The organism is Corynebacterium sp. KPL4072 (assembly GCF_037908395.1).
Lineage (GTDB): Bacteria > Actinomycetota > Actinomycetes > Mycobacteriales > Mycobacteriaceae > Corynebacterium > Corynebacterium kefirresidentii.
The window spans coordinates 339,488-385,994 of sequence record NZ_JBBMGE010000002.1 but is presented as its reverse complement, the minus strand read 5'-3'; the positions used below and the strand labels follow the sequence as shown (position 1 = coordinate 385,994).

Genomic DNA, 46,507 nt, shown 5'->3' with positions numbered 1-46,507 from the left:
CCCCCCGCCCCCCCCCCCCCGCCCGCCCCCCGCGCGGGGCGGCGGGGGTCAACCCCGCCGTGCGGGGCGGGCGGCGGGGGGGCCCCCTGTTGAGTCCCTTTCAGGTGTCCTCAACCCCCGAAAGAGGTTAACTGCAGGTTAACTCCATGGCGGTGAGCTGGTGAAACGGTAGATATACGCTCCTTATTATGCAAACGATTGACCGGCGCTTTGCCGTGCTCCTAGGCTAAATCCAACGAAAGTTATAGCCAGAAAGGTCTTTGTTATGACCAGTGGAGGAGCGGCTGGCTCTGACGCTGAATACCCCAGCGTCGCCATTTCTCATGGCGATTACGCGGCCGAGATTGCCCTTTTCGGCGGTGCAGTAAAGGCGCTGACCTATCGCGGCGCACCCTTGGTAGAAAGCTATGAGGGCAAGCCACCACTGATGGCCGGTGTGGTGCTGGCGCCGTGGCCCAATCGCACCGAAGATGGCTGGTTTGAATGGCAGGGGACTGTCCACCAGCTAGAAATTACGGAGCCGGAGCGCAATAACGCCATCCACGGCTTCGCGGTGGACTGGTGGCGGGTAAAAGAACGCACAGAAAGCCGAGTGATCCTCGCTTTTGACATTGAGCCGCGGCACGGTTGGCCATGGGCCATTCAGCTGGAGGCTACCTATGCTCTCGATGAGCAAGGATTGCACCACCGGCTGACCGCCCGCACCGCGGACCCCGGCGAGGTTCCCTTTGCCTATGGCCTCCACCTCTACCTTTCCCCACAGGGAGCTGGGGCGGAGGAAGCGGTGCTGAGTGTGGACGTCGGCAAGCGCCACGTGCTAGACGCGCGCAACCTGCCTACGGGCAAGACGGAGCAGGTGCGCATTGTCCACCAACCCATCGCCGAGGTGGATTGGGACGATTGCTTCCACGGTGAAGGGCCGCTGACGGCCAGATATACAGCCGGTGGAAAAGGTGTGCGGCTGGAGATGGGCGAGGGCCTGAACTGGGTGCAGATGTTTACCCCAGCCAACTTCCCGCGGGAACAAGGCCCAGGCAAGGCGCTTGCGGTAGAGCCCATGAGCGCGCCGCCGAATGCGCTGCGTAGCAGGGAAGACCTCGCGCGCTTGAGTGCTCAAAATCCACAGACTTATACGCTGCTGCTGGCAGCAGAAAATAATAACTAGAAAGGTCAGCCATGGAGACTGCTGAATCCGTATTGAGGCTCGATGCCTCTTGGGCGGATTACTTATTGGTAGCCATCTACTTCCTCTTCGTTCTAGGCATTGGCTGGGCCGCCAAGGCCAGGGTGTCTAGCTCCATCGACTTCTTCCTCTCCGGTCGAGGCTTGCCCGCCTGGGTGACCGGACTGGCCTTCGTCTCGGCCAACCTAGGCGCGGTAGAAATCATCGGTATGTCCGCCAATGGTGTGGAGTATGGCTTCCAAACCATGCACTACTTCTGGATCGGTGCCATCCCCGCCATGGTCTTTTTGGGCATTGTGATGATGCCGTTCTACTACGGCTCCAAGGTCCGCTCGGTGCCGGAATTTATGCGCAAACGTTTTGGCAATGCCGCGCACTTGGTCAACGCGATTTCCTTTGCCGTAGCCCAGCTGCTCATTGCAGGTGTGAACCTGTACCTGCTGGCCACCATCGTAGAGGCCCTATTGGGCTGGCAGATGTGGGTATCGCTCTTGGTCGCCGGGTTTATTGTGCTGTCCTATATCACCTTGGGGGGCCTTTCGGCCGCCATCTATAACGAGGTGCTGCAGTTCTTCGTTATCATCGCCGCGCTTGCCCCACTAACCATTATTGGGTTGAACCGCGTGGGCGGCTGGAGCGGGTTAAAAGACGCCGTGGCCAATGACTCTCACTTCCACACCTGGCCGGGCACGGACATCTCCGGCTTCGAAAACCCGGTGTGGTCTGTCATCGGCATCGTCCTAGGCCTAGGCTTCGTGCTCTCCTTCGGCTACTGGACCACCAACTTCGTAGAAGTCCAGCGCGCCATGGCCTCGGATTCTATTTCCGCGGCCCGCAAGACCCCAATCATCGGTGCTTTCCCCAAGATGTTCGTGCCTTTCCTGGTGGTTATTCCGGGCATGGTTGCTTCCGTGTCCGTGGCTGACTTGATGGAGGAGCGCGCCGAGCCGAACGACGCCATCCTGCTGCTCATGCGCGACCTGCTACCCAATGGCTTATTGGGCGTGGCAATTGCTGGCTTGCTCGCTTCCTTCATGGCCGGCATGGCGGCAAATATCTCGGCTTTTAATACCGTCATTTCCTATGACATCTGGCAGACCTACGTGGTCAAGGACCGCGAGGATGACTACTACTTGAAGTTCGGCCGCATCGCTACGGTTATCGCCACCGCTATTGCCATCTTCACCGCGCTTTTGGCACAGAACTTTGGCAATATCATGGACTACCTGCAGACCCTGTTTGGCTTCTTTAATGCGCCGCTATTTGCCACCTTCATCTTGGGTATGTTCTGGAAGCGCATGACCCCGCACGCTGGTTGGTCCGGACTGGTGGCCGGTACTGGTTCCGCCATCGTTTTCTGGTACGTCGCTTCTTTCACGGACATGATTAACCTTCCAGGCCAGGGCACCGCCTTCGTCGCGGCCGGCGTGGCCTTCGCCGTGGATATCGTGGTCTCCATCGTGGTTACCTTGTTTACCCAGCCCAAGCCGGATGCCGAGCTGGTCGGCTTCGTTTCCTCCGTAACCCCCAAGGACCACTTTGAGGACTACACCGAAAAGTCCTTGCCGTGGTACCAACAGACCGTCCCGCTGGGCATTATCTGCCTAGTTATGGCCGTAGCACTCAACGTCATCTTTGCCTAAGGAGCCCAACATGTCTGAGAAAAAGCGCGCGGGCGCATTCGACCTGCGCAACGTCATCGCCGCACTCCTCGGCCTCTACGGCCTCATCTTGCTCGGCTGCTATTTCTTCCTTGACCCAGGCATTAACCCAGATACCGGGCAGGCCAAAAACGTCAGCGATAACCTATGGGCAAGCCTTGCTTTGCTGGCCGTGGCCGCCGCCTTTGTGCTGTGGGCGCGCCTGAAGCCCATCACCATCCCAGGAGAAGACTAATGGTTGAGATTACCTCCGCCACGCTTGCCGACGGCCGCGAAATCCTCTACTTCGACGACCAGCCCCACCCTGACCGCGTGCTCGTTGATTCCCGCGATATCCCTACCGTAGCCCCTGCTTCCGAGATGCGCCGGGATCCCCTGACAGGAGACTGGGTGGCCTTTGCCGCCCACCGAATGAACCGAACCTTCCTGCCACCTGCCAATGAGAACCCGCTAGCGCCCACGCGCGAAGGCCAGCTGCCCACGGAGATCCCCAGCCGTAGCTATGACGTGGTGGTCTTTGAAAACCGCTTCCCGTCTTTTGCTACCGCGGCCGACATCGAGCACCCCGAGGAGGATAACCTGTTTGGCATGGTGCCGCGCCTTCCTGCGCGCGCCCGCTGTGAGGTGGTCTGTTTTACCGAGGATCCCGCCCTTTCTTTCAAGGATTTGCCCGAATCCCGCATTCGCACCGTTATTGAGGCGTGGGCTCATCGCACCGCCGCGTTGTCCCAGATTGACGGTGTGCAGCAGGTTTTCCCCTTCGAAAACCGTGGTGAAGAAATCGGCGTGACCCTCCAGCACCCGCACGGCCAGATTTATTCCTATCCATTCCTCTCGCCGCGCCTGCGCTCCATCGTGGATTCCGCCCGGGCCTACGACGGCGACCTCTTTCAGGATCTCCTCGATCGTGAGCGCGCCGCCGGCACCCGCATCATTGCTGAGACCGAGCACTTCACCGTCTTCGTCCCCGCCGCCGCCAAATGGCCGTTGGAAGCTATGGTCTTGCCCAATGAACACATCCCTGACTTCGCCGCGCTTAGCGACGCCCAACGTGCCGACCTCGCACCCTTGCTTAAGAAGCTGTACTCCGCGGTGGACCGCTTCTTTGATGGCGTGGACAAGACCCCCTATATCGCCGGCTGGACCCAGGCACCGGTGGACAAGGCACTGCGCCCAGGCATCCGCATGCACCTGCAGCTCTTTTCGCTTATGCGATCGCCCGGCCGCATGAAGTACCTCGCCGGCTCCGAGTCTTCGCAGGCGGTGTGGATTAATGACACCACCCCGGAGCGCATTGCCGCCCGGTTCAAGGAGATCTGGGATGCTTAACTGGATTGAGACCCGTACCGATGAGGAGCTCGCTGCCGCTGCGCGCGCCCTCTTCGCCTCTGCCTTCCCGGATTCGCCCGAGCCCGCCGGCGTGTGGGCCGCTCCCGGCCGCGTGAACCTCATCGGCGAGCATATCGATTACGCTGGCGGCGCCTCCATTCCCTTTGCGCTGGAGCAAAATACCGCCGTTGCTGTCGCGCCTCGCAGCGATGGGCTTATCCGCATAGCTTCCGAGTTCGACGGCTCCATCGCCCATGCAGAGCTTCCGCTTGCCGATGTTCGTCCGGGCCACCCCGCCGATTGGTCCGGCTACGCTGCTGGCACCGTGTGGGCCGCTACCGCGGCGGGCACGCTGTCATGCACGGGCCTTGATATCACTATTGTCTCCGACGTCCCCGTCGGCTCTGGCCTGTCTAGCTCTGCCGCCCTCGAGTGCTCCACGGCCGTGGCCGCGTATGAGCTCGCGCACGGGCATTCTCCCGATGACGCTGCCCGCAGCCAGCTGGCGCAAGCCTGCATTCGCGCCGAAAACGAGGTGGTCGGCGCCTCTACCGGTGGATTGGACCAAAACGCCAGTCTCTTTGGCCAGCGCGGCAAGGCCCTCTTTTTGGACTTTTCCACTGGCGCCGTCGAGCGCGTGCCTTTCAATATCGAGGCCCAAGACATGGTGCTGCTCATCGCGGACACCAATGCCCCGCACACGCTTTCCGACGGCCAATACGCCTCCCGCCGCGGCATCATCGACGCCGTCCAATCTGCCGCCGGTCACTCCATCCGCGAGATACCGAATGCCGTGGACTTTGCTGCCACCGTCAATCCCGCCGAGGAGGAACTCTATCGCCGCCGCGTGCACCACGTGGTGGAAGAAACCAACCGGACCCTAGATGCCGCTACCGCGCTGGCATCTTCCGATCTAGATACATTCCGGCGTCTTATGCGCGAGAGCCACATCTCTCTGCGCGACCTTTATGAGGTCACCACTCCGGAGCTCGACTCCGCTTTTACCGCGGCCGGCGAGCTGGGCGCTCGCATGACCGGTGGTGGTTTCGGCGGCGCGGTTATCGCGCTCATCCCGCACTCCTCCGTCGAGTCCACCGCGCAAGCCATTCATGATGCTGCGGTTTCGCGCGGCTTTCCGGAACCTACCTTCTTGGTTGCGCGACCGGGTGAAGGCGCCAGGCGCTTGGCCTGACTCCGCGGCCCGGCTCGGCTTAGCCGCGACCCTCCCAGCGCGCCTCTTGTCGTTGGGTCCATACTGATCAGGCTGATCTGAAGGCCGGGCCGCCTCAGATCGGCCTTAATTCCCTCAATTCGGCCTGATCAGATCAGCCCCAAAGCCCTAAGCGTTCGGGTCACAACGCCAAGAGAGCTTTCTGGATCCCCTCGCGCAGAGTCTCGCGAGACTGCTTCATCGGATGCGCAATCGCGCGCAACCCCATGTACGCAATCTGGTCGGCCGCCCGATTCAGCGGATCACCCGCATGCCCAAGTACACGGCGAATGTCGACCTCGCATTGGCCTTGGATATCGCCCCAAGCTTGCTGGAATCGGGACCGCGCACCCGAAGACACCCCTCGCCACGTGCGCCCCGGCCGCGACGCTTTAGAGCCGCGCTTATGCACAATCTGCTCGACCGCCTCCAAAGCGGCTACGGAATCGGACTCAATAACCGCCTTGCGCGCACCCACCTTGAGCAGGTATTTCAGCGCGAGCGTCAGTGCTTCGAGCTCGAGCTCATCCGTGCTCGCCTTGGTTTCTCGAGTTCGTAACCGGTAGTCGCCGTTGCCCGCAACGAAGCACATCGACCCCTTGAATACGGTATCCGAGGAAGCGTCGGTGGCTATGCGAACCACGTCGCCCTTGGACCATGAGGAGGCGCGCGAGAAGTTCGGCCACCAGTGTGCTTTCGGCGTCTCTACCTGTGCCGCTTGCTTCTTTTTCGGTGCTTCACCCATCTTGCGCGCCTTCCGTGCAGTAAGGCCGGCTTGTTTTCGGCGCACGGAGCTCGCGCTCTTCGAAGCCCTATTTTCTTCCGCAAAGCTTCCCGTCACCGTGAAACCGTCTGCCGTGAGTGCCGCTCGCAACGCATTCTGCCTGCGACCAGTGACAATCCACACCCGTCCGTCGAGTCCCTTGAGTGCGCGTTTGACCTCCCGTACGGCGATATCGACGATATCGCCCTTCTTAGTCTGGCCGCGGCGCACAAAACGCGTCTGCTTAGTATTGACCGCGATGACCCAGCCTTCGATGGTGCCGTTGGGGGCGGAATCCCAACGCTCGTCCCAGAGCGCGACCGCAACATGGATTGGTGCCGAGACCATGCCCGAGGTGATCTTGCGGGTACCGTAGGTGCGCGATTGCGTACCGGTAAGTTCTGAGAGCTCGATGGGTTCCATTATCTCTAGTAAAGCACGGTTAACCGCGCTGCTGAATTATCCCCGCACACCACCGCATTGAACTACTTCCCCTTAGGTCGAATGTGATCGAGCCGATCTGAGCACAACCCGCCCTCAACTCAGCCTCAACGCTCTCAATTCGGCCCGATTACCTTGGACCTAAAGTTCCGCCTCTCACTGAAGGTTCTCGGAAGTTCACCTTCCTGAGCCCCATGACGCGTGCTCCGCCCCTCCAGTAGTGAAGATGAAACCATGATTACAGATCACTTCATCAACCTTCGTTACGCCGGAGCCGAAAGTCCGCACCACTTAGCCCTCCAGTGCGGTGAGCTCACCCAGATAGCGCCCTGGGTCGCCGTTCCCACGGCCACCTGGAGGCAATGGGTGCGCCATAAACAACAATTCGCCAAAGTAGTCGCTGCCGGGTGGAGCACCCACCGCGCCGTCCTCATCAGTAAATCGGCCGCGCGGCTGTGGGGAATGTGGGTAATTTCCAGGAAAGGGGAGGAGGTGGAGTTAGCGGTGCCTTCGGGAAGCGTTCCCCCACGCAGGCTCACCGCGAAGGGCTATCGGTACCGCCGGGTAAAGTCCCTCCAGGAATCCACGGTGACGGTAGCAGGTGTGCGCACCACGCATCCCGCCCGCACCTGCCTCGAAATCGCCCGGCTACACGGCTTCCCAGATGGCCTGGTAGCTACCGATTCTGCTCTCAGGCAACACGGCGTCACCACCTATGACTTGCGCGAAGAACTGGCAAGAATGCAGCGCACTAGGGGACAAGCAGCCATGCGTAAGGTTATCGAGCACGCGTATGGCGGATCGGAATCGCCCTATGAGTCCTATCTGCGAGCCCTCATTATCGAGCGTTTCCCGCAGGTGAAAATTGAGCCGCAGAAACCGCTGCTCGGGAAGTATCGGGCGGATCTCTGTCTCGATGGCTGGCTGGTGGTCGAGGTCGATGGCGATGCCAAATATGACGGTACCTACGGCAAGGAGCCCGTCCACGTGGTCAAGCAGCAGATAAAAAGGCAGCGAGCGCTAGAAAACCGCGGATACGTGGTGCTGCGCTTTGGTTCCAGCGAGGTGAAAGCGTCGGACGAGGCATTGCGGATAATCGCTAGCCACTTGGGAAAACGCGGCAGGAAAGTAGCCTAGATCACCCCCGCGCCACCCCACAAAGCATAAAAGTTGTTGAACAAAAGGCATAGCAACCCTTAAGATGATGCGCATCACAAATTTAATGCGACCTGCATCACGAAAGGTAAAATCTAGTGAGTGCTGAGACATCACACGCCACTCCGGCGCGGGCGGAGGATAAGACCCCGCCAAAGGGCCTCGGCGCCATGGCCGGTGCCATGTTCCTCATGGCCACCTCCGCCATCGGTCCGGGATTTTTGACCCAGACCTCGGTCTTTACCGTGCAGATGGGGGCTTCTTTCGCGTTTGCGATTATGCTGTCCATCCTCGTTGACATTGCCATCCAGCTCAATGTGTGGCGAGTGCTGTGTGTAAGCGGTATGCGCGCAAATACCTTGGGTAATACCGTTCTCCCCGGCCTGGGCTGGGTCCTCGCCGTATTCGTCTTTATCGGCGGCGCGGTCTTCAATATTGGCAATATCGCCGGTTCGGGCCTCGGTATCAACGCGATGCTGGGCATCGATGCGCGCATCGGCGGCGTCATCGCCGCAGCTATCGCCGTTTTTATCTTCCTCTCCCGCAAAGCCGGCATGGCACTTGACCGCCTTGTTGCCGTCCTCGGTGCGGTCATGATCCTGCTCATGCTCTACGTCGCGGTGGTCAGCCAACCACCGGTGGGCGAGGCACTAAAGAATACCGTCGCGCCAGGCGAGATTGACTTCTTCGTCATTACCACCATCATCGGTGGCACCGTGGGCGGCTATATCACTTTTGCCGGCGCGCACCGACTCATTGATTCTGGCCACACCGGCGTGGAAAACGTCAAGAACATTACCTATACCTCGGTCAGCGGCATCGTGGTAACCGGCATCATGCGCATGCTCCTCTTCTTGGCGGTGCTCGGCGTGGTAGCCACTGGGGTGGCGCTTTCCGATGACAACACCGCGGCCGATGCGTTCTACCATGCCGCTGGCGAGTTCGGCCTGCGTGCCTTCGGCGTAGTCCTCTTCGCTGCCGGTTTGTCCTCCGTTATCGGTGCGGCCTATACCTCGGTGTCCTTTGTGACCTCCCAGGAGACCTCGACGCGCACCCGTAATATCCTCACCATCGTCTTCATTGTGGTGTGCACGGTGGTCTTCGTGGCCATTAACTCCGCTCCGCAGAAGCTGCTCATCTTCGCTGGTGCCATCAACGGCCTTATCCTGCCCATTGGCTTTGCCCTCGTGATGTGGGTGGCCTGGCGCCGCCGCGACCTTTTGCATGGTTATAAGTACCCCAAGTGGCTTCTGGTCATTGGCGCCTTGGCGTGGGTGCTGACCATCTTTATTGGTTTCAAGGCCTTTTCCGGCATCACCGAACTATGGGCTTAATGCGGACCCCGGAGCAGGTGCGCGAGTATGCGCGCACCCATGAAATGGCCACCACCGCTGGGCATGCCCGTGGCTTTATGCAGGCTAATCTGCTGGCGGTGCCGCAGGAATACGCCTTCGATTTCTTGCTTTTTGCCCAGCGCAACCCCAAGCCGTGCCCAATTGTGGGCGTGCTAGAGGCGGGGCAGTACACCTCCGAGCTACTTCCAGGTGGAGATATCCGCACCGATATCCCCGCCTACCGTGTCTTTGAAAACGGTGAGCACAGTGCCACGCTTGGCGACGCCACCTCGTACTACACCCCAGACATGGTCAGCTTCCTTATCGGCTGCTCCTTTACCTTTGAAACTGCCCTGCAGGATAACGGCATAGAGGTCGCGCACATTGCCCAGCAGCGCAATGTGCCGATGTTCAAGACCTCGATTCCTACCACCCCGGCCGGGGTCTTTTCCGGTCCCATGGTGGTGTCCATGCGGCCGATTCCGGCCGCACAAGTCTCCGATGCCGTGCGCATTACCTCCCGCTACCCCTCGGTTCATGGCGCCCCAGTGCACGTAGGTGACCCAGCGGCCATCGGCATTGCGGATCTCTCGTGTCCAGACTTTGGCGAGCCGGTAGAAGTACCAGACGGCTGCCTACCGGTCTTTTGGGCCTGTGGTGTCACCCCACAAGCCATCGTGATGGAATCCAAGCCGCGCCTGGCTATCACGCACGCGCCGGGGCAAATGTTGGTGACAAATGCCCGCGATCAAGATTTTCTCATTCCTTAATCCTCGAGCACGGCGAGGATCTTGCCGCACGTATTCATAAGGCTGTCATGCGCAAGCGTGGCAGCCTCATCCCGTTTTCCATCTGCGATGAGCGTGGCCAAGGTGATATTTCCTTGAATATGGTCCGCATGTAGTTGCGGGTAGCGCGGGATGGCCAAGAGGAAGGTAAGCCGCATGCGGGCGAGTAGATTATCCATCTGCTCATTTAGGGTGGGGGAGCCAAGCGCGGCCACCAGTGTGCGGTGGAAGCGCTGATTGATGGCGGAGACTTCCTGGTGCTCGCCGCGCGCCGCGTAGTCGAAGGCGGAGGAAGTGAGGGTGACGAGTGAGGGGGCGTCGGGAAAAGTGCCCCAACGTACCGCGGCCGGTTCAATGGCTGCGCGGGCGGCGAAGAGATCACGGATATAGTCTGCATCTGGCATTGCGAGGAAGACACCCCGGTTAGGGATGCGCTCGACAATGCGCTCCGCGGCGAGCCTTGTGAAGGACTCACGCAGGGTATTGCGCGAGCAGTTGAAGCGTTCGGCTGCCTTGACCTCGCTGAGGCGCTCGCCGGGCTGGAATTCGCCTGCGGAAATGGCTTCGCGCAACGCGGAGGCGACAGACTGGGAAAGCATGCTCACAACTGTACTAAAAAGTTGTACACCTCACATTGAATATGAGGTGTACAACCCCTACACGAGCATTAATCGATGGTCGCAATAACCTTCGAGGAATCCAGACGGTCTCCCTCAGCAGCCAAGAGCTTGATGGTGCCGCCGCGCGGCGCCTTAATAGCAGATTCCATCTTCATGGCCTCTACGGTGGCGATGGCATCGCCTTCGGCTACGGTATCGCCGTCCGCGACGTTCCACGCCACAAGGTTGGCCTCGAATGGGGAGGTGACTGCGTTGTCATCGGTGGACTGCGCACCAGCCGAAGATGGTGCCGTGGATGCAGAGCCGCCGGCCGAGGCGGCGCCCGGTGCGGCAAGGAAATCTACTGGAACGCCAACGTTGACCAGCTTGCCATCGATCTCCACGGCAACATTGCGACGCTGGGTGTAGATGGCTTCGACCTTTTCCACCTGGTTGGCGGCAGATGCGCGGTAGTTGTGGTCAACCCAGTCAGTAAAGACACCAATCTCGGAAGCCCCCGCGGCAGCGGCATCCTCTGCCGGGGCAGCGGTACCGATGAGCGCAGGCTCGTCCATCATGTCGCGGTGGAACGGCAGCACGGTGCGCACGCCGGTGACGGTGAATTCGCGCAGGGCAAAGCGGGCGCGGGCCAAGGCGATCTCGCGGGTCGGGCCCCATACCACCAGCTTGGCAATCAGCGAATCATAGTAGGGCGGGATGATGGAGCCAGAGCGTACCGCGGAATCAACGCGGATGCCCGGGCCGGTCGGCGGCTCGAAGGAGACAATGGTGCCAGGACACGGAGCGAAGCCATTGAGGATGTCTTCGGCGTTGATGCGGAACTCAAAAGCATGGCCGTGGGATTGTGGATCCTCCTCGAAGGACAGCGGCTCGCCGGCCGCGATGCGGAATTGCTCAGCGATGATATCGGTACCGGTGACCGCCTCGGTAACGGGGTGCTCGACCTGCACACGGGTATTGACCTCGAGGAAGGATATGGTGCCGTCTTCGGAGACGATGTACTCGACAGTGCCGGCACCGACATAGCCCACCTTGGCGCAAATGGAGCGGGCGCCTTCGATGATGCCGTTGCGTTGGGCGTCGGAAAGCGCGGGTGCTGGGGCTTCCTCAATGAGTTTTTGGAAGCGGCGCTGGGTAGAGCAATCGCGGGTGCCGAGCACGCGCACATTGCCGTGCGTATCGGCCAGCACCTGGGCCTCGACGTGGCGCGGGTGGGTGAGGAACTTTTCTACGTAGCACTCCGCGCGGCCGAAAGCCTCCATGGCCTCGCGGCCAGCGGAGTTGAACGCGCCCTCGATTTCTTCCATATTGTCTACGACCTTCAAGCCGCGTCCGCCGCCGCCATAAGCGGCCTTGATGGCAATGGGCAGACCGTGCTCTTCGGCAAAGGTGCGGGCTTCTTGCCAATCATCGATGGGATCAGAAGTACCAGGTGCCAGTGGTGCGCCGACCTCTTCGGCCACGCGGCGGGCAGCAATCTTGTCACCGAGTAACTCAATATGCTCGGGCGAAGGGCCAATCCAAATCATTCCGGCTTCAGTCACCGTGCGGGCAAAGTCGGCGTTTTCGGACAAAAAGCCATAGCCTGGGTGAATAGCATCTGCACCGGCACGCACCGCGATATCAAGCAGCGCGGGTACGTTCATGTAGGTATCGGCAGCCGTATTGCCCGGCAGCGCATAAGCTTCATCTGCTACCTGGGTATGCAAAGCACCCGCATCTGCTTCGGAGTAAATGGCGATGGACTTAATGCCTAGGTCGCGGGCGACGCGGGCGATACGCACGGCAATTTCGCCGCGGTTAGCAATGAGGACGGTTTTAATCTGCATTTTTATCTCCAGTGTTCAAGGCTTGAGGTGCTACGAGTTCAAAATTCACGCGTGCGCCGGGCGGCAGCTGCGCGGCAATATCAATATCTTCTTCCAAAACGGTGGCGATGACGGGGTAGCCACCGGTCACAGCGTGATCGCGCAGGAAGACTACGGGTTTGCCATTGGGCGGGATTTGGATGGATCCGGCGACCATGCCCTCGGACGGAAGTTCGCCGTCTTTAACGCGCTCAATCGGCTCATCGCCATCGAGGCGCAGGCCCACGCGGTTGGAATCTGAGGTGACGGTCCATTCAGCATCCAGGAAGGCGGAGACATTATCGCCAAACCAGTCATCGCGGGGACCGAGCACGCAGCGCAAGGTAGCGCGGGTCTTGCCATCGGAGCTTTCGCGTACTCGTAGTGGGTTGGAAAGCTGGGCATCGGTCATGCCGGTAGAACGCGGCAGCACACCGATGACATCGCCGGTGGTGACGGGGTCTGGGCCGAGGCCCGACAGGACGTCGGTGGCTGCGGAGCCAAGCTCGGATTCGGCGATGATGCCGCCGCGAATAGCGACGTAGTTGCGCATGCCTACCGTTGCGGGATCCACCGTGACGGTTTGCCCGGCCGTGACCAGGACAGGACGGGCGAGGTGAACCGGCATCTCACCAAGGCGGACACGGGCGGTCGCACCGGTGACGCAAATGACGGTATCGGTGAGCGCGTGGAGCTTAATGCCGCCAATATTTTCCAGCACGGTTGCTCCGCGCGGGTTGCCCACGGCCACATTGGCGGTCGCGGCGGCGGCGCGGTCCGCAGCACCCGATGGGGTCACGCCGAGGTCGCCCACGCCTGGGCGCCCCAAGTCTTGGTAGAGAGTGAGTAGGCCGGCATCGATTACCTCCATGCGCGGCAGGCGGGCAGGAGCGCGTTTAGAGCGCGCAGAGTGATCGACGAGCTCCGGTAGCTTATCCACGCTGCGGTAGCGCACGCGGTCGCCCGGCTGCACCAAGGCTGGCGGGTTGGCATTGGAATCCCACATCGGCGTATTGGTGGTGCCCAGCAGCTGCCAGCCACCTGGGGAGACGCGTGGGTAAACCGCGGAAAACTCGCCTGCAATGCCTACGGCACCGGCCGGTACTGCGGTACGGGGGCTGGAGCGGCGCGGCACGGCGCGGGCCAAGGACGGATCCGAAGGCGCGCAGTACGTAAACCCTGGGGCAAAGCCACCGAAGGCGGCAGTCCACTCGGTGGAGGTATGCCAGTTGATGAGTGCCTCGCGCGAGAGGCCAAGTAGGTCTGCAGCCTCATCGACATCTTTTCCGTCATAGAGCACATCGATTTCTACCGTGCGCGCCTCTGCGGTCGCGGCTGTGGCAGGGGAAAAGTGTTGCAAAAATTCCGCCGCATCGCGCGCCGAATCGGGTGCCTCAAAGGTCAGCAGCAGGGTAGTGGCGGCCGCAATGCAGTCCACCTGATTCTTCAAAGGCTTGGCAGACAGCGCAGCGTGCCAGTCCATGACTTGGTTTAATCCCTCCAAGTCAATGAGCAATGCGCGAGTGCCCACAAAATTAATGTGCATTAGATGAAGCTCCGAATCTCGATACCCTCAGCCCGCAAGCGCTCCACTACGCCGCGTAGCAGCTTCACCGCGCCGGGGGAATCACCGTGGGTACATACGGATTGCGCATCTACCTCGAGCTTCGTGCCATCCACGGCGGTAATCGAACCGGTTTGTGCTACCTCGAGCACTCGCTGTACCACCTCATCGGCGCTATCTAGCACCGCATTGGCTTCCTTGCGTGAGACGAGCGTGCCATCGGGGTTGTAATTGCGGTCCGCAAAAGCCTCACGGATGACGGTGAGCCCGCTTTGCTTGGCGACGTCCACTGCTACGCCCCCAGGCAGCAACATTACCGGCAAGTCACCAAAGGCCTTGATGCCCTTGATGACGCCCTCTGCCTGTGCCTTATCCTTCACGATCGCGTTATACATTGCGCCGTGCGGCTTCACATAAGAGACCGTGGTGCTATTGGCGCGAGCCAAAGCATCAAGTGCGCCGATTTGATAAGTCACCTCATCGGCGAGTTCGTTCGGGTTGTAATCAATAAAGCGGCGACCGAAGCCTGCGGCGTCGTTATAACCCACGTGCGCGCCTACGGTCACGCCGGCCTCTGCGGCTGCCTTAAGCGTGCCGGCAATAGAGTGTGGGTCACCCGCATGGAACCCGGTGGCCACGTTTGCTGAGGAGACCATCTCCAGCATCGCCGCGTCATCTGCGACCGGGTTGCCTGCAGTGGTCTCTCCCAAATCCGCATTGAGATCGATATGGAGCGCGGACATTCAACACCGTCCTTAAGATTGTTGAACAATTCGAATGGGTTTAAGTGTAACCCTCGACACTGACATTTGTGAAGCTGATTACGTTTGCACTACCCGCGTGTACACCCCCACCCGTATACGGGAAACCGCCCCGTCTCGGAGAAGGGATCCGAGACGGGGCGGCATAGCTCGCTAGAGTCCAAGAGTTCCTAGGCCCTAGCTTTATAAATCTTTAGCGTCCGTAGTTCTGGACGGCGTAGAGCTTGCCTTCAGAGTTGATGGCAACGCCAACGCCGATGGTCTTGGCGCGTGGGTCCAGCATGATCTTGCGGTGGCCTGGGGACTCGTACCAGAGCTTTACTAGCAGCGCATCGGAGTAGTCGCTCCATGCCTGCAGCACGTTCTCACCGCCGGCCGGGATATTGGCTGGGTAGTAGTTCCAGTGCTGCGGGCGGTGGCTGAGCTTATCGGCGCGAACCAGCTGATTGGCCCAATCCTGGGCTAGGCCATTGAGCGCACCGTTGGCGCGAACCGGGCGCAAGCCGTGTGCCTTGCGGTAGTCGTTGGTGTAGTTGATGATGTTCTGGACGCGGCTGGAAGCTGGAGCGACCGGTTTTGCAGCGGCAGCCGGAGCAACGGGAAGATTGGCGGAAGGTACCGGAAGGTTCACGCCACCGAAGCTACTCAAGGAGCTCGATGCCTCTGCAGGAGCTACGCCAACGCCGAGGGCGACGGCTGCTGCAAGTGCAGGAGCGACGAACTTCTTGGCGCAGAAGTGAACTTTGGGGGTAAACATAAGCGGTGCCTTTCTGCTGGAACCTAGCGGGTATCACAAGGGTGGAAATCGCGGGGTGTTCATGGCGAATTTCCGTTCCTCTTCACTTAAAATTTAATCAATTACCACGGGGTAAAAGCCAACTGACCAGCAATTATTAGGATTCCTAAAGATGATTTCCCGGAAAACTAATTACTTCTTAGTTATTTCTCGATTTGAGCTAGGAAACCCCTAAATTCCCTCAGTGACGGCGTTGAACACCTCGCCCCACGGGGGTAATTTCCAATCCATATCTCAGGTTCCCGGAGAAATGAGGTTGATTTAAGGTATATGGGTCTAGTTTTAAGCCAGCCACCGGCGAAACTGGCCAGTTTCTTGCTATAGCCTATGAAGAACCTTGTGGTTTCTGGTTGTCATAAGATTTATGAGATTCCACCATGTCGGCACATAGTCTCACCGGAGCCTTTTAAGCGCATTGCCCCGTCCGTGGGGGCAGCAGAATCGCGGTATCTTCGCGCTGTTTAGGCATAAAAAGAGCGCTCAGCGGAGAAATCGCTGAGCGCTCGCAAAAGTAAGGCTTTTTAAGCCTGGCTGGTCGCGGCCGCCTTGTTAGTAGAGGGGGCGGGCGAAAGGGCCGAGGAAATGATGTCGGCGGCTTCCTTCCGGTTCCGTGCTCCGTGGAGTTGGGCGCGGAAGTCTTCCTTCATGATGTTGCGTGCGAGCTTGGATAATAGCTTGAGATGCTGCTTTCCGGCATCGTCGGGAACGGCGATAAGGAAGGCGAGGGTGGTTGGGTCCTCGCCCTCGGCCCACGTGACACCTTGGGGTAGGCGGGCGAAGGCAAGGGTGGGTACCTTTACCCCGGCAGACCGCGCGTGAGGAATGGCTACGCCGTGTCCCACACCGGTGGAACGGGTAGATTCGCGCTGCAATGCGGCGCTAGCGACCGCTTCCGCATCGGACATTCGCGGAGAGGTGAGCTTCACTAGGGAACGAATGACCTCTTCGCTGGAAGAGCCCAAGTCCTTATCCAGACTGATCGTGTCCACAGCTACCAGCGGTTTATCCTTGCGCTGCGTCAACCCTACTAGCAGGAGGATAAGGCCGGCACAGACCGCGATGCCGGCGAGCATGGCGATAAAGAAACCTACGACATTGTCTACGGCGCCGAGCGCCGCGACGATTGGCCCGCCGTGCATCACGTGGTCTTGCGCGCCAAATGCTCCGGCAAGTGCACCGGCTACGGCACCGCCAGCAACATTGGCGGGAATAACCTGCAATGGACGTGCGGCAGCGAGCGGAATAGCGCCCTCAGTAATGCCGAAGAATCCCATGAACAATGCCGCGATGCCGGCATCATTTTCCGCTTTGTTAAACCAGCGGCGACGCAGAAGCGTCGCTACGCCCACGGCAAGAGGTGGCACAGCAATGGCGCAGGCCGCCATGCCCATCGGCGCCGCGTTGCCAGCCGCGATCATGCCGCCGCCAAAGAGGAAGGCTGTCTTATTGAAGGGGCCACCCATGTCGAAGGCAATCATGGCGCCAAGGATGAGGCCCAACACGATGACGGAGGATCCCTGCATGCCGGCGAGGTACTCAGTCATTGTTTCGAAAGCGGCCGAGACAGGTGCGCCAATGAGCAAGATAAAGATAAGGCCCACGATGAGTGTGGTGAAAATCGGGATGACAATGATGGGCCAGATCGGTGCAATGAATTTGTGCACTGGAATCTTCTTAATGGCCAGGGCCACATAACCAGACAAAATACCGGTGACAATGCCGCCCAAGAAGCCGGCACCCGTTTCAGACCCATATAGTGATCCGGTGGTGGCGATGAGGCCGGTGATAAGGCCAGGCGCAAGGCCCGGTCGGTCCGCGATGCCCACAGCGATGTAGCCGGAGAGAACTGGAACCATCAGTGAAAACGCCAGAGCGCCGAGTTCATTGACAGTGTTCCAGAAGCTATCTTCTGGAATCGCCATGCCCTCAGGCGTGGGGGTGCCACCGATAGAGAGGGCTACCGCAATGAGCAAACCGCCGGTAACCACGAACGGGATCATGTGCGAGACGCCGTTCATCAGCGCTTTGTACAAGGTCTGGCCAATACTATTTTTGCGGGGCGCTTCTTCTTCCTGGCTGTCTGTAGATCCTTCCCAGCGCGCAGCGCTTAAGGACCTGCTTAGTAGTTCCTTTGGGTGTTTGATGGCCTCGTCCACGCCGGTGGCCTCGAGGCGTTTGCCGTGGAAGCGGTCTTTGGAAATTACAGTATCGGCACCAATGACAATGGCATCGGCGTCTTCGATATCTTGCTTGCTAAAGGTTCCTTCGACGCCGATAGAACCGTGAGTTTCAATCTTGATGCGGTAGCCCAGTTCTTGGGCTGCGGCCTCAAGGTTCTCGGCCGCCATATAGGTATGCGCGATGCCCGTCGGACACGCCGTGATGGCGAGGATGAGGGGCGATGACTCTGAAGTGCTCATGAGTCTTATTAAACGGCAAACGTTTGCGTTGGCACAATAGGGGATTGTCATCTTATGCGCCGGTACGCTGGAAGCACCCGACCGCAGAAAAGGACGCCACGCCGTGAGTAAAGCATCGCCGGATAATATCTTGCTCTACCTGCCGCAAAAGCAGGAGGACCAAGTACGCGAAATTTTTGCCGGCCTTGCCCAGCGCGGCTTTCCCGTCCAGCATCAACGCCCGCACATTACTGTGACCTTTTCACCGCACATGCAGCCAGAGGTCGTGGAGTTAGCGGCGCAGCTGCTGCCGCCTGTCATACCGGCAGATTTCCGGCGGGTAGGAAACGTCATTTTCGGCACCAAGCGCAAGCAGACGGTGGCTTGGCTGCTTGAAACGACCGACGAGCTAGAAATTGCCGCGCGAAAAATCAGTGCCGCCAATCCGGACGGGCGCGGGCCGCGGTGGACCCCGCATCTGACCATGGGGTTGCGCCTGCCGCGCGAGGAGGTTCCTGGCTATATCCACGCAATGGATGAGCTCACCTCATCGCATTTCAAGGAGTTTAGCGCCGTAGAAGCTGCTTATTGGCGGCCGCGCACGCAGGAAAAGACAGTACTGGCCGAGGCCTAGAGCAGGGCCTGCAGAGCGCGGGCAACGCGCAGCACGGTCAGGTCCTCGCCCGGCTTGCCGACGACCTGCACCGCATCACCCACGCCTTTTTCCTCTTCGCCGCGCAGCGGCACCGTAATCGCCGGCCATCCAAGCACATTGAAAGGCTCGGTCCAGCGTCGCAGGCTCGCGGCCGATTCCGCGGTATTCTCCGGGGTGATATCGGACCACTTGAGGGGGCCGGAATCGAGGGTAGGGGTAAGAATAATGGGGGCATCGCCAAGCAGGGCAAGAGCCTTTTCGCGCAGCTCTTTCACGCCCTGTGCAGCTGCGTCATAATCTTCCTGGCTGATATTTTCTCCGCCCAGCACTCGCTGCAAAATGACATCCTGGTACCTTTCGCGCTGGTCCAGCAATGGCCGGTGGACATCATAGACCTCTTTCAAACGCATCGGCTCGTAGAGCTCGGCCGTGGCGGCGATGGTGTCTTCCAAGTCCACTCCCTCGGCGAGCTTAAAGTCCGAGTGCTCTAGCACCGCCAAAAGATCTGCGAAGCGCTCTCCCTTGGCCTTGAGGGCCGTGACATCAAGAGCAGAAACATCCTGCGCCGCGGCCGGTTCCTCATCTGCGGTAGCAATAAAGGCCTGCTCAATGAGGTCAATTGAGCTGGCAAAGAATCCAATGCAATCAAAGCTCGGGGCGAAGGGGAAGACACCTTCTACCGGAATGAGCCCGAAGGTGGGTTTGAACCCCAGCACGCCCTGGCAAGCAGCAGGCACACGCACCGAGCCGGCGCTATCAGAACCCACCGTAAGCTGCAGCGCGCCGCAAGCCACCAAAGCGGCAGAACCAGAGCTAGAACCACCGCCGCAGATTTCGGGATCGCGTGGGTTGATAACGCGACCGTAGGCCGAGGCATCGCCCAAAATGCCATAGGAAAACTCCTGCAGGTTCGCCTTCGCTACCGGCAGCGCACCCTTCGCCGTCAAACGCTGCACCACTGGTGCATCCTTAACCGGTGCGCGCCCAACTTTGACCTTGGTGCCGCAGGTAGTAGCTACGCATGCTACATCCACGATGTCCTTGAACGCCACCGGTTGCCCCATGAGCGTGGGTGATTCATCCACCGCGTGCTCATCAAACGGGATGACGGTAATCACCGCGTTAAAATCCTGCTGGGCTCGGTGCAGGCGATCAGAAAGTGTAGCCATAACGGAAGCTAAGTCCTTTCAACGTCGGCGTCCTCTGCTGTTTACTATGTATTAGAAGAATGCAGATGTTACTACCGTACATCAGGAATCGGTGAACAATTTCCCGTTTCTAGGCAAAGCACCGCTTGCATGGTGTTACCCAGCAAAAATCCCCAGTGCATCCCATGCCAGCCAGCCTCCTTCGCGGAGGGTGAAGACGAGCTGGTTCTCTCCTTCCTTCAGGGTATCTTCGGCGAGAGCAAACTCGATTGCTGCCGGTCGCAGCGGGGTCGGTTCCCCGCTGGCATCGCCTTGGCGCGAACCTTGCGTTGCGCCTTGCGGGAGCTCTATTTGTTTATGAAAATCATTAACCGTGATATCGAGAACACCGCCGAGCTTGGTGGTATCAATGAGCCACAGTGCCAGTGCCGCCTTTGAGGCAGGCTTATCCAATTTCACCGTCCACTTCAGCGTGTAGGATTTGCTGCCGGCCCATTTATCGCCGGGACCGGGGAGGAGATAAGGGACGTCGGCAGGCGTAGCATCCGGTCCAACGGTGATCGTCTGGTCTGGGTGCGCAGTGACGATCTTCTTGTAGTCCTTTGGCGAGTACTGGAACTCTGTGCCTTTTCGATCAAAGGAACCAATCGTGGCTAGCGCTTGGCCAGCAGTGACCGAAGGCAGGGAGGTAGACGTTGCCTTGCCAGAAGGAGCGGACTCGGTACCGGAAGCATCTACTACCTTGACGCAGTAGGACCACTTTTCACCGGCGACGTCGCGCCGGGAGTGGTGGAAAAAGGGGAAGATGGTCTTGCCCAACAGCACGTCTACACCATTGGGATCGGTGCCGATGACACGGTAGTGATCCAAGACGACGTCCCAGGAAACAGGCTCCCAAGTGACGTAATTTTCCATGAGCTGCGGTTCTGCCTGAATGTTAGCTACGGCCGGTGGAGCAGCACTCGCGGTAGGAGCTGGGGTAGAGGCCCCTTGGTCAGAGGAATGTTTGCGGGAAGAACCGTGGCGAGAGGAAGAAGAGGAAAGCGAGCTAAAAAGTCCCATGATGAATTGTCCTTTCGGGGTTTAGAGGGAGCGCAGCGTGTGCTCGCCGGCATTGGTACGGAAGGAGAAAGCAGTCTCGCGCGGGGCGGTATCATCGCGCTCAATCCAGGGCACGACGACGAATTCGGAATCGAGGTGCTCGCGGGTAGCGTGCACTTTGATGTAGCCACGGCGCTTATCCATGGCCTTCACATATGGCTTTTCCAACCACTCGGTGCTCTTGGAACCGGCAAAGCCATCGCCATCGGAAGCAATGGAGGTGGCGACCAATTCCACGCCGACGGGCTGGCCCGATTCGGATTGAATCTCGGCAGCGCAGTGTTGGTGAATATCGCCGGTAAAGACAACGGGATCGCTTACCTTAGATAGGGACTCGATAAGGCGGCGGCGCGCTGTTGGGAAGCCGTCCCATTGGTCGGTGCTATCGGCGATTGGTACGACGACCACGCTATTGACCACCACGTTCCACTGTGCCGCAGAGGTAGCGAGCTTATCGTTGAGCCACTGCTCCTGTTCCGCGCCCAAGATGCTGGCATCCTCCGCGGATTCCTCGCGGTATTGGCGGGTATCGACCAGGTTGAAACGCATTAGCGTGCCCACGTCGAAGGAATCATAAATGCGGTTATTGGGGCCTTCGGGAAGCGCGGGCGGGGCCACCGGAAGATTCTCATAAAAAGCACGGTAGGCAGCTGCGCGCTGGTAGAGGAAGTGCTCGGCCTTGGTGCCAATCTCGGACCAATTGCCGGCGTAGTTGTTTTCAACCTCGTGGTCATCCCACACAATCGCCATCGCAGCGCGCGCATGCGCGGCCTGCAGGTGCTCATCAGATTTGAAGAGCGAGTAGCGCAGGCGATATTGCTCCAGAGTCTCCACCTTTGCCTTGAAAACATCGGGCACGCTTGCGCCCTGGCGCCACAAATTATTGCCTTCCACAATGCCGTATTCGTAGATATAGTCGCCCACGAAAATGGTCATATCCAGATCCGGCTCCTGCGCAATATGCTTCCACGGGGTGAAATAGCCGTGATACCACGCCTGACACGAAGCCACTGTGAAGGTGAAATCATCCACCTTCGCGCCGGGTGCGGGCAGAGTTTTAAACCGACCTACTGGGCTTACCTTGCCATCCACGCGGAAGCGATAAAAATACTCAGTTGCCGGCTCCAGTCCAGTGACCTGCGGATGTACCGAGTGTGCCAGCTCGCGTTGGGCTAAGGCCTCGCCCTGCTTGACGACGTCCCCAAACCCCTCATCCTTCGCAACTTCCCAACCCACGCGGACATCGCCGCCGGTCATGCCGCCGTGACCATCCTCAGCCAGCGGTTCCGGGGCCAAGCGGGTCCACAGGATCATGGAATCATGCCGCGGCGTACCCGCCGCTACGCCCAAGCCAAAAAGCTCCGAATCCTGCGGCAGATCCCCACCTCGTGACGATCCCCATGAGCTTAGGCTCGACTGCGCACCCGCCTTTGCTGGTGCATTAATACCCGCAGCCACCGCCGCGGCCGACACACCTGCAATCTGCAGGAAGTTACGACGATTAAAAGAAGAACGACTATTTGAATCAGACATACAAAGCTCCACAAAAGGTTTAAAAGGAACTTTTTCAGCCTAAGCAGCCGCGGTGAATCGCTGGTTAAATCAGACTTAACTGCAGTGGTCGTTGAAATTGAATAGAGTCTTGGATGTTGAATACGACCTAGTGTTAATGGAAGGGACTATTGTCTTATCAATAGCTACAAGTTCCCCTTGGGTGGCTACATCATAGTCTTTCTGATTGGAGCGTAACTTGAGGCCACCTTCGATAAGTCGAATCAAGCGTACGCCGGATTCAAAAGACTTTATCGCTAAATCTGTAGAGATAATTGTTCTACAACTGTACTTGCTGAGCTGTCTGCCTATTGACGACTTGGGCATATGCGAGGATGCGCCTTCTGACGTTTTTGCTGTCTCAGGCAGCGTAGTTGCGTAGTCAGGAAGAAGGTACCAAGTATCCGTTGAAAAGTATATACGATCGTAGAATTCGCTTGCTAATGAAAATGAAGAAAGGAACTTTTGAAAATAGTCCCCTTCTTGGTGATCCAGAACCTCTTGAATTCCGGTAATGCTTAGTGAGGGGGTTTCGGCGCAGGTTTTATAGGGGTCTTTTCGAGTCGGTTTACTAGTTTTATTAAGAACTTTTCTGGTGGAGCGGTGCCACCAGTACGCATACCCTACGGCGAAAATGGGGGATATGATCAAGGGCAAGAAGGAAACGAGTTTAGCCGCTAAAATAAAATTGAACAGCAAAATGAAATAAATAGACAAAAAGCCAAACAGGTAAGCAGTCACATTTGAACTGAGCTTTTGGTATTCAACTTTCTTGAGTGGACTATGTAAAGGGATATGACCAAAAGCAGGCTTGAAATCGAAGTCAAGATTAGACTGCTTAGAAGGCGATACCAGGTAAAGTCTGTCTGCCATGTAAAATATAGTAGACATAAGAGCGCTGTTTTACTTACGCCTAGAAACGTGGCGTGGGCAGTGCATATTTTTGTCTCGCGTCCGTACAGCTTCAATTTTTGTTTGCGAGGGTTGGTTGCAGACCAGAGAGAAACTTCATCTTGAGCGTTGATCACCTTTGAGGAGCGCTGTGCCGCAAGCCTCGCAAGCGAATCTTGAATGGCGCGAGCATTTCCCATTATCCGGTCTCTTCTTGCTAACCCCCATGGGAGCCGTAGTTGATGTAGAAGCATGCCACCTATTAATAAAACGGACAGCATGAGCAAATGAACGAGTGTTGTTGCTGAAGTTAGCTCTATCCAAAACTCTCCTACTGCAAAGCAATGCAATAGCAAGGAAGGATCTTCTGCGCATCGACTGCTATTAATTGCTGGGAGCATTGAATATGCGGAGCTCAGAGTAAACACGGTAAAGAGTGTGAGGCCTAAGCCCAAGTTGACTAATTCGCGGTGTTCGTGGCTGTAGTGTTTCTCCGCCTCCGGCCTTTCCAAATAGAGATAAATACCAGCTAAAACTGTCGTAATAGTTATGACCGTGGATAGGCTGAGCGGGTTTTCCGACGAAGAATAGATTTTAAAGGGGGAAAGTGACAGAAGGTGAGCACAAATAAGGCCCATCAGGATTACTCCTAGGCCAAAAAACCCTACACCTAAGAATGGTTCTAACCTCGAATTGGCGATTGGGAATATCTTCTGGATTGGTGTTTGTGGGTTCCAGACAATTGTCGCATCCCAAATAGTTTGGGAGCGGGTTTTACGATCTGCTGAGTTTGACATGAAATTCCGGCGGTGGAGAATCTGTTGAAAAGGAGGGCGCTCGGTAACAAGGACAACCCTGAGTAACTATCAGGGCACGACTATTTTTACAGTTCTAGAATCCCGAACGTCTGGGCCTGGAAAATAGAGTTTCTACCCGAGCTGAAACGTGGGGGCTTACCAATGATTTCAAGATTTTGAGTCCCTTGTAAAATTTCATTGCATGAAGAACTCGACTGACAGTTCAGAATTTCCCAACTCCTCCGAGCCCCCAAAGCTCCAGCCCAGCTCCTATATCCCGTTGATGTTCGCACTGCTTACGGCGGTGTTCGCTTTCCAGCTCAATGCGTCGATGCTCTCGCCAGCCTTGGCGACGATGGAAGATGAGCTGGGAGCTACCACCGCGCAGATCGGCCTGACGCAAACGGCATTCTTTACGGCCGCAGCATTGTTCTCACTGTTCCTGCCGCGCTGGGGTGACCTCATCGGACGCAGGAAGGTCCTCGTTGGCATGATGGCGGTAGCTGCGCTGGGCTGCGTGGTATCAGCCATTGCACCGAACGTCGCTGTGCTGCTTATCGGCCGCATCATTCAAGGCGTGGCAGGGCCTACGGTCCCACTGTGCCTGATTATGCTGCGCCAGCAAGTGCTCAATGAACAGCAGTACGCCCTGTTGCTGGGCATTGTGACCTCGGTAAACGGTGGTATTGCCGGCGTGGATGCGCTGGCCGGCGGCTGGCTGGCAGGCAACTTCGGCTACCGCTCGGTCTTTTGGACCATGGCAGTTCTGTGCGTCATTGCAGTAGTAGCGGTGCAGGTATTTACCAAGGAGTCCACGGCCACTGAAACCCCGCGCATGGATTGGGCAGGAGTTCTACCTCTGGCGGTGGCGCTGGGTTGCGTTCTCACTGCGTTCAACGAAGCCGGCAAGCTTGCTGAGGCCAATTGGTTCCTCGTCATCATCCTTCTCCTCATCGGTGCCGCCGGCTTCTGGGCCTTCTGGAATGTGGAGAAGAAGGTCGCCGATCCGCTCGTACCGGTGGCCTACCTCAAACAACGCCGCACGTGGGCACTGCTTTCTACCACGCTGCTCACCATGACCGGTGTCTTTGCCGTGATGAATGGCCTTATCCCTAACCTTGGCCAGGATGCAGATGCCGGCGCCGGAATTTCTGCCAGCGCCATTTCTTGGGTCACGCTCACCCCATACGCCCTCGCCGGCTTGGTCTTCGGCCCGATTGCCGGCTGGATGGCCTCCAAGTTGGGCTATAAATACGTCTTGCAAACCGGCCTCATCGGTACCGTTGTCGGCCTGATTATTTCTATCTTCGTGGTTGGTGCCCCGAACGCGTGGACCCTGCTTCTCGTCTCTATTTTCTTGGGCGTGACCTACGCGGGCATTGCCAATATCATGCTCAATGGCTTAGGAATTGTGCTCTCGCCGGCCGATAACCAGGGCTACCTGCCCGGCATGAACGCCGGCGCCTTCAACCTAGGCGCGGGCTTGTCCTTTGCAGTGCTGTTCGCGGTTTCCGGGTCTTTCGAGCATGGTTACCGCGCGGGCATGATTGCCGGCGTCATCATTCTGCTTGCAGCCCTAGCTTTGTCCTTCCGCATTCCGCGACCGGAGTCCATCGATGACACCGTGGCGGCCGTCAACGCCCGAAAGTAGGCTCGTGGCATGACGCGAAAAACCATTCTGGACTGCGACCCCGGCCACGATGACGCGGTGGCCCTGCTTCTAGCCATGGGCAACCCCACCATCGAGCTGCTGGGCATTACCACCGTGGGCGGCAACCAGACCTTGGATAAGGTCTCCCATAATGCCCTGGTGGTCAAGGAAATCGCTGGTCACCCGGAGATTCCCGTTTATGCCGGCTGCGACCGCCCACTCGTGCGCCCCGTCGAGGTTGCCGAGGCCATCCACGGCTCCACCGGCATGGACGTGGAAGGTGTCCAACTTCCGGAACCAAGCACCGCGCTTGCCGACGCCCACGCCATCGACTTCATCATCGACACCATCATGTCCCACGAGCCCGGCACCATCACCCTCGTGCCTACTGGGCCGCTAACTAATATTGCGATGGCCGCGCGCAAGGAGCCGCGCATCGTCGAGTGTGTCAAGGAAGTAGTCCTCATGGGCGGCGGCTACCACGAGGGCAATTGGTCCCCAGTCGCCGAGTTCAATATCAAGATCGATCCCGAGGCCGCCCACATCGTCTTTGAAGAGCCTTGGCCTGTAACCATGGTGGGCCTCGACCTCACGCACCAGGCGCTAGCCACGCCGGAGGTGGAAGCCGAAATCAAGGCTTTGGAGACCCCAGTCTCGGAGTTCGTCGTCGGCCTTTTCGGCTTCTTCCGCAAGGCCTACCAGGCCAACCAAGGCTTTGATAACCCGCCGGTCCACGACCCGTGCACCATCGCCTATCTCATCGATCCGGACATCGTCCAGACCCGCAAGGCACCTGTCCACGTCGAGCTTGCCGGCGCCCTTACCACTGGTATGACTGTCACCGATCTCCGCGAGCCTGCCGACGCCTCCTGCCACACCCAAGTCGCCACCACCCTCGACCACGCCGGTTTCTGGTGCCTGGTTACCGACGCCCTCAAAAACCTCGCCTAGGCCACCTTCACCCCGCGAGCCAGCCAACTTTCAGCCACGTTATCGCCCCTTAACCCTCAGTTGGGGGGCCATAGCGTGGCTGCTTTCCTTGGCAGAGGCTCCCAACGGATGATTTATGCGAAATCATGTAGTCGCTGAACCAATTCAGCTATTGAGCCATCCTTAATTTTCTGGTGGAAGTTATTTCTGCCGAGATTCGTGGTTACCTTGATGTGCTTCGTCCAAACATCTAGGCCTTGGTCGCAATGACACAGATCGCACCGGTTGTGCCAGGGATGAGAACGGCGCAAAATAGGTCAGCGCTGGGGTTCAGCCTAAACTCGAAGGTAAAACCCCAACCCTAGGAGCCACCATGAAGCAGCACAGTTTCCGCCACGTCGTTGTCATGGGAGTATCAGGCTCGGGCAAGACAACGGTGGGGGAGGCGCTCTCGCCGCTGGTTGGGCTGGAGTATCGCGATGGCGATGATATGCACCCGCAGGCCAATATCGACAAGATGGCGGCGGGGATACCGCTCGATGATGCGGACCGGGAACCGTGGCTGAAGCAGATTGGTCAGTGGTTGGCGGATAGGCCGGATGGTGCGATGGTGGGGTGTAGTGCGTTGAAGCGGAAATACCGGGATCTGATTCGCGAGTATTGCCCGGGCGTGGTGTTTGTCCACGTGCACGGGGATTTTGATGTGCTGTATGAACGCATGCAGCATCGGCCGGGGCACTTTATGCCGGCATCGCTTTTGCAATCGCAATTCGATACCTTGGAGCCGCTGGAAGATGACGAAACCGGCCGGGTCTTTGATGTGACACGGCCGGCGTCGGAAATTGCGGGCGATGCCGCAGCATGGATTAAAGCGGGTACTTAAAGCTGGCGCTAGAAGGCGGCTGCGGCGCCGTACATGACCAGGACTAGGGCGAAGCCGATAACGGAGATGAGCACCTGGTTGACAGTCCAGGTCTTAAGCGTGGTCATGGTGTCCATGCCCATGAGACGGCCGACGAGCCAGAAGCCGGAGTCATTGACATGGGAGCCGAAGACGGAACCGGCGGCGGTTGCAACAACGATAAGAGCGAGCTGGAGCTCGTTGAAGCCACCAGCTTCTACGGCTGGGGCCATGAGGGCGGCAGCCGTAGTTAGCGCAACGGTCGCCGAGCCTTGGGCCAGGCGCAGGGCCACGGCGATGAGGTAGCAGGCCAGGATGACGGGGATGCCGAGGCCGGAAAGGGAATCAGCAAGCGCATCGCCAATCCCGGAGGTACGCAACACACCACCGAACATGCCGCCGGCACCGGTGATAAGCACGACCGAGCAGATGGGGCCGAGGGAGGAATCGACAAGCTTTTCCAACGCGGTCTTTTCTACGCCACGGCGCAGGCCCAAGACCACGAGCGCGACGAGGAGGGTAATCAGCAGGGCAATGGGGGTCTGGCCCAGCATGACAAAGAACCGTACCCACGCGGCGTCGGCGTCGATGGTGCCATAGGACGCCAAAGCATTGAGACCGGTGTTAAAGAAGATGAGTACCATCGGGATGAGCAGGATGGAAATCACCGTGGCGGCAGAGGCAGGCTTGTGAGGTTGCTCGTCCTCCGTGAGGAGGGGACCGGCGATGGCATCGGTTACCTTGATGGGGAATTTCTTACCGGAGAGCAGTCCAAAGCGGTAGCCGGAGATATACCAGGTGGGCAGGGCTAGGATGAGTCCGACTAAAAGAACGAGACCCATATCGGCGCCGTAGAATTCGCTGGCTGCAACAGGGCCCGGGTGCGGCGGCAGGTAGACGTGCATGACCGAGAATGCGCCAGCTGCCGGCAGACCGAAGGCAAGGACAGGGCCATTCAAGCGGCGAGCGACGGCGAAGATAACCGGCAGCATCACAATCAGGCCGGCATCGAAGAAAATGGGAAAGCCCATAATGAGCGACGCTAGGCCGAGTGCTAGGGGTGCTTTGGATTCGCCGAAGCGGCGGACCATGGCGTCGGCAAGCGATTTAGCGCCACCGGAAGCCTCCACCAGTCGGCCGATCATGGCGCCCAAGCCGACGAGCAGTGCCACCGACCCTAGGGTGGAGCTAAAGCTCTCTGTCATGGTGGGCACGATTCCGTCGAGGGGAATGCCCGCAGCCAGCGCAGTGAGTGCCGAGACCACCAATAGTGTGAGGAAGGCGTGAAGCTTGAAATAGATGACCAACACCTAAATTACGGCGATGGCGGCCACCGCAATGCCCAGCAGCGGGCCGGTCGACAGGGTGGGTTCCCACGTATCCATGGGCGGACTCCTTTTCTAATGCAAACCTTTGAATAACGGCAACGTTAGCAGCAGCTCTGCTTACCGACGCCCCCTTCCCCTAAATGCGACCAACCCGACACCCCTGCTGGGGTTGGCATATAAAAATTCCCTGGGAGCCAATGAACTGGCCCCAGGGTTTAGTGTTGGATACTGCATCCTGCGGGTTTACGTGGCAGGAAAACGGATTTTAACTGACGGCGGCATTTAGTTTAGACGTTCACCAGTGGTGGTGCTGAACAGATGCACATGGTCTGGGCTGGGAGAAACATAGAAAGTATCGCCCACCGCATATCGGCTGCGGGCATTGACTAGGATTCCTGTCTGACCGCCCATGCGGGTAGAGGACTTAAGGATGCCATCGGCGGAGCTGCTGCCCGCGGCGCCGTTAAGGTCGCCATAAACGTAGGTCTGGTTACCCAGTTCCTCGATATGCGCGACAGTAAACTTTGCCCCACCGTTGCCGGTATCGCTTAACTGCCAGTCTTCAGGGCGGATGCCCACGGTGACAGTCTCAACGCCATCGAAGTTGTAATTGGCCAAGTTGATGCGGGTAGAGCCGATACGCAGCTCCGAGGAGTTATGGGATAGGTCGTAGATATTCATCGCCGGGGAGCCAATGAAACCGGCGACAAAGACGTTCTGCGGGCGGTCATAAATGGTACGGGTGGTATCCACCTGCTGTAGGACGCCGGCGTTGAGAACTGCGACGCGGTCACCCATGGTCATCGCCTCCGTCTGGTCATGGGTGACGTAGACGGTGGTGGTGCCAAGACGGCGCTGCAGGTTAGAGATCTGCGCGCGGGTGGATACGCGCAGTTTGGCATCCAAGTTGGACAAGGGCTCGTCCATGCAGAATACGGCCGGCTCACGCACGATGGCGCGTCCCATGGCCACGCGCTGGCGCTGGCCGCCGGAAAGATTGGCGGGCTTGCGGTCCAGCAGATCTTCCATCTGCAGGATTTTCGCGGCCTCTTGCACGCGAGACTTAATCTCGCTTTTAGGGACCTTGCGGTTTTCCAGTGCGAAAGACATATTCTGCGCTACGGACATATTGGGGTAGAGCGCATAGTTTTGAAAGACCATGGCTACGTCGCGGTCCGAGGGGCTCACGCCGGTGACGTCCTTACCGCCGATGCGAATGGAGCCGCGGTCGGTGGGTTCGAGGCCGGCGAGCATGCGCAGGCTGGTGGACTTACCGCAGCCGGAGGGGCCGACAAGGACCAAGAATTCGCCATCAGCAATATCGAGGTTGAGGCGGTCAACGGCGGGGCGTTTAGCATCCTTGGAGTAGATGCGGCTTGCGCCATCGAAGGTGACAGTAGCCATGGTTACCTTTCAGAATGTAGTGAGGGGAGGAGGGCGCCTGGGGGAGCCTACTTATTGATGACGGTCTTGACCTGGTTGTCATAAATGGACTGCAGGGTCTTTTGCAGGTCTGTAAGCACCTTGGTGACGTCATCGCGGTTGGTGACAATCTTTTCGAAAGCACCACCAATCTCCTGGTCCGCGCCGGGCAGGAAGACACGGGCATTATCCTGCGGGCGAGTCTCCGGAAGTTGCTTGATGGCGGTTTCGAAGTTCGGGTTTTCTTCCATGAACTTCTTCTGGTCCTTGTTGTCTACCGCGGTGGAGCGCACCGGCATATAGCCCACGTTCTGGGACCAGTAGCAGGTGTTTTCCTCATTGGTGATGAAGTCGATGAGCTTAATTGCAGCCAACTGGCGGTTCTTGCTGATGCCAGCTGGGATGGCAAGGCCAGCACCACCGGTAGGGCAGGCGCCATCGCCAGTAGGGTTAGGCAGGAATGCAGTACCGAGCTCGAATTTAGCGGTATCGGTCAGGCCTGCCAGGTCACCGGTGGACAGCACAGTCGCGGCTGCGCGGCCGGTGCCGAACTCCATGGCCATGTCATTGCCCACGTAGGAGTAGCCCTTCTTTTCATCGGTGATGTCTTTGAGCCACTCGACGGCCTTGATGGTCTTGTCATCGGTGAACTTCAAGTCCCACTCATCGGAGTAGGCACCGCCCTTGGACCACAGTGGGCCCTGGAAAATCCAGCCCAGGTAGTCCACGGCGTCGCCCCAGCCAAATGGCTTCATCTTGGAATCGGCCGCGGCGAGCTTCTTGGACCACTCGTCCATCTCATCCCAGGATTTCGGACCGCGGTCTGGCAGACCGGCCTTCTTCCACGCGTCCTTGTTGTAGTAGAACAACGGCGTGGAACGAGCGAAAGGAAGCGCAAAGTGGCCGCCGTCGTAGTTGTAATCCTCGTAGAGTGGCTGCACATAGGTAGACAGGTCGATGCCGGCTTCTTTCGCCAGGTCATCCACGTTGGCGATCTGGCCGTTGATGGCAAAGTTGTACCACCAGACGTCGGAAAGCACCACGATGTCCGGTAGATCTTGGCCGGTGAGCGCGGCGTTGAATTTCTGTGCAGCCTCTTCGTAGTTCTTGCCGGCATCAACGAGGTTGACCTTGATATCAGGATTCTCCTTTTCAAAGCGGGAGATGATTTCCTTCTCAATGTCCTTAGACGTGCCCGGGTGGTTGGACCACCAGGTCAGTTCGGTGACTTCACCATCGCCGCCTTTGTCTTTACCGCCTTGTGGGTTAGTAGAAGAGGTGCCGGCGCAAGCGGCGAGAGTGGTGGCAGATGCGGCTGTGGTAGCAAGGGCGAGGAATGTGCGGCGTAGCATGTAGTTCTCCTGAAAACCCTGGTTAAGGGGGGAAATAAAGTATGTGGAAACGGCGAGCGTGGGTGGGGTAGAAGTCCTTCTATCCCTTGACGGCGCCAGTGGTCAGGCCTTGAATCATGTACTTTTGCAAGGCTAGGAAGATGATCACCATCGGGATGATGGTGAGGATGGTGGCGGCCATAACCGGACCCCAGTTGGTCACGCCATCGTTGTTTTGCAGCATGGTCAGACCCACCTGCAGTGGGGCAACGTCCTCAGTATCGGCCATGAGGAATGGCCACAGGTAGGTATTCCATTCATTGACCATGGTGATGACGGAAAACGCGGTCAGCGTTGGCCAAGAGACCGGCAGGAGCACCTTGGTAAGCAGGCGGATGGGGCCGGCGCCGTCCATACGGGCGGCTTCCACCAGCTCATAGGGCAGGGATAAAAAGTGGTTGCGCATGAGGAAGGTGCCGAAAGCCACGCCGGCCAGCGGCACGATGATGCCCACGAAGGTATTGCGCCAGCCCAAGGAATTGACCAAGGCGTAGTTAGAAATGACGGTGATTTCGCTGGGCACCATGAGTGAGGAAATGACCAACAAGAACACCAGATGGCGGCCTGGGAAGCGCAGGATGGCCAGCGCATAGGCAGAGATGACACCAAGCACAATCTTGATGATGGACAGCACTGCGGTAATTACTACCGAGTTGCGCAGGTAGGTCCAGAAAGGCACGCGGGTGGTGGCATCGGAGTAATTCTCAGTCTCCCATACCGGCGGCAGCCAGTTAACCGGATCCGTATAAATATCGCCCTTGGCCTTGAAAGAGGTCATGAGGATCCAAAAGAGCGGGAGACCAATAAGGAGCAGTACCGCGAGGATACCCAAATAGCCGCCGACGAGCTTGGCGCGACGGGTGGTGGGGGATTCATCCGTGACCATGTGAAGGGTTGAAGTAGCCATGTGGGTTAACCTCGCTTATCCATGATGCGTACCTGGATCAGGGTGATGATGAGCAGGATCAGGAACAAGATGGTGGCGGCAGTCGCACCGTAGCCGGCGCGGAAGTTGACGAAGGTCTCGTTATAAATCTGGAAAACCAACGTCTGCGTGCCATTGCCCTGCGGGCCGCCACGGGTCATGACGTTGATGATGTCGAAGACCTGCACGGAGTTAAGAAGCACCGTGATGGAAAGGAAGAAGGTCGTATTGCGCAGCTGCGGCATGGTCACACGCCAGAATTTGCGCCAGCGTCCGGTGCCGTCGATAGCGGCGGCTTCATCCAGTTCCTTGTCTAGGCCTTGGAGCGCGGCTAGATAAATGACAAAAGTATAGCCAAGGTTTTTCCACACGAAGGTGAACGTCACCATGAACATCGCCCAGCCTGGCACGGCATAGAAATTCGGGGAGTCGATGCCGAACCAGCCCAGCATGTCCTGGATGAGGCCAAAGTTCGGGTCAAAGACGAATTGGAAGGCGATACCAATGGCCGCGCCAGAGATGGCATAGGGCGCGAAGACCACCGAGCGTGCAAAGTTGCGGCCCTTAATGTTCTGGTTGAGCAGTAATGCCAGCGCTAGACCAATGACCATGGAGCCTATGACCGCAAAGAACGTGAATACCAAAGTGTTGAGCACGATGGTCTTCGTATCCTCGCGGCTAAACCACTCCACATAATTGTCCAAGCCTACAAAGGTGGAGGTAGGGCTGGAAATATTCCAATTGAAAAAGGATAGCCGGATATTATCTAGCAGCGGCCGGTAAGTAAACACAGCCAGCAGGATCAGGTTCGGTGCTAATAGCGCTGCGGCCAGCAGCCATTCCTTGTGGCGATTGCGCGCTGCTTTGCGCACCAGTGCCGCAGAATCACTGGGGTTTTCCGTGTGGGCGGGACGGGCGATGGTAGTGCCTGAGTTGCCGCCACTGAGAGAGTCTTCCTGAAAGGTCACCCGGTCAATCTAGGGTGGACGGGTGAAGCCCAGATACATGGAAAACAAACAATCAGTGAATTATTAATGTCCGATGGGTTAAAAGTGGATGCGTCATTGATCCTTTAAAAAACTCCAGCTCAGCGGGCCATGGCGTCTGTCTCTTTACCATAAAACTATGGCTGGCATTACAAAAATGCCTTGCTTGCCGACGCCCACCTTCCTCCCACCCTTCTACACTGGCACCCATATTCCACCGCGATTCCACAAGGAGGAAGCAATGTCTGTCCGCACTGTCTGCAGTAACTATGACTCCGTCAAAGTTTGGCAGGAGCCACTTTATAAGGACCTGCATCAGCACCCAGAGCTATCAATGCAGGAGGAGCGCACGCTTGGCATCATCAAGGGCAAGCTTGCTGACTTCGGGTTTGAACAAGTGGATGTAGGCGGTGGCGTGGTTGGCATTTTAGAAAATGGTGCCGGGCCAACTGTCATGCTGCGCGCGGATTTTGATGGCCTACCAGTCAAGGAGGACACTGGCCTGGATTATGCCTCCACCGATACCGCCCTTGACCCGGATGGAAACCCCATACCCGTCATGCACGCCTGCGGTCACGATTCGCACGTGGCCAGCCTGCTGGGCATGGGTGCGCTCATGGCGCAGGCCACCGACCAGTGGTCCGGCACCCTGCAACTAATTTTCCAACCGGGCGAGGAAATCGCCGCCGGTGCCCAGTCCATGGTGGATGACGGTCTGGTAGATAAGGTAGCAACTCCCGATGTTGTCCTAGGTCAACATGTTTTTGCTAGCCAATTTCCTGCTGGCACCGTTGCTCTTGCCGCAGGACCCTTCATGTCCACCGCGGTAAGTCTGGATGTCAAGGTTTATGGCCAAGGCTCGCACGGCTCCATGCCACACCTCAGCGTCGATCCAGTGGTGCTGGCCAGCTCCATTGTGATGCGCCTTCAGACAGTCATTTCCCGCGAACTAAGCCCTTCCGAGTTTGGCGTGTTGACCGTGGGTGCTATCAATGCCGGTTCGAAGGCAAATATCATTCCTTTTGAGGCTAACCTGAAGATCAACGTGCGTGCCTATAGCGAGCAAGTACGCGACAAAATCTCCGGCGCTATCGAGCGCATCGTCAACGCCGAGTGCCAGGCTGCCGGTAGCCCTCAGCCTGCTGAATTTAACTATCACGATGCCTACCCGCTTACCAGCAATGATGACGAGACCACGGCGCGGCTCCAGAAAGCCTTCACATCCTACTTCGGCGCCGACCGCGTTCTTACCGCAGAACCCCTCACGGCCAGTGAGGATTTCTCCACCATTGCGCGTGCCTTTGGGGTTCCCTATTGCTTCTGGGTATTTTCCGGCCGCGAAGAGGGAAAAGATGTTCCCAACCACAGCCCGCACTTCGCCCCGCTGCTCCAACCCACATTGCGCACTGGCACCGAAGCACTTGCTGCCGCTGCATTGAGCTATCTGGGCAACGACTAAGCGGGAAACTGTACATGGCCGCACGGTTCTTAAAAGATGTGCGGCTATTGCTGCTGGCATCCGGGCTGTGGGGGAGTAGTTCATAGCCGCCAAGTCTGGTGAGTTTTCTCTATGCAAGGTTTTCCTGCGTCCACCGTTTCTTAGTGCAATTAACCGGCAGACCCCTAAAACAGCTCCAACGCCCGGGCCTCACTTGGGGCCGCAGGGCGCTGGAACTGGTTCTCTCTATCTCTCTTGCGTTCTCTCAAACGCATGAACTTAAGATAACTCCCTAGCCTGCTACAGGCCTGCGTTTTACCTGTGAGTATTGTGGTAATGGGGTGGAAATCGCCATATAAACGCGCAGACCAGCCCACGGTGTAAAAGGCGGCGACCTCTAGGTCGATGAAGAACTATTCATAGGGGTGCGGTTCTGCGTAGGATTCTAGGTAAAACTAAAAGTGTGTTCTCGGGCTTCGGTTGGGGTCGAGAAGCCTTTAAATAGGCGCTAAAACCGTGTCAGAGGAGGAGATGTGTCGCAACAATTTGATCCAGAATTGCACCGGCAAATGGGCGTGGAAGCGGATGTTGTCTTGCGGGTGGGAATGCTCCTAATGGGTGCCGGCACTTCTGGTTACCGTGTTTTAAGGGGGATGAAACGCAGTGCGCGAGCTTTGGGGTTTGACCACTTAGATGCCACAGTGGGTTTGACGCAGATTACTTGTACGTTCCACCGCGGGGAATATTTCAGGACAGTGATTGCCCGGCAACATTCTCCTGCGGTTGATGCTTCGCGGATAGAAGCCTTAGAAGACCTGACCCATAATCGGCTCTATGCGGGGATTACTGCCCAAGAATTGGCCGCAAAGCTGGATGTTATTGAGTTTGGAGTCAAAAAGCGCTGGAGCGGTTTAGTTCTTTCTTTTGCCGCCGCGATCGCGTGCGCGGCGTTTGCGTATCTTAACTGTTTCCCGCTAGAAGCGGTGGGGTTGGTGGCTCTAGCGGCGTTTGCAGGCCAGTTTGTGCGGTACACGGTTCTCCACCGGCACGTCCATCAAATCGGGGGAGTAATTGCTGGCGGGGCAACGGCAAGTATCGTTTTCTTCCTTTTAACGGAATTTTTTGGTGCGATAGGCTCAGTGGCTCCGAGTGAATTGTCCTCGGGCGTGGTAGCAGCGGTTTTATTCTTGATCCCCGGATTTCCTCTTTTCTCTGCTTTGATCGACATTGCGCGTTTTGATTTGGACGCAGGAATAGTCAGGTTAGGGTACGCCTTCACTGTTATATTTACAGCGACTTTCACGGTCTCGATGGTTAGCTGGTTGACACAACTTACCCCTGATCCGCCCGCCCCTGCACAGGATATGAAGTGGTTTTTGTTGGCGCCGGTCGCAAGTTTTCTGGGAATTGCTGGCTTTGCCTTTCTTTTCAACTCTTCCCGCCGCATGGTTTTGGTCGCAGCGTGTGTCGGAACGGTGGCAAACGAGCTCCGTTTGATCCTCATTCACGCAGGTACAACTATTTTCTTTGCGGCATTCGTGGGAGGACTATTGATTGGGCTGCTAGGTGCGGTTGCTTCTAAAAAGGCGCGCCTTCCTCGTATTACAACGACCGTTCCGGCTGCCGTGATTATGATTCCGGGGGTGACAATGTTTCGAGCAGTGTTTTATTTGAATGACGGTCAAATGGATCAAGCTTTGGCAAACGTTGCGACAGGAATGATGGTGGTTGGTTCTATTGGCGCCGGATTGGTGTTTTCTCGCCTGCTAACTGATAAGGATTGGGCATTGGGCCGACTTATTGATTTTGATAAAAAAATTCCGCAGAAGCCCTCTACAGCATGAAGTTAGGGTCTTAACTGGGAAAACGCCTGTGGCCCCCACTTCCTTTCGGAACTGGGGGCCACAGGCGTCTCTCTCACTGTTTCCATATATCGGCATGTGCCGCCCTGTGGAAACTGCAGGGGGTTCTCTCTATCTCTCTCATATGCGCTCTCTCAAACGCACGATCTCAGTATGGGGCACTGTGCTGTAGTGTCCATGAGGCTCGGCTGTTGGGTGGCTGTTAATGGCTGGGAGGGGATGGATAAGGCGCTGACAAGCGTAACAATTGTGGGGGAGTGCAATATTGGCGCATAAAAGTGACGTACACCATAAGTTGATTCTGTAGGGTTGAGGGCATGCGCGCAGCGGGCCTGCGCCGTTTTCAACTGCTTGTATAGCTACAGAATTGAGGTGAGGAGCATGTCTCCTCTCACTTCCCAACCCCCAGCCAATGATGCCGTGCCGGCACAGGTGGAAGATACAGAAGAAACAAAACGCCAGCATCGATCGGCCATAAAGGCAGCGTTTATAGGCACCTTCATTGAGTGGTTCGATTACGCAGCCTATATCTATATGTCCGCGATTATCTCCCGAGTCTTTTTCCCGGAGATGGAAGGCCGCCGTGCCCTGATTATGACGTTTGCGCTCTTTGCGCTGTCATTCTTGGTGCGGCCTTTGGGTGGCATCGTATGGGGTCACTTCGGTGATAAACACGGACGCATCCAGACCCTAACGGTCTCCATTGTGATGATGTCCCTGGCTACCGCGTGCATCGGTTTCCTTCCTGGCTATGCCACCATCGGCTTCGCCGCGTCCCTTTTGCTGCTGCTGTGCCGCATGGTGCAGGGCTTTTCGGCAGCCGGTGAGTATGCAGGCGCGGCCACGCACTTGGCCGAGATCGCTCCGGCCGGCAAGCGCGGCATATATTCCGCGGTGGTGCCGTCCGCTACGGCTTCCGGCTTGTTGCTGGGCTCGCTCATTGCCTCGTTGCTGACGGGCGTGCTCGACGATGCCGCCTTGGATTCCTGGGGCTGGCGCGTGCCTTTCTTGATTGCGTTGCCTTTGGGCATGTACGGTCTGTGGATTCGCCGTCATACGGAGGAGTCCTCCCACTTTGAGGATCAGGATGAACCGGAAGAATCTCCGTTGCGGGAGGTGCTCAAGTATCCCAAGGCCTTGGCCATTGCCTTTGCTGGTGCGGTGCTCAACGCCATTGGCTTCTACGTCATTTTGACCTACCTGCCCACCTACCTCTCAGAAGAGTTGGGTATGGCCGCAACCCCGGCGTTTATAGCGTCTTCTGTTGCCTCCGCATTTTATGTGGGCTTTGCCTTGCTTACCGGCATGCTTTCGGACCGCCTGGGCCGCCGCACGACCATGCTGTGCGCGGCCGCTTTTATGGGCGTGACTATCATTCCGGCCTTTATGCTTCTCGACGGCGCCGGAATCCTCCTCGTCATTATCATTCAGGTCTGCTTGGGTGGCGTGCTGGCGCTCAACGACGGCGTCCTGCCCTCCTTCCTTTCCGAGCAGTTCCCCACGCACGTCCGTCTATCCGGTTTCGCTCTGACGTTTAATACGGCCAATGCTGTCTTTGGCGGTACTGCTCCGATGATCGCCACCTGGCTTATTGATGTCACTGGTCTGCAGCTTGCCCCTGCTTTCTATTTGGTGGCTGCGGCGCTGGTGACTGGAACCGCGGTGCTATTCGCGTCGAAAAAGAATAAGCTGCACCAGTAGCGCTTAAGACAAAAGATAAAACGCCTGCGGCCCTCGGAACCGGAAGGAACCGAGGGCCGCAGGCGTCTCTCTCTACAAGGTGTTTCCATGTATCGGCCTAAGCCGCCCTCTGGAAACTGAGGGGTTCTCTCTATCTCTCTCGTATGCGCTCTCTCAAACGCATGATTTAAGTATGGGGCACGGGGCTGCTACCACAATGGATTGTGCCTGATAGGTCCCTGCTAGTTGCTGAAAGTTTTCTGCTAGCCCATTTGTGGCTTAGTAGTCATAACTTTCGGCAGTATTTGCATCCGCGCCAATGCGTTGCAAGTGTGTGCGGCGCCTTTTCCTGTTCTGACATGTTGTCTCCCACCTTGTCAGACAGGAAAAGTCCTTGTCGAACCACCTTTTTGTGGGATTATTGGAACATTCCCCAGATGGTGGCAAAGAGCACGATAAAGCCCATGGCCGCCACGAAATAGTTGGTCTTTTTGCCACGGAAGCGGGCTAGGGCGTCCACTCGGTAAATGACCCAGATGGGAAGCAGGTAGGTCATGAAGGCGAAGAAGACGCCGCCCACGACAGAAATCATGTCCAGGATGGAGGGGTTGAAAATTCCTACCAGTGACGTGGCGATGAAGATGAAGAGGTAGGTCCATAGGTCGAGCGTGCGGGCAGACATCTTCTTTGTGGATTTCGGTGCGGCCAGGTTGAAGAGGTACTGGGTGCCCTCGATGGTGCCAAGGGCATGGCCGAAATAGGAAGAAGCCACCGCACAAATAACCACGATGGGTGCCATGTAGGCCATAAATGGGGTGCCGGTTTCGTTGGCGAAGTAGGAAAGTACCGGCAGGTTCTTGTCATTTGCCTCCTGCATGCCGTCTGCGCCCATGGCCAGTGCGCAGGACCAGACAAAGAACATGGTGAAGACGGTCAGCAAGATGGCGGAATTGCGGATAACCTTATCGGACTGTGCGTGGTGGTCCGCTCCGTATTCCTTTTCCATGCCCAGCGAGAATTGGGAAATCGCAGCAACGAAGGAGAAGGAGAACACCAAGACGGGAAGGATAAGGATAATGGCCTTGATAACCCCGCCAGCGGTGTGATCGCCGGCCTCCATGAAGGAGCCGAGGGCCCATTGCGGAATGAGGTAGAGCGATACTGCTGCCAGCGCCACGATGAGCGGATAAACCACGAACTGGGCAATCTTCAACATGATGGCATTGCCAAAGGCAAGTGCCAGCGTCATCAGTCCTACGCACAGCGGTGCCAAGATATAGCGAGAAATTTCCGGCCCACCTAGCTGGTTGACGATGAAACTATCGACCGTATTAGTAATCGATACGCCGTAAATGAGCACCACCGGGAAGATGGTGAACCAGTAGATAATCGCGAGGATAATGCCGTTGCCCCGGCCAAAGAAGTGGGTGAGTACTGCAAGGACGTCTTCGCCATGCAGCGGCGAATAGCTGATGATCCAGGAGAAAGCACGGTGGGCCAGGTAGGTCATCGGGAAGATGAGCAAGGTGGCTACCAGTAGCGGGATGAAGCCGAAGCTGCCGGCGGAAATCGGCAAGAAGAGGATACCTGCGCCCACGGCAGTGCCGAAGAGCGTGATGGTCCACTGGCTATTGACGGCCTTATTGGTAGTCACCTGGCTGCCGCTTGGGGTGTCTGCGCTGCCGGTAGTGGGTGAACTGGCCGGTGAAGCAGGCGCATTCGCAGTCGTGTGAGACATAGAATTCATCCTTCAGTACGTGTGAATAAGACAACATAAACAATCTATCTGAAGGTTTTGGCGAACGAAAGTAAAAGTGTGATCTAAGTTAAAGAAATATTAAAGACCGCCGCACCGAGGGTGGTGCAACGGTCTTTGGGGATCTTGCTAAGGCTTGGCAGCTAGTCCGCGATCAGGTTTTCTTCCTTCAAAAAATCGAGTGCCACGGTGGTGTAGTCCTCACCGTCGACGTCGACGCGGGCATTGAGTTCCTGCATCTTTTCGTCGTTAAGCAGCTGTGAAACGATCAAGAAGAAGGCCGCCGCACCATCAGTGGTGCAGCGGCCTTCTCTTTGAGACGGGCTAGGAAACTATATTCCTAGGGCAGAAGTGAGGTGTTCTTAGAACAGGCCCTCAGCCTTCTTGCCAAAGTCATTCAAGGTGTGCTCGCGGGAATCAACGTTCTGGTCGTTGTGCTTGGAGTCATCACCCTTGATGCGGGAGGTCTGGGTTACCTCGATGTTATTGATGAGGCGGCCTTCCTTGGTCTTGCCATCGCCGAAGTCCAGGTTCGCAATGCGAGCCTCTTCGCCAGCGTTAATCGGGTTAGCCAGGGTTACCTCGAAGGAGCGGGTGGAGGTCTTCTCGTTGAAGCCCAGGTCACGGATGTGAGCGCCGTTGGAGGAACGCGGAGTGATGAGGCGGTCAACGCCCTTCGGGCCCTTGGCGGTCTTCACATCAACGCGGAACTGGGTAGCTGGGAACTCGCCGTAGTAGCGCTCGGAGCCAACGTTCTTGGCGCGGACTGCAACGGTGCCTGCGAAGCCAGCGTGCTTAGCGTCGGAAACGGTCATGTAAGGCTCGAGGTCGAGCTTGTGCTTGGAGTCCTTCTTGTCCTCCTTGGCATCAACCTCTTCCTGCTTCTTCTTGTCAGCAGCCTCTTCGTTCTTGCCCTCTGCCTCAGAAACCTTCTCGGCATCTTCCTTGGCGGTGCCCTCGGTGTCCTTGATTACCTCTGCGTCAGCCTCGAGGTTCTTGTCCTCTTGCACAACCTTCGGGTCGTTGACGTCGGTGGCGTTCTGGGCATCCTTGTTAGGAGCGTAGGAATCAGACAGCTTGTCGTACAGCTTGACGCGAACTTCGTTCTTAACCGGCTGCATTGCATTCCAAGCGGTCGGGGTGGACCAAGTGCCGTTTGGCTTGCAGTACTGCTGGGTACCGGTCATGTTCAGCACGCGGAAGCCGTAGGTAGCTTCACCGGTGTGGTTTGGCGGAACGTCGTAAGGTCCGATGGACTGGCCAGCCTCCCAAGACAGGGAGTAGGAGGCGCTAGCACCAATCTTGGTTGCGATCTCGTGGGAGATGCCTGCGGAGCCTTCGGCATTCTTGCCGGAGCCCTTGCCGCCCAGGTTCATGGACGTGGTCTCGGTGCGGTCACCGTTGACGGAAACGGAGATGGACTGGGACTTGGACAGATCCTGCTGCAGCGGGATGTCCTTCTTGGTCTGGTTGGTGGTGGAGATGGTGCCGGCCGGCAGGAAGCGATCGGAAACCTTGTAGACCACGGTGCGGTGGTCCTCCCACGGGTTACATACCGGGCGAGGGGTCAGGACGTTCGCCTTCATGTGATCGGAACCGTGGGTGGTGTGGATGATGGGCAGCTGCGGGTTCAGGGCCGGGGTTTCCGGGTAGGACTCGGTCTGGGTGGTTGCGCCAGCCAGCGGTGCCGCGAATGCGGTGCCGGCGACGATGAGGCCGGCGGTCAGGCCGGTCATGCGACGACGAATCGACATCTAGAACTTCTCCTAATGCAGGTAGAAAATGAATGAACTTATGAATGAAATCCAGCAACTCTCGACGTTGCGCTAAGAAAACGCTAAAACACGCTTAAAGTTACGTCATCTCTTAGATGTCTATATATCTTCCCCAAAGAAAGGTCAATATGTTTTATATAGACCGAGCTGTTTAATGGGGGTTGTTCCCGCTAAGTGGTCGATAGTGCGTCAAAAACTATTGATGAATAGATGTCTATACATCGCTCGTTTGAGACGAATCGACGTATCCCTCATGTGGGGGTATTTTGCTATTTTCTAAAGTGGTGCACGAGTCTTGTAGGGAAATTGTAGGTGTGTCACTGTATGCGTCGTGCGCTGCATTTGAGCGGGTGAAAGGCGGTTATAAAATGCCTGCTGGTGAATGTTACATGTCATAAGTTATAGGCGTTTACATGGCAGAGGTTGGTGCTTTTCGCAACCGGAACTGTCCAGGATGTTCCGAAGAGGGTGGGGTGCAGGGCTAGAAGAGGGCGGATTCAACGATCAGCATGAGGGCTGCAGAGATGGCCACAATGATGACGATGCGGTTGAGCAGTTTCCTATCTATAAATCGGTTGAGGTGGTTCGCTGCGATAAGTCCAATGACAATAAGGGGGAAATAGGCCGCCGCAGCGGTTACTTGGGTGCTGCTGATCTGTCCATTGAGCGCCAAAATTATAAGAGAAATTAAGGTTCCGAGGACGAAGGTGCCCGCCAAAGTGCCGCGGGTACGGTTCGGATCAAAACGCTTCATAATCAACGCCATGGGCGGGCCGCCTATGGAAGTGGAGGTGCCCAGGATGCCGGAGGCTACGCCGGCGATGAGCGTATTGAGGGTGGTCGGCCGCGGGCTCCATCCCAAACTGGATAGGGTCATGGCAAAGAGTACGGCGCAACCGATGAAGATGGATAGTCCATTGGGGGACAGACTCGCGATTGCCCAAGCGCCTATTAAAGAACCGGGGATGCGGGCAAGAGAAGAGATTCCCACCACGCGCCAAGAAGTCTCGCGGTAGGAGCGCGATAACGTATAGCTAGAAATGCACAACGCGAGCAACAGAATGAGCGTGGGTAGGAGCTCAGGCCGAATGAGCGCGATGATGGGCGTGGCAATGGTCCCTAAACCAAAACCGATGGCGCCCTGAGTGATGGTGCCGGCAAGGATGAGGAGGCCGATGAAGATATAGGACCATGCGTCCGCGGAGATTCCCAGAAACATAACGAGTGCTAAGTGTATCTGGGCTCAATCCTGCCGACTAAACCTAGGAAAGGCGAGCTGTCACTTTCTCATTGGAGGCGATTTCCTCCAACCGCTCTGCTGGGCACACGCCGGCAACGATGACGGCGGAACCTCCCGCGGCGAGGGGCTCGAGCACGGCGCGGGAAAAAGACTCATTATCAGACCAGCCGGTAGATAGCAGGCGCTCGGCGCTCGCAGGTGTATTGACGAGTTGCGGCAGTGGCTGGGTTTCACCAAAGTACTGATCGCCGTAGAAGCGCACGGTGGGGCCGAAATCAATAGCGCCGGTGGGTAGATCGCCGCCGGATTCTACGACGCCGCGGCCAAAGGGGTCCTCGCTGATGAGCACGATATCGGCTTGGGGTTGACGTTCATGGGCGGCGGGGTAGCGGGAGGGGGAGGTAAAGACGACGTCGGCAAGCGTGGCAGACTCGCCAAAGCTATAGGAAGGGCCGGAGGCGAGCGCACCCAAGGCCACAACGGCCGCTTGCCACGAGGAGGGCAGATCGATGGCAATGGTGGAATCTGCCTCTAAATCGAGCTCTTCTTCCAGCATATTGGCGATTTTCGCTACCCAATTGTCGAGCGTTTGCCCGGAAAAATCCATGCGTGCGCCGGTGGTCTCGTTATATACGGTAAGCCGCGGAGAGGCGGCATCGGCATGCAGAAGATGGGCGAGTAGTTCCATACTCGCCCATCGTAGGGGAGAAGTGCTAGTTCACGCAGCGCGGGCCATCGCCACCGGCGTCGATTTCTGGGGAAACCTTGGCGGTACCGAAGTCATCGCCCGGGGTGCCTACCGGCTGGCTGGACTTGTCTTCCTCCGGCTCTTGGGCGCTGGCCTCCTTATCGGAGGGGCCCTGGTAGTCATCGGTAGCCACGACGATGAGGGTGTCATTATCGAGCTGCGGGTTCTCTGCCACCGGCAGGCCACCCAGCTTCTTGGCTAGGGCTTTCGCCTCCTTGCTCGTCGGATCGGCGGCTACCACTTGCGACTCACTGTAGATGCCCGGTTGCGCGTTAGCGGAGCGCTCTACCGTATAGCCCTTGCTCTCAAGCCAAGAGCCGATGCCGGAAGCTAGGCCGTCAATATTGCCGGCGTTGAGGACGTGGATATTGATATTAGGATCGACGTCCTTGTCCTTGTCCGCCTTTTTCTGCTTGTCCTTATCCTCGGCCTTGGCCTCATCGGTGGCTTCATCGTGGGACTTAGCCAAATCGTCCATGAAACGGTGAACCTCGGCGGCGTCGATAGTGACGATAGATTCGCCATAATCGCCCTGGCCGTCGATGGAGGTAACCGGGATGGTGGTGAAGGTGACATTGCCGCCCGCCAGGCCGGCAAGCTGGGTAACAAAGCCCATGATGTCCCAGCCCTCATCGATGACTACGGAGCGTTCCACCGCCTTGGCAATCTTGGAAAGCTTGGAGGGATTAGCCAGGGTGTCATTGTCCAGGATTTTATTGACCAGGGAAGCCATAAAAGCCTGCTGGCGCACGATGCGGTCGAGGTCGCCGCGCGGCAGGTTGTAGCGCTGGCGCACAAAGGCTAGGGCCTTGGCGCCATCGAGGGTCTGCTTGCCCTTGCTGAACTTAGCGCCAGACATATCGTCATTGACGTCATCATTGAGGCAGACTTCGACACCATCGACGGCGTCGGTAAGCAGGGTAAAGCCCAGCAGGCCCACCTCCGCGTAGTGGTCGATGGACACACCGGTCAAGGACCGCACCATGGCCAATAACCCTTCGCGGCCGGCCTCGACGCCCTGCTTTTCGATGTCCTTATCCGAGTGCGGCTTCTTTTTGCCCTTTGCTTCAGCCTCTGCGTTTTCCTGCTTGAGCTCGTCCACCTTGGCGTTCTTGTGAGAGGCGAAGACAGCATTCATCTTCATATTGCCGTACTCCGGATCCTTAACATAGGTATCGCGCGGAATGGATACGGCGGTAGCACGGGAACCATCCTCCGGAACGCGGATGAGCATCATGGTGTCGGTATTTTCCTCACCATCGGCCACGCCGGCGTGCAGGTCTGCTAGTTCCTTATCGGAGAGGGGATCGCCCTTTGCATCGGTACGCGAATCCTTGCCCACCAGCAAGATATCCACCGCGCCATCGAGTGAGTCACCGGAAAGTCCCTTGCCGCCTAAGGACAAGTCCTTGGCAGAAGACATACCATTATCAAGCCGGCCGACGGTGGCATAACCCACGCCAGATACCACCAGGATAAGGGCGGATAGCAGGGCAACGATCGTCTTTATGGCCGTGGAACCTTTTTGCTTTACCGCACTAGCGGCAGAGGGCGCCGGCTGAATGGTGCGCGCCCGGCGAGTGTTCTCAGAAGTCACAAGTGGAGGCTTTCTAGATTGGTGGGGATCTGGAGACAGTTTAGGGCAGAACGTTAAAAAATTAGTGATCCGCGTCCGATTTCGCGTGTTCGGGCAGTGTCCCTGCCCAGCGCGAGGAGTGCTTGTGACTAAGCTCGTGGCCATTGTGACTACTCCAACTCAACTCCCTCTGGCCGTGATCACCGTGACTTATAGTCCCGGACAATACCTCGGTAGTTTTTTAGACTCCCTGCCGAGTGCGTACGCCCGCGGCACCAAGGTGGTGCTTGCGGATAATGGCTCTACCGACGGTGTTCCCGAGGCTGCCGCCCGCGAGCGCGCCGGGGTAGATTTCCTCGATACCGGCGGGAATATCGGCTACGGCGCTGGCATGAATGCCGGTGCCCGCTTTGCCCGCGAGCGCGGCGGAGTAGATGAGGAATTTTTCCTGATTTCCAACCCGGATGTTGCTTTTAGACCGGGATCTATCGATCGGCTCATCGAGTGTGCCCGCCAGTGGCCGGACGCCGCGGCCGTGGGCCCGCGCATAGTAGAGCCGGACGGCACCAATTACCCCTCTGCGCGTGCCGTGCCCACCGTAGCGACCGGCATTGGGCACGCCCTCTTTTCCTCGATCTGGCCCTCTAATCCTTGGTCGCGCGCTTATCGCAATGAAACCGATATGACTACGCAGCGGCCGGCTGGTTGGTTATCTGGGTCCTGCCTTCTTGTGCGTTGGGATGCTTTCGAGGCCATCGGCGGATTTGATGAGCGTTACTTCATGTACCTCGAAGATGTAGATCTAGGCGATCGCTTCGCGCGTGCCGGCTACCAAAACATTTTCTGCCCAGAAGCAGTCATCAGTCACGCCAAGGGACATTCCACACAAGCGCACGCCGGCGCC

The 46,507-nt window shown here is 57.6% G+C and carries 36 protein-coding genes and 2 pseudogenes (1 of these 38 only partly in view); 16 read left to right on the top strand and 22 right to left on the bottom strand.

The features are described 5' to 3' along the window. Positions 1-265 precede the first annotated feature (265 nt). Genes WMP97_RS03725 through galK form a run of 5 tightly spaced genes read left to right on the top strand, consistent with a single transcriptional unit; the run spans position 266 to position 5,365 of the window. Complete coding sequence (locus tag WMP97_RS03725; RefSeq protein ID WP_023020721.1) at positions 266-1,165, top strand: aldose epimerase family protein; 900 nt, start codon at positions 266-268, stop codon at positions 1,163-1,165. 11 nt (positions 1,166-1,176) lie between these two features. Continuing rightward, on the top strand, positions 1,177-2,826 hold the full coding sequence (locus WMP97_RS03720) for a sodium:solute symporter family protein (RefSeq protein WP_284835946.1): 1,650 nt from the start codon (positions 1,177-1,179) through the stop codon (positions 2,824-2,826). Positions 2,827-2,836: 10 nt separating this feature from the next. Further along, positions 2,837-3,079 carry a hypothetical protein gene (locus tag WMP97_RS03715; RefSeq protein ID WP_023020723.1) on the top strand — a complete coding sequence of 81 codons (243 nt, stop codon included), beginning with the start codon at positions 2,837-2,839 and terminating at the stop codon, positions 3,077-3,079. Beyond that, positions 3,079-4,173: a galactose-1-phosphate uridylyltransferase gene (gene galT / locus WMP97_RS03710; protein WP_340439835.1), complete on the top strand. Its 1,095-nt coding sequence runs from the start codon at positions 3,079-3,081 to the stop codon at positions 4,171-4,173. Before WMP97_RS03715 ends, galT begins: the two co-directional genes overlap by 1 nt. Then, positions 4,166-5,365, top strand: coding sequence for a galactokinase (gene galK, locus WMP97_RS03705; RefSeq protein WP_340439834.1), 1,200 nt, complete (start codon positions 4,166-4,168; stop codon positions 5,363-5,365). The genes galT and galK overlap by 8 nt, the downstream gene beginning before the upstream one ends. Positions 5,366-5,525: 160 nt before the next feature. Here galK and WMP97_RS03700 read toward each other — a convergent pair whose 3' ends face one another. After that, complete coding sequence (locus WMP97_RS03700; protein WP_023020726.1) at positions 5,526-6,569, bottom strand: RNase H family protein; 1,044 nt, start codon at positions 6,567-6,569, stop codon at positions 5,526-5,528. Positions 6,570-6,821: 252 nt separating this feature from the next. Here WMP97_RS03700 and WMP97_RS03695 point away from each other — a divergent pair, with 252 nt between their 5' ends. The 3 genes from WMP97_RS03695 to WMP97_RS03685 all read left to right on the top strand — a co-directional run bounded on the left by WMP97_RS03695 (position 6,822) and on the right by WMP97_RS03685 (position 9,846). After that, a complete protein-coding gene (locus tag WMP97_RS03695; protein ID WP_023020727.1) occupies positions 6,822-7,724 on the top strand; it encodes an endonuclease domain-containing protein in 903 nt (300 codons plus the stop codon). A gap of 188 nt (positions 7,725-7,912) precedes the next feature. Beyond that, complete coding sequence (locus WMP97_RS03690) at positions 7,913-9,076, top strand: NRAMP family divalent metal transporter (protein ID WP_034656254.1); 1,164 nt, start codon at positions 7,913-7,915, stop codon at positions 9,074-9,076. Beyond that, positions 9,067-9,846: a putative hydro-lyase gene (locus WMP97_RS03685; RefSeq protein WP_198010446.1), complete on the top strand. Its 780-nt coding sequence runs from the start codon at positions 9,067-9,069 to the stop codon at positions 9,844-9,846. Before WMP97_RS03690 ends, WMP97_RS03685 begins: the two co-directional genes overlap by 10 nt. On the opposite strand, the gene WMP97_RS03680 is transcribed toward WMP97_RS03685, so the two are convergent. The 6 genes from WMP97_RS03680 to WMP97_RS03655 all read right to left on the bottom strand — a co-directional run bounded on the left by WMP97_RS03680 (position 9,843) and on the right by WMP97_RS03655 (position 17,872). Beyond that, complete coding sequence (locus WMP97_RS03680) at positions 9,843-10,463, bottom strand: GntR family transcriptional regulator (protein ID WP_340439833.1); 621 nt, start codon at positions 10,461-10,463, stop codon at positions 9,843-9,845. The genes WMP97_RS03685 and WMP97_RS03680 overlap by 4 nt on opposite strands. 68 nt (positions 10,464-10,531) lie before the next feature. Next, complete coding sequence (locus WMP97_RS03675; protein WP_340439831.1) at positions 10,532-12,313, bottom strand: acetyl/propionyl/methylcrotonyl-CoA carboxylase subunit alpha; 1,782 nt, start codon at positions 12,311-12,313, stop codon at positions 10,532-10,534. After that, positions 12,303-13,877 (bottom strand): 5-oxoprolinase subunit B/C family protein, encoded by a 1,575-nt coding sequence (locus tag WMP97_RS03670; protein WP_023020732.1) that lies wholly within the window; start codon positions 13,875-13,877, stop codon positions 12,303-12,305. Before WMP97_RS03670 ends, WMP97_RS03675 begins: the two co-directional genes overlap by 11 nt. Beyond that, on the bottom strand, positions 13,877-14,638 hold the full coding sequence (locus tag WMP97_RS03665; protein ID WP_340439830.1) for a LamB/YcsF family protein: 762 nt from the start codon (positions 14,636-14,638) through the stop codon (positions 13,877-13,879). Before WMP97_RS03665 ends, WMP97_RS03670 begins: the two co-directional genes overlap by 1 nt. Before the next feature lie 211 nt (positions 14,639-14,849). After that, entirely contained in the window at positions 14,850-15,413 is a 564-nt protein-coding gene (locus WMP97_RS03660) for a CAP domain-containing protein (RefSeq protein ID WP_023020734.1), read from the bottom strand. A 560-nt stretch (positions 15,414-15,973) separates the two neighbouring features. Then, positions 15,974-17,872 carry a fructose-specific PTS transporter subunit EIIC gene (locus tag WMP97_RS03655; RefSeq protein WP_023020735.1) on the bottom strand — a complete coding sequence of 633 codons (1,899 nt, stop codon included), beginning with the start codon at positions 17,870-17,872 and terminating at the stop codon, positions 15,974-15,976. A 103-nt stretch (positions 17,873-17,975) separates the two neighbouring features. Between WMP97_RS03655 and WMP97_RS03650 the strand changes: the two genes are divergently transcribed. Next, positions 17,976-18,485 carry a 2'-5' RNA ligase family protein gene (locus WMP97_RS03650; RefSeq protein WP_340439829.1) on the top strand — a complete coding sequence of 170 codons (510 nt, stop codon included), beginning with the start codon at positions 17,976-17,978 and terminating at the stop codon, positions 18,483-18,485. Here WMP97_RS03650 and WMP97_RS03645 read toward each other — a convergent pair. The 4 genes from WMP97_RS03645 to WMP97_RS03630 form a co-directional block, all read right to left on the bottom strand. Beyond that, the gene (locus tag WMP97_RS03645) at positions 18,482-19,675 is read right to left on the bottom strand and encodes an amidase (protein ID WP_340439828.1); all 1,194 of its coding nucleotides are present in this window, start codon (positions 19,673-19,675) and stop codon (positions 18,482-18,484) included. The two genes, WMP97_RS03650 and WMP97_RS03645, sit on opposite strands and share 4 nt — an antisense overlap. 135 nt (positions 19,676-19,810) lie before the next feature. Next, positions 19,811-20,716, bottom strand: coding sequence for a polysaccharide lyase family protein (locus WMP97_RS03640; RefSeq protein ID WP_340439827.1), 906 nt, complete (start codon positions 20,714-20,716; stop codon positions 19,811-19,813). Positions 20,717-20,737: 21 nt separating this feature from the next. Continuing rightward, the gene (locus tag WMP97_RS03635; RefSeq protein ID WP_340439826.1) at positions 20,738-22,288 is read right to left on the bottom strand and encodes an alkaline phosphatase D family protein; all 1,551 of its coding nucleotides are present in this window, start codon (positions 22,286-22,288) and stop codon (positions 20,738-20,740) included. Positions 22,289-22,363: 75 nt separating this feature from the next. After that, positions 22,364-23,179 carry a hypothetical protein gene (locus WMP97_RS03630; RefSeq protein ID WP_340439824.1) on the bottom strand — a complete coding sequence of 272 codons (816 nt, stop codon included), beginning with the start codon at positions 23,177-23,179 and terminating at the stop codon, positions 22,364-22,366. A 1,017-nt stretch (positions 23,180-24,196) separates the two neighbouring features. Here WMP97_RS03630 and uriT point away from each other — a divergent pair. The 3 genes from uriT to WMP97_RS03615 all read left to right on the top strand — a co-directional run bounded on the left by uriT (position 24,197) and on the right by WMP97_RS03615 (position 27,458). Continuing rightward, on the top strand, positions 24,197-25,645 hold the full coding sequence (gene uriT / locus WMP97_RS03625) for a uridine transporter UriT (RefSeq protein ID WP_445293077.1): 1,449 nt from the start codon (positions 24,197-24,199) through the stop codon (positions 25,643-25,645). A gap of 9 nt (positions 25,646-25,654) precedes the next feature. Next, complete coding sequence (gene uriH, locus WMP97_RS03620) at positions 25,655-26,596, top strand: uridine-preferring nucleoside hydrolase UriH (protein WP_340439823.1); 942 nt, start codon at positions 25,655-25,657, stop codon at positions 26,594-26,596. 352 nt (positions 26,597-26,948) lie between these two features. After that, positions 26,949-27,458: a gluconokinase gene (locus WMP97_RS03615; RefSeq protein WP_200288118.1), complete on the top strand. Its 510-nt coding sequence runs from the start codon at positions 26,949-26,951 to the stop codon at positions 27,456-27,458. A gap of 8 nt (positions 27,459-27,466) precedes the next feature. Here WMP97_RS03615 and WMP97_RS03610 read toward each other — a convergent pair. The 5 genes and pseudogenes from WMP97_RS03610 to WMP97_RS03590 all read right to left on the bottom strand — a co-directional run bounded on the left by WMP97_RS03610 (position 27,467) and on the right by WMP97_RS03590 (position 33,510). After that, a pseudogene (locus tag WMP97_RS03610) lies at positions 27,467-28,861 on the bottom strand (GntP family permease). A gap of 225 nt (positions 28,862-29,086) precedes the next feature. Beyond that, positions 29,087-30,208, bottom strand: a complete 1,122-nt coding sequence (locus tag WMP97_RS03605; protein ID WP_248099711.1) for an ABC transporter ATP-binding protein — start codon at positions 30,206-30,208, stop codon at positions 29,087-29,089. Between the two features lie 47 nt (positions 30,209-30,255). Further along, the gene (locus WMP97_RS03600) at positions 30,256-31,578 is read right to left on the bottom strand and encodes an ABC transporter substrate-binding protein (RefSeq protein ID WP_049359450.1); all 1,323 of its coding nucleotides are present in this window, start codon (positions 31,576-31,578) and stop codon (positions 30,256-30,258) included. A 79-nt stretch (positions 31,579-31,657) separates the two neighbouring features. After that, entirely contained in the window at positions 31,658-32,503 is an 846-nt protein-coding gene (locus tag WMP97_RS03595; RefSeq protein WP_034656258.1) for a carbohydrate ABC transporter permease, read from the bottom strand. A gap of 26 nt (positions 32,504-32,529) precedes the next feature. Next, entirely contained in the window at positions 32,530-33,510 is a 981-nt protein-coding gene (locus WMP97_RS03590) for a carbohydrate ABC transporter permease (RefSeq protein ID WP_244169512.1), read from the bottom strand. Positions 33,511-33,769: 259 nt separating this feature from the next. On the opposite strand from WMP97_RS03590, the gene WMP97_RS03585 reads away from it, so the two are divergent. The 3 genes from WMP97_RS03585 (at position 33,770) to WMP97_RS03575 (ending at position 38,529) form a co-directional block, all read left to right on the top strand. After that, complete coding sequence (locus WMP97_RS03585; protein ID WP_340439822.1) at positions 33,770-34,987, top strand: amidohydrolase; 1,218 nt, start codon at positions 33,770-33,772, stop codon at positions 34,985-34,987. 548 nt (positions 34,988-35,535) lie between these two features. Then, complete coding sequence (locus WMP97_RS03580; RefSeq protein WP_034656263.1) at positions 35,536-36,810, top strand: threonine/serine exporter family protein; 1,275 nt, start codon at positions 35,536-35,538, stop codon at positions 36,808-36,810. Between the two features lie 399 nt (positions 36,811-37,209). Then, positions 37,210-38,529: an MFS transporter gene (locus WMP97_RS03575; protein ID WP_023020753.1), complete on the top strand. Its 1,320-nt coding sequence runs from the start codon at positions 37,210-37,212 to the stop codon at positions 38,527-38,529. A 397-nt stretch (positions 38,530-38,926) separates the two neighbouring features. Here the strand turns inward: WMP97_RS03575 and WMP97_RS03570 are convergent, their stop codons facing one another. From WMP97_RS03570 to WMP97_RS03545, 6 genes and pseudogenes are all read right to left on the bottom strand, one after another. After that, a complete protein-coding gene (locus tag WMP97_RS03570) occupies positions 38,927-40,246 on the bottom strand; it encodes an amino acid permease (RefSeq protein ID WP_340439821.1) in 1,320 nt (439 codons plus the stop codon). A 161-nt stretch (positions 40,247-40,407) separates the two neighbouring features. Then, positions 40,408-40,539, bottom strand: a pseudogene (locus tag WMP97_RS03565) (glycine betaine ABC transporter substrate-binding protein); the annotation flags it as partial. Between the two features lie 87 nt (positions 40,540-40,626). Continuing rightward, positions 40,627-42,018: a hypothetical protein gene (locus tag WMP97_RS03560; protein ID WP_340439820.1), complete on the bottom strand. Its 1,392-nt coding sequence runs from the start codon at positions 42,016-42,018 to the stop codon at positions 40,627-40,629. A 502-nt stretch (positions 42,019-42,520) separates the two neighbouring features. Beyond that, complete coding sequence (locus WMP97_RS03555) at positions 42,521-43,258, bottom strand: sulfite exporter TauE/SafE family protein (protein ID WP_340439819.1); 738 nt, start codon at positions 43,256-43,258, stop codon at positions 42,521-42,523. A gap of 43 nt (positions 43,259-43,301) precedes the next feature. Then, positions 43,302-43,967, bottom strand: a complete 666-nt coding sequence (locus WMP97_RS03550) for a TIGR03089 family protein (RefSeq protein WP_086587975.1) — start codon at positions 43,965-43,967, stop codon at positions 43,302-43,304. A 25-nt stretch (positions 43,968-43,992) separates the two neighbouring features. Then, a complete protein-coding gene (locus WMP97_RS03545; RefSeq protein ID WP_340439818.1) occupies positions 43,993-45,624 on the bottom strand; it encodes an LCP family protein in 1,632 nt (543 codons plus the stop codon). 124 nt (positions 45,625-45,748) lie between these two features. On the opposite strand from WMP97_RS03545, the gene WMP97_RS03540 reads away from it, so the two are divergent. Then, positions 45,749-46,507: the 5' portion of a glycosyltransferase family 2 protein gene (locus WMP97_RS03540; RefSeq protein WP_086587977.1), read on the top strand. It continues 141 nt past the right edge of the window; the window shows 759 of its 900 coding nt (coding positions 1-759); the start codon lies at positions 45,749-45,751; the stop codon falls past the right edge of the window.

Coding starts and splice junctions, on each gene's coding strand:
- WMP97_RS03685 (WP_198010446.1), top strand. CDS start 9,067: ATGGGCTTAATGCGGACCCCGGAGCAGGTGCGCGAGTATGCGCGCACC.
- uriT (WP_445293077.1), top strand. CDS start 24,197: ATGAAGAACTCGACTGACAGTTCAGAATTTCCCAACTCCTCCGAGCCC.
- WMP97_RS03645 (WP_340439828.1), bottom strand. CDS start 19,675: ATGGCTACACTTTCTGATCGCCTGCACCGAGCCCAGCAGGATTTTAAC.
- WMP97_RS03660 (WP_023020734.1), bottom strand. CDS start 15,413: ATGTTTACCCCCAAAGTTCACTTCTGCGCCAAGAAGTTCGTCGCTCCT.
- WMP97_RS03725 (WP_023020721.1), top strand. CDS start 266: ATGACCAGTGGAGGAGCGGCTGGCTCTGACGCTGAATACCCCAGCGTC.
- WMP97_RS03720 (WP_284835946.1), top strand. CDS start 1,177: ATGGAGACTGCTGAATCCGTATTGAGGCTCGATGCCTCTTGGGCGGAT.
- WMP97_RS03630 (WP_340439824.1), bottom strand. CDS start 23,179: ATGGCAGACAGACTTTACCTGGTATCGCCTTCTAAGCAGTCTAATCTT.
- WMP97_RS03655 (WP_023020735.1), bottom strand. CDS start 17,872: ATGAGCACTTCAGAGTCATCGCCCCTCATCCTCGCCATCACGGCGTGT.
- WMP97_RS03605 (WP_248099711.1), bottom strand. CDS start 30,208: ATGGCTACTGTCACCTTCGATGGCGCAAGCCGCATCTACTCCAAGGAT.
- galT (WP_340439835.1), top strand. CDS start 3,079: ATGGTTGAGATTACCTCCGCCACGCTTGCCGACGGCCGCGAAATCCTC.
- WMP97_RS03665 (WP_340439830.1), bottom strand. CDS start 14,638: ATGTCCGCGCTCCATATCGATCTCAATGCGGATTTGGGAGAGACCACT.
- WMP97_RS03585 (WP_340439822.1), top strand. CDS start 33,770: ATGTCTGTCCGCACTGTCTGCAGTAACTATGACTCCGTCAAAGTTTGG.
- galK (WP_340439834.1), top strand. CDS start 4,166: ATGCTTAACTGGATTGAGACCCGTACCGATGAGGAGCTCGCTGCCGCT.
- WMP97_RS03635 (WP_340439826.1), bottom strand. CDS start 22,288: ATGTCTGATTCAAATAGTCGTTCTTCTTTTAATCGTCGTAACTTCCTG.
- WMP97_RS03690 (WP_034656254.1), top strand. CDS start 7,913: ATGGCCGGTGCCATGTTCCTCATGGCCACCTCCGCCATCGGTCCGGGA.
- WMP97_RS03615 (WP_200288118.1), top strand. CDS start 26,949: ATGAAGCAGCACAGTTTCCGCCACGTCGTTGTCATGGGAGTATCAGGC.
- WMP97_RS03575 (WP_023020753.1), top strand. CDS start 37,210: ATGTCTCCTCTCACTTCCCAACCCCCAGCCAATGATGCCGTGCCGGCA.
- WMP97_RS03600 (WP_049359450.1), bottom strand. CDS start 31,578: ATGCTACGCCGCACATTCCTCGCCCTTGCTACCACAGCCGCATCTGCC.
- WMP97_RS03680 (WP_340439833.1), bottom strand. CDS start 10,463: ATGCTTTCCCAGTCTGTCGCCTCCGCGTTGCGCGAAGCCATTTCCGCA.
- WMP97_RS03640 (WP_340439827.1), bottom strand. CDS start 20,716: ATGGGACTTTTTAGCTCGCTTTCCTCTTCTTCCTCTCGCCACGGTTCT.
- WMP97_RS03560 (WP_340439820.1), bottom strand. CDS start 42,018: ATGTCGATTCGTCGTCGCATGACCGGCCTGACCGCCGGCCTCATCGTC.
- WMP97_RS03700 (WP_023020726.1), bottom strand. CDS start 6,569: ATGGAACCCATCGAGCTCTCAGAACTTACCGGTACGCAATCGCGCACC.
- WMP97_RS03580 (WP_034656263.1), top strand. CDS start 35,536: ATGGGCGTGGAAGCGGATGTTGTCTTGCGGGTGGGAATGCTCCTAATG.
- WMP97_RS03550 (WP_086587975.1), bottom strand. CDS start 43,967: ATGGAACTACTCGCCCATCTTCTGCATGCCGATGCCGCCTCTCCGCGG.
- WMP97_RS03695 (WP_023020727.1), top strand. CDS start 6,822: ATGATTACAGATCACTTCATCAACCTTCGTTACGCCGGAGCCGAAAGT.
- WMP97_RS03675 (WP_340439831.1), bottom strand. CDS start 12,313: ATGCAGATTAAAACCGTCCTCATTGCTAACCGCGGCGAAATTGCCGTG.
- WMP97_RS03570 (WP_340439821.1), bottom strand. CDS start 40,246: ATGTCTCACACGACTGCGAATGCGCCTGCTTCACCGGCCAGTTCACCC.
- WMP97_RS03595 (WP_034656258.1), bottom strand. CDS start 32,503: ATGGTCACGGATGAATCCCCCACCACCCGTCGCGCCAAGCTCGTCGGC.
- WMP97_RS03670 (WP_023020732.1), bottom strand. CDS start 13,877: ATGCACATTAATTTTGTGGGCACTCGCGCATTGCTCATTGACTTGGAG.
- WMP97_RS03715 (WP_023020723.1), top strand. CDS start 2,837: ATGTCTGAGAAAAAGCGCGCGGGCGCATTCGACCTGCGCAACGTCATC.
- uriH (WP_340439823.1), top strand. CDS start 25,655: ATGACGCGAAAAACCATTCTGGACTGCGACCCCGGCCACGATGACGCG.
- WMP97_RS03555 (WP_340439819.1), bottom strand. CDS start 43,258: ATGTTTCTGGGAATCTCCGCGGACGCATGGTCCTATATCTTCATCGGC.